Source organism: Rhodococcus sp. G-MC3 (assembly GCF_030063335.1).
Taxonomy (GTDB): domain Bacteria; phylum Actinomycetota; class Actinomycetes; order Mycobacteriales; family Mycobacteriaceae; genus Rhodococcoides.
Map to the genome: position 1 here is coordinate 57,672 of NZ_JASISW010000007.1, position 57,671 is coordinate 115,342.

Sequence of the window (57,671 nt, forward strand, 5' to 3'; positions counted from 1 at the left end):
GCTCAGACTGCCCACCTGCCGTTTCTCACCCACGTGCAGTGAATACGCGGTCGAGTCGTTGAAGACACACGGTGCGATCAAAGGGTCTCTGCTGGCTGTGGTCCGCTTAGCCAAGTGCGCACCCTGGCACTCTGGAGGGTGGGATCCGGTGCCCGAGCCTGGTTCATGGCGCGCCGCCAAGCAGAATTCGACCGAAGACATCCACGATTTCGTGAACGTGGACGAACAGAGGAGTACATAGAGCCGTGCTCGATTTCATTTACTATCCGGTCTCCTGGATTCTCTGGGTGTGGCACAAGGCGTTCGGCTTCGTGCTGGGTTCCGACAACGGGTTTGCGTGGGCGTTGTCGGTGGTGTTCCTTGTGTTCACACTGCGACTGATTCTGTACAAGCCCTTCGTCAAGCAGGTGCGCACCACCCGTCAGATGCAAGAGCTGCAGCCGCAGATCAAGGCTCTCCAGAAGAAGTACGGCAAAGACAAACAGCGTTTGGCCGTCGAGATGCAGAAGCTCCAGAAGGAGCACGGATTCAACCCGATAATGGGTTGCCTCCCGGTCCTTGCACAGGCGCCGGTGTTCATCGGTCTGTTCCATGTGCTGCGGTCGTTCAACCGTACCGGCACCGGTATCGGCCAGCTCGGCCTCGATCCTGCGGTCAACCGAACGCTTCCGAACTACGCGTTCGACGTCGCGGATGTGAACTCGTTCCTCGACGCTCGGTTGTTCGGCGCTCCGATTTCAGCCTGGATCACCATGCCGAACGCTCAGCTCGATGCATTCGCCAACCCTGCGCTAGGTCTGGGTATCCCGTCCCTGTGGACCATCGTCGCTGTGTCTGTTCCACTGATGATCATCGCCAGCGTTGCAACGCACTTCAACTCGCGTGCCTCCGTCGCACGGCAGAGCGAAGCAGCTGCAGCCAATCCACAGTCGGCGATCATGAACAAGCTCGCGCTGTACGTGTTTCCGCTGGGTGTGCTCGTCGGTGGTCCGTTCCTTCCTATCGCCATCTTGCTGTACTGGGTGAGCAACAACATGTGGACCTATGCGCAGCAGCACATCGTGTTCGGGAAGATCGACAAAGAGGAAGCGGCGAAGAAGACGGTCGCTCTCGAGAAGCGCACCGAGAACGCACCGAAGCCAGGGGTGAAGCCAAGCGCCAAGCCCAAGCCGGGTGCTCGCCCGAAGCTGTCGAAGACCATATCGACTGATCCGGTGGTCGACTCCTCGATCGAGAGCACCGACTCGGCGGCGACCTCGTCGACTGGGGCGAGCACGCCGAAATCGAAGCCTCGGCAGCCGGTCACCCGAAGCAAGTCCAAGCGCAAGAATCGCTGAAGCGGAAAGACCGAGGATCGATGATGTCTTCAGATACAGATCAGCTAGCCAACACGGACAATGCAGTGAATTCCGGGGACGGAGCGAGTGAAGTCGTGGCAGTCGACACGGAGAAGTCCGTTGATACGAAGAAGTCGGAAAAGGTGTTGACCGACGGGAGTTCCGACGAAGCGGTTTCCGCAGATCTCGCGAAATCGGACGACGACGAGGATTCCGAGGACTATCTGGTCGAAGAGGGTGAGATTGCGGGCGACTACCTGGAGCAGCTTCTCGACGTGCTCGACTTCGACGGAGACATCGACCTGGATGTGGAAGGCGATCGCGCTGTCGTCAGCATCGACGGAGGTTCGGATTTGACGAAGCTCGTGGGGCGTAAGGGCGAGGTTCTCGATGCCCTTCAGGAACTCACTCGGCTGGCGGTACAGCAGTCCACCGGCGAGCGGAGCAAGCTTATGTTGGACGTCTCCGGGTGGCGCGCCAATCGCCGGACGGAGTTGGGGACCCTCGGCATCGAGGCTGCACGTCGAGTTCTCGAAAGTGGCGAGCGCGAGGAACTGAGTCCGATGACCCCCTTCGAGCGCAAAATCGTGCACGACGCGGTGGCGCGGATCGACGGCGTTGAAAGCGAAAGTACCGGGGTCGAGCCGGCCCGTCGTGTGGTAGTAATCAAGTCCTGAGCAACACTGCACAAGCCCCCCAGCTTTCGCTGGGGGGCTTTTGTGCATTTCGGCAGCCGATAAATTGCAGAGATGTAATTCAGATTTTCGGTGTTCGCCGTGAAACCTGCACATCGGGACGAAACGTCACTGTGACGGCAGCGTGCTGTGGAAGCGGTGCTGTTTCACGTGAAACTTTGGCTTCGAATGTGGATCTATATAACCTTCGATGTGTGCCTTCGACTCGATGCTCGACCGTAGTGGTCAGAATTATCGAGTTTCACGTGAAACAAGGATGATGCGAAGTCTCGGGCAATGGAGCGGTTGGGGTGATGCGATCAGTTGGCATTGATCGCGATACCTCTCGTATCGGGCTTGGCTGAAGCCGACGAAGTGTGGCCGACCAGTGTGTCGAGTTCCGCATCGATCCGCCATGGGTTCTCGAGCCTCTGACTCTCTGGGTCCAGCTCGGTTGGTTCTTCCGGTCGCCCGAATCGCCGCGTTTATTCCCCACACTCTGATCACCAACGCCGCGTCGATCTGACGGCGAATAGCTGACCCGGACATCCTCTGGCTCCCTGATTGCGACGGATTGGGTTCTCGGGGCGCCGCCCTGGACGAATATGTCGCGTGTGGGGAGCGATGTGAGCGCCGGTGGCGGACGCCCATGCATCGGATCTCCTGTCGCGCATGCGTTGAGGTACCGAACGATGCGGCCTGTTCAGGGCTTGGTGCTGACTGGGGTTTCTCTCCCGTCTCGAGAGATCCTAGGAAGTTGTGATGCTCCGCCGGAACTGGTCTGACGGGAGGGTGGTGCGTAGCGCGTTTCACGTGAAACAAGAACACTGTGGAGTCTTCGACAATCGTGCCGACAGCGAGGTCCGATCGATAGTGAGGCTTGCCGGAACATGCGGATCTTTCCGATCATCGACGCGCGCTAGCTGCGTCCGATGCTGCGCGAATTGGTGGCGCCGTGAGAGATCGTCGGGATCCGACGACTCTTCAGGATCGATAACCTGAGTCGGGATCGTTCTCCAGACCAGACCAGACCCGTGCGTGGCGTGAGGCGGGTCGTCTGGTTGCTTGGTGCGTCTCCCCTCCCCTACCTGAGAAATCATCGACGTGCCCTTTTCGGGAGCGCTGCCGCACGCCTACATGCACATCATTCTCTCGGTACTCAGAGGAAGATTGGTTGGATACAAGTGGCAGGGATGTGAGCGTGTGGCCCTGGGCGAGAGTACTGCGGTTGAGTCCGCTCCGGCATTGTCGGTCTCAACCAGACGTGGACGCGTTGTGCTCGTCTCCCTTCCGAGTGGTGGCGGGATCTCGGTGCGCGGGAGAGATGGCGGCCGATCGCATGTTTCACGTGAACTGAGTGGCCGGCCGCACTGCCAGGGTTCGAATCTGCGTGGCCCGCAGGAAGAGGACTCGGCGCGCGGAGGTCAACTTCTGTTTGCCGTCCGTCACGGTTGCGCGCTGGACCTACGCGCGGCCAGTGACTGTGCGCGACGCTGGCCCCCAATTGGAGGGTCAGATTCCTGGGTCTTCAACCCGAACTCCGTGCTGCTGGATATTCGTTTCCGGTGGAATCCGAACAATGAGTCGCCTGCTTGCCGAGTTGATTCGGAGGGCGGTGGGCAATGAGTGGCGGGCACGAGGATATGGAACGACAGGGAAAAACTGCCGTGTGCACCACGAAGTGCTGTCGATGAGAAAGTGGGTGGGTGGTGCGGTCGCTGTTTCACGTGAAACCACCAGGTTCCGTACTGGCGGTTTCAGGACACCACGCTCGTATGTTTCACGTGGAACGTGTGAGCTGCGGATCGGCTCGCCAGCAAGTGGATAGTAGGGCCGATGGGTTGCGAGCGAAGATCATCTCGCTCTTGACACTGGATCGTATAGCGCTGAAGTACGTGTCCTCTGTCGATGATGCGGCTCCTCCAGGAACGGATCTCGAACGGCCGTATCTGGTGTCCGCGGACTTGACTAGGTGAGGTACCGAAAACTGATGCTGGGCCGGAATGCCTGTTTCACGTGAAACAGGCTCACCAAGCGAACAACACTGTGATCTTGCTGCCGCTGGGCGCCAAGAGTTTGGCTAATACCGCTGGACGCGGGAAGATGACAGTGTGGAACCAGATGCGTTGGACGACGGTCGATTGATGGATATCGCGGAGCGTGTGTTCGGCGCACGCCTCGATCTGGCCATTCGATATCACGAGTCCTTGGCGACGGTCGGCGTCGAACGCGGGTTGATCGGCCCACGAGAGATTCCTCGGTTGTGGGAGCGACATCTACTCAATTGCGCGGTGATCGGTGAACTGATCGACGAGGGCGAGAGTGTCGTTGATGTCGGCAGTGGGGCTGGGTTGCCTGGCATCCCGCTGGCAATTGCGCGACCTGATCTCCGGGTGACTCTTGTCGAGCCGCTTCTTCGTCGAACCGTTTACTTGGCTGAATTCATTGAGGCCCATAGTTTGGACGTTCTGGTCGTTCGAGGGCGCGCCGAGCAGCCGGGTGTGAAGAAGGAAGCCGGCGGTGCGGACGTCGTCACGTCCCGCGCCGTAGCACCGCTCGAGAAGCTGGCGAAGTGGTCGCTACCACTGATCCATGAGCGCGGGAGGATGCTTGCCCTCAAGGGATCCAGTGCCGAAAGTGAAATCGATCGCGATCGGGCTTCCCTTACTCGCATGGGTGCTGGCAAGCTAGAGGTTGTGACGTGTGGTGTCGGAATCGTGCCGACGCCGACCATCGTGGTTCGTGCCGAAAGAGTCCCTCGACGGTTTCCACGTCCCTGACCTTCTTGTAGTCAATTCCCTTTATGTCTAATCCAGTTCCGCATTAAGGAGCACGTATGTCGGGTGGATCCGATCGCACTGTTTCACGTGAAACAGAGTCCGCAACTCAAAAGTCGACGGGTGGCCGTAAGAGCGCTCCGAAGGATACGGCGGGTGGGTCGGGCTTCGTGTACAACGGAATCTCCTCCAACGACACTCCTATCGGTGCTGCCGCTCATCGGGCAAGTCAGGTGCTGCATCCGGGAAGCGTCATGCTGCCCAAGCCGCCGAAACGCCGGATGTTGACGATCGCCAACCAGAAGGGCGGCGTTGGTAAGACCACTACCGCGGTAAACCTCGCCGCCGCCCTGGCGATACAGGGATTGACCGTTCTGGTGGTCGATCTCGACCCTCAGGGCAACGCCAGCACGGCGCTGGGCGTCGAGCACCACTCGGGTGTCCCCTCGAGCTACGAGGTGCTCATAGGCGAAGTCACGGCCACGGAGGCCATTCAGCAGAGCCCCCACAACGAGCGGCTGTTCTGCATCCCTGCAACGATCGATCTTGCCGGTGCCGAGATCGAACTGGTGTCGATGGTGGCTCGCGAGGGACGTCTCAAGACAGCGCTGGCGGACCTGGACAAGATGGATGCGGACTTCATCTTGATCGACTGCCCGCCTTCCCTCGGCCTTCTCACCGTCAATGCGTTGGTTGCTGCCACCGAGGTTTTGATTCCGATTCAGTGCGAGTACTACGCGCTCGAGGGTGTCGGCCAGTTGCTACGCAATATCGAACTTGTTCAGTCTCATCTGAATCCCTCGCTACACGTTTCGACCGTCATCCTCACCATGTACGACGGTCGCACCAAGCTCGCGGATCAGGTGGCCGAAGAGGTACGTAAGCACTTCGGTGATGCTGTTCTACGTGCTGTCATTCCTCGTAGCGTGAAGGTATCGGAAGCTCCCGGTTATGGGATGACGGTGCTCGATTACGATCCCGGTTCTCGCGGGGCGATGAGTTACTTGGATGCAGGCAGAGAGTTGGCAGCGCGATCCATGGTCGATACCGAGGGAACGCAGGAGCACAAGGCACGATGAGCCAAACACGTAAGGGCGGTCTGGGACGCGGACTCGCGGCCCTGATCCCCACCGGACCGGACGCAGGCCCCCGACTCGGCAATGCCGCAGCGGACGTTGTCATCGGTAGAGATCCGTCGTCGCGTACCGCAATACCGAAGGTTGCCGGCGGGGAAGAAACCGCATCCGCTCCCACGCCCACTCCCCCGGTTCGTAGCACCGACGAGGATCTCTCTCCCGCTGGCGCTGTTTATCGTGAGATTGCTCCGTCCTTGATTCAGCCCAACCAAAAACAGCCGCGCAGCGTATTCGACGAGGAATCGTTGGCGGAACTGGTGCACTCGATTCGTGAATTCGGTCTGATGCAACCGATCGTCGTTCGGACGATCGAGGGCGGCAAATACGAATTGGTGATGGGCGAACGTCGGTGGCGTGCGAGCCAGGAGGCCGGCCTCGAGTCGATTCCGGCGATCGTTCGCGAGACAGCCGATGACGCGATGTTGCGTGATGCGCTCCTCGAGAACATTCATCGTGTTCAGCTCAACCCGCTCGAGGAGGCAGCTGCATACCAACAGTTGCTCGAAGAATTCGATGTGACTCACGAAGAATTGGCAGCAAAGATTGGGCGGTCGCGTCCGGTCGTGACCAATATGATTCGTCTCCTGAAGCTCCCGATTGCGGTTCAGCGACGCGTTGCTGCGGGTGTTCTGTCCGCCGGCCACGCTCGTGCTCTGCTGTCGCTGGACGCCGGATCCGACGCGCAGGAACACTTGGCGGCGAGAATCGTCGCCGAGGGCCTTTCGGTTCGTGCGACGGAAGAGGCCGTCACGTTGGCAAACCGGAATGACGACATCACTCCCACACCAACCGCTCGACGCAAGCCGATACAGATGCCGGGACTTCAAGACGTCGCTGATCGCCTCTCGGATTCCTTCGATACGCGCGTGACGGTGAGTCTCGGTAAGAAAAAAGGCAAGATTGTCGTCGAGTTCGGGTCGGTCGACGACCTTCAGCGGATCGTCGACATGATGGAAAGTCAGAAGAAAAAGTAGCGCCGATTTTTCAGGTACAAAGACCCGTGACACTTACGTCACTGTGACATAACTGCAGTTATAAGCTGAAGAGTCTTAGGACGGAGGACTGGAAAGTGTTGATGCACAGTAACTTTCGCTCCCCTCGCGGCGAAGTGCGCCAATTCGGAACCGCTCCCCTATTCTTGTCGTGTGTGTGTTGCCATTCGACGAACACGATCGCCGAAATACGGGCATGGAGGCTGAGGTAAGCAGTGTCGACGCTCGTCACCGGAGTCACATTGGACTCTTTCGATCGGCTACCCAGCCACACCAAGAGGTGTAGGTTCTGGGTGCTCGATCCAGCGACCATCCAAGCGGACGGTGAATCGCTCGACCTCGAGTTCGAGAACGAAGCATGGTTGTCGATGATCATGCTCGAGTGGGGATCGTGCGGGCAACTTCTCGAGAGCAAAGGCGACGCCATCGGTTGTGCGTTGTATGCCCCGCCGGGAGCAGTGCCGAGATCCACAAAATTTCCCACATCACCCGTCAGCGCCGATGCTGTTCTGTTGACGACACTGCGTATCGAATCAGAAATCGATCGCGAAGCTCATTCGGCATCGTTGATCCAGGCCGTTGTTGCAGACCTCGTGAATCGAGGGGTTCGGGCGCTCGAGGCGTTCGGTATCCGTCGAACGGCCGAGGACGAGACCGCCGGTCCTCGTGCGACCGCGTCGCTGTCTTGTTCGGACACGACGTGCATGATCGACGCCGACTTTCTGGAGAAGGCCGGGTTCGAGGTTGTTGCACCGCATCACCGGTACCCCCGGCTTCGGCTCGAGCTCGATCGAGATCACGGCTGGAAGGAAGACGTCGAGTCTGCCCTCGAGCGCCTGTTGATCGCTGCCAGTCTGACCATGGTGGACATCGAGCAGAAAGCAACCGTGGGAGCGCGCTGAGAAAGCGAGTCCCGAAGGGCGAATATGCTCAGCCGCGGTCGGCTGCGGCGAGCTCTTCGGCGAGCAGTTCCGCGAACGTGAATGTTCCGGTGGGCTGATCGTCTTGGCCGAGCAGGTACAAACGCTTCACTGCGATGAGGATTGCCTCGGCGATCACATCGCGGGACCGTGGATCGCTCAACACTGCAACGTCGGAAACGTTTGTGAGATAACCGATATCGATCTGGACGGTCGGCATGTTGGTGAGCCGCAACAGATCCCAAGTACGGCCGTGGCTGCGGCAATCGAGCATCGGAGTTCGAGCCACGATTTCACGCTGGATATAACCGGTCAACACCTGCCCGATGAGAGATTCGCTTCCGTGCGAGTTTCCGAAGTGGAAGCTTGCGACGCCGTTGGCCGCGGGACTCGCACTCGAAGCGCACCGAAGAGAAATCATCAGGTCGGCGTTGAACGCATTGGAGGTCTCGGCGCGTTCGGAGACGCTCGGGTTGGTGCCGCGTGCTCTGGAGAGGAACGTCTCCATCCCGGTTGCTGCCATACGGCCCTCGAGTCGACTTGCAACGTCCCACAGAATTTCGGCCTCGGATACCCTTCCGAAGATTCCGTCGACGATGCGCCCGGTGTCGGCGCCGCCGAGGTCTGGGTCGATCACGATGCGCTTGCCCGTCAGCTGTGGACCGGCTTGCCGAACAAGTTCTTCCTCACTGATGGCATGGGGCGAGCCGCCGGTGACGCGTGTACCGAGCAACTCCAGGGATCGCAGAGTTGCGGGGCCGCAGATGCCGTCGGGTGACAAACCGATTTCACGCTGGAAGGACGAGAGTCCCTCGTGCGTTTTGGGTCCGAAGTAGCCGTCGACTCGTTCGCTGTAGAAACCCAGATCCTGGAGTCGAGTCTGCAGAGTAGCGACATCGTCGCCGTAGAGCGGTGCCGAAAGTTGGTAGATCAGTGTCCTGGCGCCGAGACGGTAGGACGCTTCTTTGAGGGACCGATATGTCGCGGGTCCGACAATGCCGTCGACCAGAAGGCCGCGATGCTGCTGGAACCCTCGGACTGCGCCGCCGAGAGCAGCGTCGAAGTCCGAGGTGGGCGCAGTCCAATGTAGGGGGTCGGATTCCCCGTTCGGAACCACTGGTTCCTCGTGCAGGAAACCGAGGGAGATCAGAGTGCTCCGCACCTCCGCGACGGCGGGACCGGAATCGCCGTGACTGAGTCGGTGCATAACTCGTGGACCTCTCGGACGAAGAACGATGTGTGTACCGACTCTAGCCAACGGAAGAAACAAGGTTCCCTCGTTTGGCACAGCTGTCGATTACACAAGTCGATGTGCCGACCCTGTGTCGGCACATCAGACGATTGTCGCAGAAACTGACCGCAGGACCGCAATCCGCGCCGTCAGGCGCAGGCACGGTCCTGCAGCAGTCGGATCACAAAACGCCTTCGAGGTCCTTCAGTAGTGCGGCTTTGCCCTTGGCGCCGACGATCTGCTTCACAGGCTTGCCGCCCTGGAACAGGATCAAGGTCGGGATGGACATCACCTTGAAGTCACGCGCGGCCTGCGGGTTGGCGTCGATGTCGAGCTTGGCGATGGTCAGCTTGTCCGAGTGCTCGGCAGCGATCTCTTCGAGTACGGGCGCGACCATCTTGCACGGGCCACACCAGGTAGCCCAGAAATCCACCAGAACTGGCTTTTCGCTGGTCAGGACGTCGTCGACGAACGACGCATCGGTGATGGTGACGGTCTTTTTGTCATCGGACATCTCGATTGTCTCCTTTGGTGAAGGTGAAGCAGGGTGTGAGTGAAGCAGGGCTGCGATCAGACGGTGAGGGCGTCGACCGGCTGGTCCGCGTGTTCGACCGTGTTGGTGGTGATATCGCCCTGCTCCGCGAGCCAACGTTCGGCGTCGATCGAGGCAGTGCAGCCAGTGCCTGCCGCGGTGATTGCCTGCTGATACGTGTGGTCGACGAGGTCGCCTGCCGCGAAGACACCCTCGATGGACGTTGCCGAGGACGGCGATGCCACCTTGACGTAGCCAGCGTCGTCGAGTTCGACCTGACCCTTGACGAGTTCGTTGCGTGGGTCGTGACCGATGGCCACGAACATGCCGGTGACATCGAGGGTGCTCTTCTCACCTGTGATCGCATTCTCGAGTGTCAGTCCACTGACTGATGTGTCACCCAGCACCTCGAGAACGTTGGTATCGGTGAGGAACGTGATCTTCTCGTTATTCTTGGCTCGCTCGAGCATGATTCGCGACGCGCGGAATTCGCTGCGACGGTGGACGATCGTCACGCTTCGAGCGAAACGAGTGAGGAATGTCGCTTCTTCCATCGCGGAGTCACCGCCGCCGATGACGGCGATGTCCTGGTCGCGGAAGAAGAAGCCGTCACAGGTGGCACAGGCGCTGACGCCTCGTCCGAGGAGCTTCTCCTCTCCGGGGATGCTCAGGTATCGGGCCGCTGCACCCATTGCCAGGATGATCGCGCGTGCCCGGTAGGTCTCACCGTTCGCGGACACGGTCTTGATCTCGCCGCCCAGTTCGAGTTCCTCGACGTCTTCGGTGCGGATGTCGGCACCGAATCGTTTGGCCTGCTCACGCATCTGTTCCATGAGGTCGGGGCCCATGATCCCCTCACGGAAACCGGGGAAATTTTCGACTTCGGTCGTGGTCATCAAGGCACCACCAAACTGCGTGCCTTCGAACAGGACGGGTTCCAGTTCGGCCCGCGCTGCATACACGCCTGCGGTGTACCCCGCCGGCCCCGAGCCGACGATGATGAGATCGTGAACCTTGGGCGTAGTCATGCGGACCTTCCGATCGATGTTTCGATGCTGTGTATATGCCGAGCCGCGCAAAAAGCGAAGCCTCGACGTGTGTGACAACACCAGGGTAGAGGGTGTTGTTCCCGGTGGGTCGGGCTCGGTTGCCTGGACGGGATTTGGTGGATCAGTCGAGTTCCCGGCGCAGCAGCGTGCCGGGATTTCCGACCCCGCAATCCGAGGAGACCGCCAGCAGTGTCATTCCCTGACCCAGAACTTTGTTTCCGATCACCAGCATGACCCCGCGCCTGCCGTCCAGCTCCAAGGGAGAGGACCCGACAACAGTGCTGTTAGTCTCAAATCCATTGGCAGCCAAGCAGTCTCGCAGACTTCCCGCGTCCGTTAGATCATTGCCGCCTCGGCTGGCCATCACGTCGTAGACGACGGAGGCATCGATTTGTTCGGAATCGACGACCAGGGTCGGTGCGTCCTCCGGTGCGTTCTCGGCCAGCACATTCTCAGGCTGTCCGCCCTCGTGACCGGCTCCCTTCGAGGCGAGCACCGCGGTGAGGCCGACAGCCAGTGCAACAGTGACCGATGCGGCGACGCCGGTCGCGACGAACCTGTGAGTCAACCGTCGCCGCGGTGTGAGTTGGACAATGGGACTCGACGAGATCGAGGTGGTGGGCGACGAGCTGGTTGCGGGCATCGCCGTCTCGGCCAGCGCCCGGTCGAGTCGCTCTGCAACCTCGGGTGGGATGAAGTGGCGCGGCTCCGCACTTCGATCACCATCTTCGAATTCGTCGAAGTGTCCAAGTCTCGCGGACACGGCGTCGAGCGCTTCGATGACATACATGGCGTCGCGATCCTGATGCACCGACGCCCAGATCTGTTCGCTGACGGATTCAGAAAACACGCCTGCGTGAAGATCGGCGAGAAGCTCGGGAGAGAACGGAGCGGCGAGAAGCTCGGGAGAGAACGGAGCGGCGGGCAGCGGCGCGGAGTGTTCGTCACCCGGTTGCTCATGTCCGGGTTCTTCCTGACCGGTTCGATACGAGCCCATGCCGCCTCCTGTCTACGTAGTGTCCCTCACATCGTAAGACGCAGCGGGTCGGCTATCGGTTCCCTGCGTCCCGAAGAAATTCGAGAAGACCGGCCAACTTCAGCCGTCCACGTGCGCAGCGGCTCTTGACGGTTCCGGTCGGAACACCGAGAAGACGTCCCGCGTCGGCGACGGAATAGCCCTCCATGTCCACGGCCACAACAGCCGCTCGCTGCTCCGGGGCAAGCATCATCAGGGCATCGTGAACCACCATCGAGGTTTCCACGGTTGACATCGCATCGCGCGGATCCGCCGGTTCCAGCGCGTCACCCTCCGGCAGAGGCGACGACGGCCGCGAGCGATTTCGCCTGATTCGATCTAGGCAGGCGTTGACCACGATTTTGTGCAACCAACTACGTACTGCAGCGTCGGCTCGGAAACTGGCCGCGGTGCGGTGTGCCGACAGCAGTGCTTCCTGTAGCGCATCGGCCGCGTCCTCTGCTGTGTAGCTGGTCCTACGCGCGGTCAGCCACAAATGCGTGTAGTGATTTCGCACGAGCACTGTGAATGCGTGTGGGTCACCTGCGACATGTGCAGCCAACAACTCGACGTCGGAACGATCGTCGAGTAGCCCCCCGAACCCATTGTTGACACCTGACATCCCCATACGAAAACGGCTCCCCCCGTGTTAACGCATTGTTGGAGAGCCTAGGGCATAAAGACCGCTGAGTATGAAACAAGGGCTGAAACAGGGCAGAAACACCGCTACCGGGCGCTCGCGGGGGTGCTGGGTCAGGGCTGAGCGGTGAAGACTATATCGGCGATCGACGACTGATTTCGCCCGGTGTCGCTACTGAGACCAGTGATCCACAGCAGGACGTGGCTTGTGGGCTCGGTCGCCTGAAGCGGGATTTCGGTGACCCCACTGCCGAGTGTGGCCTGCCCGATCACCGTGGTGTCGCTGAGGCTGGGCGAATCGCTCGGCGCCGATCGAATCTCGACCACCGTGCCGGGGGACGGTGAGTTCACGGTCGCGTTGGTCAGCACCTGTGACGAAGGGAGGCTCACCAGCAGGCCGACGCCGTTCTTGAGCGAGGGAAAGGGCTGGAAGTACGAGTCGGTACCCCACAGGGTCGACGGGTCTCCGTCTACGGCGTTGTCGGCGGTTCCGACGTTGTCGGCGCTGCCTTCGGGCGAGAACACCTCGACCGAATCGATGGCGACAGGCGCGGCAGCAGGAACAGCGGCAGGGCCGGCACCGGGTACAGCCGGCGCGGTCTGCGAGGTGGTGAGGCCCAGTTCCTTCTGTTCGGTCAGCGGCTCGTCGGTGCTACCTCCGGCGATGAACGTGAAGAGCCAGTAGCCGGCGAATCCGAGTACGACGACGGTCAGTACGCCGAGAACGACAAGAGCGATGTTGGTGCGACGTGAGTGTTGCTGCTCGGCCGCGATCTCTTCCGGATCGGCAAGGGAATGCCCGTTCGCGCCGGGTGCGCGCTGACCCAATCGCAGGGCCGGCATGAGGTCGGTCTTGTCGTTGACCACGGCTGCCTGGTCGAGGACATGCTGAACCGTAGCTGCCGTTCTGATACCACTGTTCTGCTCGAGCGCGCGGACTGCCACGGCCGAGATCTCGAACGGAACATCGGAACGAATTCGACGAGGTTCGACGGCGTTGCCGCTGCCGTCACGGTCCGCGGGCTTCATTCCGCCGACCGACCGCGGCGGCCCCCCACCCGCGGCGGGGTCGACCAGTGGCCAGCGGGCCGTGATCAGGGCGTAGAGCATGGCGCCCAGACCGCGGACATCCGAGCCGGGATCGGCATCGGCCAGAGTAGCCGGAAACGCCAGCACAGCGTTTCCGCTGGTGCTGATGCGTACACGATCAGGATGGTCGATGGACAGTGCGCCGCCGCTGCGATGCGCTGCTTCTGCAGCTCCTGCCAGCGCCTTGATAGCGCGGGCAGCGCCGGTCGGTGACGGCACGGTGTCGGCCATCTCACGAAGGGATCTGCCCGGAGTCCACTCGGCGACGACGATGCCACCGGAGCTTCCGCGAACCACGTCCAGTACGCGTGCGAGACCGGGCGAGTTGATTCGGCCGAGACGCAGTGTCCGAGACAGGATCGCCTGGGGACCTTCGGGTCCGTCGGCGGAGTTCGCACTCGCCCGTTGATCGGCGTCGACGAAAGTGAGCGCGACCTCACGATCGAGTTTGACGTCGTGTGCCTGCCAGAACTTGAGCCCGCGCGCGCCGCCGTGGGGGGCGAGCAGACGGTATCGACCACCGGCGACCGAGGCGCCGGGCATCAGCTGCGGGCCGCGAGGTGTGCGAGCGGCCGCACCGGAAGCCGCCGAGACTGCCTCGGTGGGCGGCGCAGCAGGAGTAGATGTGCCGGCAGGGGTTGCCGCGGCAGCAGATTCGGCGTCGTCACTTGCGGAGACATCAGTTACGGCGTCGTCGTCGGGTCCATTGCTTGCGACTTCAGCCTCCTCGACGTGTGCTTCCGGAGCCGTTTCGGGCTCGTCCGTTTCAGGAGAACCGGCCTCGGGTTGCTGATTCTTCTCGACCGAGAGTTTTGCCGACGACGGTAGGCGCAAGGTCGACTCGGCCTGCGAAGAAGCATTCTTCGCACGCTCGTCCACCTCGACTCCGCCGGTCGCTCGGTCCGTGCCGTTCACCACAGCCTCGGCCGGCCCCCCAGCCACATCGTCGTCGGTCACTCTCACTCCTTCACGCGTGTATGCCCCGGGTTGTCGGTCACGTCCACTCAGCTGAGGTCCACGCGACACGGACGGCGTCCCGGCCCGCCTGGGTCCAGGGTACGGGAGACGGTCGCGTGCAGTGTCCCATGCAGTGGGGGAAGCAACTACCGGTACCACCAGCGTCTTGTCTGCGCCAGCGCCAACGGCCGGATCGGTTGTGACGTTCCCTGGAACATCGGTTGATATTTCGACCGGCTGGGGTGCCGGGACCGACTTGCCTCGAACTCGAAGAACAAGTCGGCGGATCGCTACGGTCACGGCGAGAACTTCGGGGATGCGGCCGAACCACAGAATCGCGAATGTTATGCCCAGCATCAGGATCGCACCGATGCCAACGCGCAGCATGGCTCCGATGAAACCCAAGTTTTCGGTCAATTCACTCAGGTCAGCGATGCGATCGATGGCGAGCATCGCAGTTCCGCCTGCCGCGGATGCGATCAGCACCATCCAGATCGTCTTGCCGATATTGATCATTCGCAAGTTGCCGAGGCTTCGGTTGAGAAGGAAACCGCCGATGCAGGCGCCGACGACGAATCCGAGACCGTTCGCTACACCGAGCCACAGGACAACCTGCTGGTCGTTCTGTGCCAGTACCGGCGCGAGGGCGGACAACGCGATTTTCACACCTGTGATCCCGAGGATGATCCAGGTGGGTGTCCAGGCTTGCTCACGGGCATAGAAAACGCGCAGGTGGATGAGGACGAGCGCATAGGGAATCAGGGTGAATGCCGACCAGCTGACGGCTTCGCCGAGGCGAGGTGCGTCGCTCTTGAAATTGCCGTGTCCGAAGAGGGCCTCGCCGACCCATGGGCCTGCGAACGTCAAAAACACGACGATCGGAACCAGCGCGACCAACGTCATTCTGGTGGCTACCGACAGATCGTCGACGACAGCGGGGGTGTCCCCGTTCGCGGCGCTCCTGCTCAGGCGCGGCATTATCGCCGTCAAGACGGTGACTCCGAGGATTCCATATGGGAGTTGCAGCAGTATCCAGGCCTGCGAGTAAATGACCGGGCCTGCTTCGTCGGCGTGGGCGGAGATGTTGGTGGCGAAGACGAGGCCTGCTTGGCTGATCACGACGTAGAGGACGATGGCCGCTGCCATGCCGCCGAAGGTTTTCAATCGCGCGTCGAAGCCCCACAACGGTCGAAGGTCGACCTTTTCGCGCTTCAGGGCCGGAATCAAGGCAGCTACCTGGGTGATGACGCCGGCGGTGACGCCGAGACCAAGGATCAACACGTGCGGATCGCTGATCTGCACAGGGTCGAGCGAGATTTCGCCTGGTACCAAGAAGTAAAGCGAGAAGATACCGAGCACCACGAGGTTGTTCCACACCGGAGCCCACGCGCCGGGGCGGAAGTTCTGGCGAGTGTTCAAAATAGCGGTGAGCAGGCCGGACAGGCCGTAGAACAAGATCGCCGGAAGCAACAGATACGACAGGGCGGTCGTCAGATCGCTGCTGACCTTTGCGGTGTCGTCGATGAGCATGTTGCTGAGGACGGGTGCGCCGATGGTCGCGATCAAGGCGACGATCGCGAGCATCGTGAACGCCAGCGTGAAGAGTCTCCTGATGAACGACGCGCCGCGGTCGGGGTCCTCGATCTCGGCTCTGACCAGTACCGGGACGACGATTGCTGTCAGAACCGCGCCGAGCACGAGTTCCGAGATCATGTTCGGCAGGATCGTGGCCGAGGTGAACGAGCTCGCGATCGCACTCCCCAGAATTGCCAGCATGACGATCTGTTTGAAGAAGCCGGTGATCCGACTGACGAGAGTCGCGATCGCGATCGAACCCGTCGCAGCCAGCAGGCTCTTCTGCTGCGACTTCGGTGCAGGTGCCTCGGGGCCCGGTGTCGGCTGAGTTTCTACCGGAGGAAAATCCTCGTCGCGGAAGCGCGGGATGAGCTGGGTGACCGAATTGTCAGGAGCCGGACCGCCGTCGGGCGACGGAGGTGCTGGATAGCTCCGCATTTCACGACCGGGCATTTCACGACCGGACACTTCGCGGGGCCGACCGTTCGCGTCCCGCTCCCACGGCGCTTGGCGAGGTGGCGTCGTACGCCGAAAGACCTGCGCTGCCGGTAGGCGATTGGCAGCGCCGTCGGGAAGACGCGCGTTGTCGCCCCGGTAAGGCATATCACCGCCGGTCATGGTCACCGCCCGTCATGGCCGTTCGTACTCTTCGTCAGCTGGATCGGGTTCTCCCTTGAACCGGTGCCACAACCGGCGTCCCGCAAGCAGGAGCAGGAGGACGCCTGCGCAAGCGGTAATGATCGCAAGTGCCTGACCGTACGCGTTCGACCGTACGGACACCGCTGTAGCTTCTCCCAATTGCTGCCCGTCGAGGGTGGTCAGCGAGAAGTCGACCGACAGGTTGCGGCTGTCGTCCACCTGCGTTGGCACTGTAATGGTCCGGCTGCCCCGAGCCGGGAGGGCCGTCGCCCCGACGTCGTCGATCGTCATTTCCGATGGCGCATCGACCTTCAAGCGAACGTTGACACCAACGGGCAGGTCATTACGTGCCACCAGCAGCAACGGACTTTCTTCGGAGGCCAAGGTGTAGATGCCTCCCGGCGCCAACACCGTGATCGACTGAAAAATCGAGTTCAGCCCGCGTTCGGACGAGTCCATGCGTGTGCGAGCCGTGTTCGTTGCTTCGGCCGGGTTTGCCGAACGCTGTGCGGTGCCGAGTGATCGAAGCAAGTCCTCGCGTAGCGGCGCGGTGTAGAGCCGGGGGGTCAACACGGATTGCGGATCCTCGACGAGCGTTGCACGCAACGAGTCGATTCTTTTGCTCTGCGCACGCACCCGGTCTTCGAGTTGGACGTCGCGACCCGTTGGCCCAACCGTCCTGGTCTCGACGGGTAGGCCCGTGGGACTCGCGGCCGCAATCTCCGCAAATGGACGCGGCGTCGCCAGGCCGGTCCGCAGCAGGGACGACAAGGTGGACAGAACAGCGGCAGGTTCGTCTCCTTCTGCCGTCCAGTACTGGGGAGGTGCAATGGTCAACGCTCTGCTTGTGCTGGAGGACTGGGGGTTGCTGGAGGACTGGGGCGAGCCGGTCGACGGTACGAGGGCCGGATACGCGAGCGCACCGAGCGCATCCTGCAGGCGCGCGGTCCTCGAATCGTCCGCGAGGTCGTACTGCTGATCCTCGGGGGTGAATGCGGGGGTCGCCGGAGCGTCGCCGACGCCTGCGAGCGCGGTCGCCGCTGCGGCGTCGAACACTGTGGTGTTCAGATCGGAATCGACGTCGCTGCCACCCACGACGGAGGTGACGTCGCCGGATGCGGCAGGGGCGACGCTCGTGTCGGCGACCATCGCGGTGCTCGGGCCGACCGACCGAAGTGTTGCCGACCCGGCCTCGCCGAGTTGCCCGGTGGCACTCCACACGACTCCCCGGACCGAGGTCACCCCGAGGATGGTGTCGACGATGTCCGCCGGTGACTCGAGTGCGGCCGACGCGAGCGAGGCGTCGCCGACGTTGCCTAGAGTGTCGAGGTCGACCTGTGCGAACGGCAGTGCGGTGACGCACATGGTTCCTGCGAGTTTCTCGAGGCGACCGAGCCATGCCGATGCGCCGTCGGCGCCATTGCCCTCACGTGCAGGCCCCGTCGGATCTGCCGGGTCGTCGACGATCAGGTAGCCCCTTGTCATGTTCGACACGGTTACCAGCAGATCCGGGTCGACCGCGAGGCACATGCTCTCGGCGAGGCGCTTCTGAGGATCGAGGTCCTCGGCGGTCGCGGACTCGGCCGCCTTCAGAAGTTCATCGAGCCGCCCACCTTCACTCATCTCCCCGGCGAGATCGTCGTCGATCAACCTCACCCTCTCGTCGATGGACCCGGGAATGCCCGCGGCCAATCTCGGCTTGTCCGCGAACGGCCACATGATCGTCGTCGCCACCGGGGTCGATGTGTTCGGAGGGATCGGCACGGCTTCGGGGGCCATGGCGTCGACGACGGTCGGATTTCGGGGGACGCCGGTGACCGGAAGCAGGAAGCGGGCATCGTCGAGTCGGGCGGTGCCGCCGTACTCGGGTGTGCCATTGACGTTCAGGAGCAGCGGATACACGCCGGGGCGTTCGATTCCCAGAGACGGGCCCTGCACGTTTCGGAGCGGCATCGATATGACGAACTGTGTGCTCGCGCCACGTTCCAAGCTGGTGGCGACGGTCTGAAACTCGCCGACATTCGCAAATTCCTGCTGGTCGAGGGAAAGTGAGGTTCGCAATTCCTCGGGACGTTCGACGGCGTCCGTGCTCTGCATTCGCACACCGATGTCGTCGACGCGTCGGTCACCGACGTTGGTGACGGTGGCACGCACGGTGACGAACGGGTCGCTGGTGGTGGTGACCGTTCCGGGCGCAACGTTGTCGACGGCGAGCCGGAGGAATCGGGTTTCGGTCGTGGTGTCGGGAAGCGCGGAATCTTCGGGTTGATCCGTGAAGTCGGTCGATGCGTCCGCGTTCTCGGTCGCGGACCTATCGTTGGTCGGATCGTCGCCGGGGAACTCCTGAGCAGCAGCGACGCCGGGAGTGACGGCAAGCACCAGCGCGGTCAGTGCGGCCGCAGTGACCTTCGAAAGCCGCACGGTCACTCCGGCCCGGAATGCGTCTCGAGATCTGGGGTGGTCATTCCCTCGATCAGCTTGCCGGCGATGACGGCCAACTTTCGTTCGTCGGCGTACGCCAAGCGAGATGCCAGTTCACTGAGAGGGACCCACGCCACCTCGGTGACCTCGACATCCTCGTCGGACAGCTCGCCGCCGAGGAATCGAAGCAAGTAGTGGTGAACGGTCTTGTGGACGCGGCGTCCTTCGGTGACGAACCAGTAGTCGATGCTGCCGAGAGACGCCAGAACCGATCCGCGGATGCCGGTTTCCTCGGCGACCTCACGCATCGCGGTCTGCTCGGCTGTCTCGCCCTGTTCGATATGCCCTTTGGGCAATGACCACAGCAATCGGCCGCGGCGATCCGTGCGGCCGATGAGGGCGGCGCATCGCTGAGCCGGCGGTCCATCGAGACCGTCGACGACGAGGCCTCCAGCGGAGGTTTCGCGAACGGTGCGCAGTCTCGGCTTGTCCGCATCGGCGCGCGCGTTTCGCCGCCGCGGGTTGCGGCGGCTCCTGTTCGCACGTTCGCCAGCAGACACCCAATCCATACTAGATGGAAAGAGCACACTGTCCCGCCTGCCGCTCCGACACGGGCGTTCAGGCTCTATCGACCTGTCCCTCAGGCCCCGTCAATCGTCCCTTAGGCTCTAACACCGTGGCCGATCAGTCTCCATCTCCAGCGCAGTCCGATGTGTCCGCCGACCGTCGAGCACGCCTGTCGGCGGCCGCTGCAGTGACGCTGGAAACGCTGTCCGTCGTCCTCGAACCGCTTGCCGACAGATTCGCCGCCGCAGGCCACGAGCTGTACCTCGTCGGGGGCAGTGTGCGCGACGCGGTACTGGGCCGTCTCGGCAACGATCTGGACTTCACCACCGATGCGCGGCCCGAGGCGGTGCAGAAGCTGCTGGTCGGCTGGGCCGACAATCAGTGGGACACCGGAATCGCATTCGGTACCGTCAGCGCAGCCAAAGGCGATCAGCTGATCGAGATCACTACCTTCCGGACCGACTCCTACGACCAGGTCTCACGCAATCCCGAGGTGCTGTACGGAACCAGCCTCGAGGAGGACCTGGTTCGGCGCGACTTCACCGTCAACGCGATGGCGGTTCGTCTCGGCGCGAATGGTGCACAAGAGTTCGTCGACCCGCTCGGCGGCATGGATGCGCTGCTGGAGGGCATGCTCGATACGCCGTCGACACCCGAGAAGTCATTCGGCGACGATCCGCTCCGCATGCTTCGGGGCGCCCGGTTCGTCTCTCAGCTCGGGTTCACACTGATGCCGCGAGTGCACGAAGCGATCACAAAGATGGCCGTACAGATCGAACGCATCACCGCCGAACGGGTGCAGGCGGAACTCGACAAGCTGATTCTGGGCGAGTTCCCGCTGGAGGGCATCGACGTCATGTGCGAGACCGGGCTTGCCGCGTACGTGCTCCCCGAGGTTCCGGCGATGAAGCTCGAGATCGACGAACACCACCAGCACAAGGATGTGTACTGGCACTCGCTGACGGTACTGAAGCAGGCCATCGATCTGGAGGACGGTGACCCCGACCTCGTATTGCGTTGGGCTGCACTGCTTCACGACATCGGGAAGCCGGACACGCGAAAGCACGAAGCCGGTGGTGGCGTCAGCTTCCACCACCACGAGGTCGTCGGTTCCAAGATGGTGCGCAAGCGCATGCGCGCGCTGAAGTATTCGAAAAGAATGATCGACGATGTCTCCCAGCTGGTGTTCCTTCATCTGAGGTTCCACGGCTACGGCAAGGGGCAGTGGACGGACTCGGCCGTGCGCCGCTACGCCGCCGACGCCGGCGAGCTGCTTCCCAAGCTGCACAAGCTTGTTCGCGCCGACAGCACCACCCGCAACAAGCGTCGAGCAGCGGCGTTGCAGGCGACCTACGACGATTTGGAAGAGCGCATCTCGGCATTGGCCGCGCAGGAGGACCTGGCGCGGGTGCGTCCGGATCTCGACGGCAACGCGATCATGGAACTCCTCGGCATCCCTGCGGGTCCCGAGGTCGGCGAGGCCTGGAAGTTTCTCAAGGAACTGCGCCTGGACCGCGGACCGCTCCCCCGCGACGAGGCCGAGAAAGCGCTGCTGGAGTTCTGGCGGCTACGCCCCACGTGAGTGGAAATACGTCGCAGGGGACGTATTTCCACTCACATGATGGCCGCGTGGTGCGACGAACATGGCACCTACTTTCGGTGCGCGCGCCGAGCGTTCAGGAAGACGAGCCCGAGGCCGAGGACGTAGATCACACCGCCGACGAGAACGACGACATGAGCCGCGGTCTCTCCCGCTAGATCGGTTGTTCCCGATCCGACGGCGAAAGCGGCGACTGCGAGTGCACCGACGAAGAAGATGTTGAACACCGTGTCCTGGAGTGCGAAGACCCTGCCGCGGTGGTCGTCGTCGATCTCGGTCTGCATCGATGCATCGCCGGTGAGCTTGATGGTCTGCCCTGCGATTCCCAGCAGGAACGCACCGAGCAGCAGGCTCGTCTGAGTCAGCGACGCAATGAATGTCACCTGCACCACAGCAGCTACCGCAAGCGCCGCCATGATGGAGCGAACTCGTCCGACCCGCGGTAGCAGGAACGGCGTCAACAGCGCAGCGATCAGCATGCCTGCCGCGGTGGCCCCGACGGCGATACCGAAGCCCGCGAGCCCGCCCGGCAACGAGCTCGATGTCGTCTCCCGAAGGATCAGCACCATCACGAGCGTGTCGACACCGAAGACGATGCGATGCGCGCCGATTCCTGCCATGGCCGCGGTCACTGTCGGCGATTGCCACACCGCGACAGCTCCCGACTTCAACCCTGCGGCGATGTCGGCGAGAGCTCTCACCGCTCCGTGATCGTTGGAGGTTGCGAGAGTTGCCGGGCCGAGCGATCGTGGCGCGAAGCGGGACGCGGCGATGGTTCCGACAACCGATCCCGACGCTGCCACCGCCACTGCGACACCCGAGCCGACGTCGCCTGCACCGAAGGCAGCGATTATTCCGACGGCCGCGCCCGCGCCTGCCGCGGCGAAACCGGACCCGACGGTCGCGAGCAGCGAGTTCATCGGGACGAGCCACGATGGTCGAACCACGTGCGGGAGTGACGCCGATACACCGGCGAGCACGAACCTGCTGAGCCCCACCGTGGTCAGGGCGAGCAGAAGAAGGGGTGTCTCGCCCCCGCCCGAGCAGAGGAGTGCTGCGGTGACTGCGATGAGCACCATACGCAGTACGTTCGCCCACAGCACCACGGCGCGTCGGTCCCAGCGGTCGAGCATCGCGCCGGCGAAAGGTCCGATAACGGAATAGGGCACCAGCAACACGGCGAATCCGGCTGCAATCGCAGCCGGATTCGATTCGCGCTCGGGGTTGAAGAGAATGGCCCCGCTCAATGCGGCCTGGAAAAGGCCGTCACCGAACTGGCCTGCGAAACGGATGGCGGTGAGCTTGCCAGCGCCGGGCGAATCACGCAGCCGTGCCAGGAAGGTCTCGTTGCTCACTTACTGCACTTTAGCCCCAGCAAGCAGTGCCTCCTGACAGCGCCACTCATCACAGAGCCGGGGTGAGCTCTCGGTCCTTCCACCACGCCAAGGTCGCTGCGGCGCCCTCCTGGAGCGGGGTCGGCGCGATACCGAGGACGGCTTCGCTACGCGAGCTGTCGAGTTCGTAGGGGTACTGAAACTGGTAGAGGACATCGCACATCTCTTTCATCGGTCCGGGTACGAGGCCGAAAGCCTGGATGACCCACGCGGGGATGGTGCCGACCTTGGGAGCCGGGACCCCTGCTGCACCGGAAAGAATGCCGATCATCTCGCGCTGCGTCACTGCTCCGGCCGTCGGAGCGTGCAGGACGGTGTTCCACAGCTCCTCGTGTGCGGCGGCAACGATCATTGCTGCGGCAAAATCGGGGATGTAGGTGAAGGAATGTGGGACGTCCGCGTTTGCAATCACCCGAATAGTTTTGTGAGCCAGGATGTTTGGAACGGCACGGTCGCCCATGTGTGCCGTCAGCACACGCGGGCCGTAGAAGTCCGAGGCCGCGACACTGACGGTGGGGGTGGCGTGGGCGCCACGGGCGGCCAGCAACTCTGTTCGGACACCGAGCTTGCGGTGCGTCGCGGTACGGGGTGAGTCCTCGCAAATCGGGCCGTCGACCCTGCCGTAGGAATAGAGGCTCTCCGGAAAGACGACGACGGTGCCTGCCGCCGCATCGAGTACGCGGCGTTCCATCATGGGAAGCTGTGCGCGCCATGCCTTGTCCTCGTATGCGACGTGGGTGCAGAGGTAGATGGCGGCAGCGCCGGTGAACTCCGCAGCGAGATCGTCGGTCTCGATGTCGACGCGTCGTCGTTCGATCGAGGGGTGCTCGGGTCCCGATCCCGATCGGGTGAGAATACGGACGGAATTCCCCTGTGCTGCAAGCTGTTCGGCGACGGTCCATCCGACGGGTCCTGCTCCGATGACGATATGTAGCTGGTTCATGATGGGTCCTTCGACTCGATGAGTGAGCACTGCTCTCTGTGTTTCTTCGAGTGTGCACCCGCTTGCGCAGAAAAGCAAGAGCAGTGCTCTCTACTGCTTCGTGCCTGTGGAAGTGATCTTTTCGATCGACCCCTTCGCTCGGATCGGTTCGAAAGAAGCCTAAGGGTGCACGATGACCGGGGCATCTCGACCTGCCAACCATCCGCACACGGTCAACGGGATCATCACGGCGATCAAAGCCACGATGGGGGCGGTCCACGAGCCCGTTGCGCTGCGTACTGCCCCTGCTACGAGGGGCCCACTGGCGGCGAGGAGGTAGCCGATCGACTGAACCATGGTCGAAAGGCTCGTTGCCGTCGACGCGGTCGGCGCGCGGAGGTTGATCAATGTCAGGGCGAGCGAAAGCTGGCCCCCCTGACCGAGCCCGAGCAGGATCGCCCACACCACAGCAGTACCAACACTGCCGCCGAGGACACCGACCAAACCCGCGACGGACAACGCGGCGACGGCGACGGCGAGCGCACTCTGGCGTCGGAGGCGGGCGGCGAGGATCGGGACGGTGAGCGCGGTGGCGATGCTCGAGATCGACAGTGCCGTGAGAAGAAGACCGGCATTCTCGGCGCTGACTCCGCGGTCACGGTAGATCGTGGGTAGCCACGCGATCATCGAGTAGGCCAGCAAGGATTGCAGGCCCATGAATCCCGTGATGGCCCAGGCGATGGGCGAGCGCAGCACCCCTGATTCCCACCGCGGCACTGGATGTGCGGCAGCAGCCGCCGTCCGAGTAAATCGGTTGTAGCGCACTGCAACGAGACTCAGAGCCGCAACAGCGAGCGCGGCGGGCAGTGCCCACGCCATGAGCGTCATACGCCAATTGTGAAATACCGCGGAGTCGAGCGGGATCGTGGTTCCCGATGCGATTCCTGCACTTGCGCTGACCATTGCCGTGAACAGCCCTGTCATCAGGCCGATTCGGTGTGGAAAGAGCAGTCGCACCAGAATCGGACCGAGGACGTTCGCTGCCGCAATGCCTACCCCCGCGAGGAGAGTGCCGCATACGAGCACCGGCCACCACGGCGTCCCCCTCAGCGCGGTTCCGACGAGAACGACAACGAGGCATCCGGTCAGTACAACGGGCACGGTCCAGCGACGAACCGCTTGCGTTGCAACGAGTGCGAATATACCGAGGCACAAGACCGGGGCGGTGGTCAGCAATGCCGCAGAGCCTGCGCCGAGGTGGTAGGCGTCGCGAATTTCGGTGAGCAAGGCCGACGCACTTCCGAAGACGAGGCGCAGGTTCAGGCCGAGCAGGACGACCGTCAGGACTGCGACGCCGGTCCCCACGGCCGCCAGCGGTGTTCGCTCCGAAACCATGTACCCAAGCTAACGGTGTCCATCGAATGGCAACAGGCCGGCACCATCAGCACCGGCTCCGATTGTCGTCGCCGATACTGTGTCCTACATGACCACCACTCCCCGTGAACGTGCGCGAGCACAGACACTGGCCGATATCACTCGCATCGGCCGGGAGCACCTCGCTGCCGACGGAGCGGCCGCATTGTCTCTTCGCGCGGTCGCGCGTGACCTCGGGGTGGTGTCGTCGGCGGTGTACCGGTACGTGAAGAACCGCGACGAATTGCTGACCCTCCTCGTCGTCGACGCCTACACCGAGCTGGGGGACGAGGTGGATACCGCGATCGACGCGGTCGAGGGCCCCGTCGAGAAGTTTCTGGCGCTCGGGCGGACGGTTCAGACCTGGGGGCGACGGGTGCCGTCGAGTTACGCGCTGCTGTTCGGCAGCCCGGTTCCCGGATACCACGCGCCTGCCGAGCAGACGACGGGTCCGGGAACGCGCGTCATTGCCCAGCTGGTTCGGATCTTCGACTTGGCACATCGCTCGGGCCGATTGAAGGACAAACCGTCACCGGTTTCCCTGGCACCTTTGCACGACGACTTCTCCGAAGTACGTAACGAAATGGGAACGGACTTGTCCGACGAAGCTGTCGCTCGTGGGGTGATGGTGTGGGCGTCACTGTTCGGTGCGGTGAGCTTCGACGTCTTCGACCAGTACGGATCCGATACATTCGGTGCCCGAGATCTGTTGTTCGAGCATCAACTGGCGTGCCTCGTCGAACTCGCGGGCCTCGAATAGCTCGGAAACTTCTCTGATTCCTTGCGTCACATACCGAGGTTCACGGTGCCACAATGGAATTATGGCGGCGCATGCGGAAGAACCGGAAGACCAGACGGCATCCGTCGATCAAGCGGTACGCCCCGGAAGCTTGTTGGTGAGTTCGATCGAGCTCGTCGAGCCGACGTTCAGGCGCACCGTCGTGTACATCATCGAACACAACGATGCCGGTAGTTTGGGCGTCGTCATCAATCGTCCGAGCGAGACCGCCGTGCAGAACGTCATGCCGCAGTGGTCCGAACTGGCAGCTCGGCCGAAGGCGCTGTACGTCGGCGGGCCGGTCAAGCGGGATTCGGCGCTGTGTCTGGCGACGGTGCGCACCGGCGTCGACACCTCGACCATCCCCGGAATCAGGCGGGTCGACGGGCGGGTGGTGATGGTCGATCTGGATTCGGACCCCGCCGATATCGCGCCTTTCGTCGACGGTGTCCGTATCTTCGCCGGCTACTCGGGCTGGACGCTCGGGCAGCTCGACGGTGAGCTCGAACGCGAAGACTGGATGGTCGTCTCCGCGCTGGCTTCCGACGTCATCGGCCCTCCGAAGATCGATCTGTGGGCGCATGTGCTGCGACGCCAGCCGATGCCGCTGGCCATGCTGGCGTCGCATCCAATCGAGGTCGAGCGAAATTAGTGCCGCTGAGCTGACCGTGAGTGGTTTGCAACAGTCTGGCGTAGCAAAGCGCTCACGGCAGCGGAGCTGCACTAATGCGCGAAATGCGTCACCGTCGACCCTCCCCGCCCGGCCGCAGCGGCGTCGAGCTGATCGATGACCTCACTGATCGCGATGCACAGCAACCGCCCGAGATCGGCGCTGAAGCCTTCTCGGACCACGATGCGTAGGACTGCGACGTCGGTTGCATTGTCCGGCATCGTGTAAGCGGGCACCTGCCAGCCCCGCGCGCGCAGTTCGTGGGAGATGTCGAACACGGTGTAGTCGCGATCCCCGGTGAGCTCGAAGGAGATGACAGGTATCGCGCTTCCGTCGGTGATGACGTGGAAGGCAGGATGCTCGCGGAGATGCCCGCTGACACGAACAGCGGTGTCGCGCAACGCTTTCATGATGTCCGTATAACCGGAACGACCAAGTCTGAGGAAGTTGTAGTACTGACCGATCACCTGGTTTCCCGGTCGCGAAAAGTTGAGCGTGAACGTCGGCATGTCACCGCCGAGGTAGTTGACCCGGAACACCAGCTCCTCCGGTAGATCCTCGCGAGTACGCCAGATCGCGAAACCGATTCCGGGATAGGTCAATCCGTACTTGTGTCCGCTGGCGTTGATCGAGACCACGCGAGGAAGACGGAAGTCCCACTCCATGTGCGGATCCAGGAACGGCACGACGAATCCTCCGCTGGCTGCGTCCACGTGGACGGGAATATCCGGTCCGCCCGCCGCTGCGATCGAGTCGAGTACGTCGCAGATCTCGGCGACCGGCTCCAGCTCCCCGGTGAACGTGGTTCCGAGGATGGCACACACCCCGATCGTGTTCTCGTCGACGGCCTCACGTACCTGTTCCGGGGTGATGACGTAGCGACCGGGCTCCATCGGAAGGTACTTGGGCTCGACGTCGAAGTAGCGGCAAAACTTTTCCCACACAACCTGAACATTGCTTCCCAGAACGAGATTGGGTCTGGTGGTGTCGGCGTCACCGCGACGAGCGCGCCACCGCCACTTGAGAGCAAGACCTGCGAGCATGACGGCTTCGCTCGACCCGATCGTCGAGACTCCCGTCGCGCTACCCGGATCCTCCGGATCGAGATCGGGCGCGTGAAACAGGTCCGCGACCATGTTGACGCAGCGTTCCTCGATGGACGCCGTCGCCGGGTATTCGTCCTTGTCGATCATGTTCTTGTCGAACGTCTCCGCCATCAGCTTCTCGGCCTGCGGATCCATCCAGGTGGTGACGAATGTGGCGAGATTGAGCCTGGAGGAACCGTCGAGCATCAATTCGTCGTGAATGAACCGGTAGGCGGCCTCCGGGTCGAGTTGCTCTTCCGGCAGTCGCAGCGCAGGTACGGGGTTGGTTGCAAGTCGGCCGGTATACGCCGCAGCGATCACGCCGTCGGGATGCTCGATTCGGGGCACGTCTTCCTCCAAATAGTCTACGAATCATCAACGCTAACCATGTACCGCCGACTCCGCTTCATCCCCTACAGGCGAGTTTCCGATCGGCGAGTGTCGGGCGTAACGCTGCGCCAGCACGGCGCACACCACCAGTTGGATCTGATGGAACAGCAGCAGTGGCAGCACGATCAGTCCGACGGGTTGTCCGATGAACAGCACCGATGCCATCGGCAGTCCACTGGCCAGGCTCTTCTTGGAACCACAGAAGACGAGCACAATGCGGTCCGAGAGCGGGAAACCCATTGCGCGACCGATGAAATGGGTGAGCGTGAGTACCGCTGCGAGGATCACACAGCACACAAGGACGACGGCCACGATCTGCCACACCGACACCGCAGACCACACATGTTGATTCATGCTCTCGCTGAATGCCGAGTAGACCACGAGCAGGATCGATCCACGATCGACTATCCTGGTCGGCCCGCTATGCCGTGCCAGCCACCGTGCGACGAGGGGGCGGATCAGTTGGCCTGCAATGAACGGAAGGAGGAGTTGCGCGAGAATGTTCAGGATCGACGACGCGTCGACATGGGCCTCGCCCGATGTGTTCACCAGCAGGATGACCAGAAGCGGGGTGATGAACACACCGAGGATGTTGGAGAACGATGCGCTCACCACCGCTCCTGCGACGTTGCCCTTGGCGATGGAGGTGAATGCGATCGAGGACTGAACCGTCGACGGCACGAGGCACAGGAACAGGATGCCGGTGTAGAGCTCGGCGGAGAGCACACTCGGTTCGAGGATGCGCAACGCGAGCCCGATGAGTGGAAACAATACGTAGGTGGTGACGAGCACCACGCTATGCAGACGCCAGTGCTTGACGCCTTGCCACGCTTGCTGGGGAGAAAGCCTTGCACCGTAGATCAAGAACAGCAGACCGATGGCAATCTTGGTAACCCAGCCGAGGATGGTTTCCGCGGTACCCGTGGCGGGGAAAATGCTGGCCGCTGCGGCCACGCCGATGATGCCGAGGACGAAACCGTCGGGTTTGGCATCCCTGAGAAAGTTCACTGTCCTTACGGTATCGGCCTGGTATTGATCGCGGAAGACCGTAGACGCGTTTACTGAGAACACTCATCGTGATAGCTCTGAGGCACGCGACGACCGCGGGGTGTCGGCCACGTCGTGTCGACCCGCTGGCTTTGTGAAGGTGTCCAACCTGGACGTGGTAGATCGATCGCTTCTCCAGAGAACTCCGATATCGGTATGCAACTCGAAGCGACGCTCCTAATGTTCGTTCTGGCTCGGCGAACAGCATCGGCGCTGCGGCCAACGAGGCCGACGCGAAAGGACACTGTTGTCCGGCCTTCGGGACATCCTGGCTCTGGACTAGTCCGAGACGAAACCGATGCAGTGACGGCATTTTCGTGTTCACACGCGGTCGATGCGCAGCTGTCGTGATCACGCTGGTGACCGATGAACGAAAGCGAACGTCCTATGTCGATGAAGTATGCCCGAAGTGTCGGGCGAGTGCGCTGGATGGCCACTGTCGGTACCCTGTCCTGCGCGCTGGTTCTCGCCGGATCTGCTGTTGCCGATGCGCAGCCAACGGACGAAACCACGCCTCCTGCAACGGTTTCCCAGGACGGCACTGAGGTAGTTCCACCCGAGGGAACCGAAGCCGAGCCGAAGGCCGAAGATCTGGGGCTCGCCAAACCCAACATCACCGACGCGGCGGCGACAGTTGTCACCCAGGATCCCGAGACCGAGACATCCGGCTACGGCCCGGTGCAGAAGAACTTCCTTGCGGGCTTCCTGTACAGCATCGTCAATCCCAACGTGGCACCGCAGGGGGCGAACGACTGGAACTGCAAGCCCACTGCCGCGCACCCCAATCCGGTTGTGCTGCTACATGGTACGTGGGAGAACGCTTACAACAACTTCGCTCGCATCTCGCCTGTGTTGAAGGAGGCCGGATACTGCGTGTTCGCTCCCAACACCGGCGACAAGGACTCGAGCGCACTCGGCCATGTCACTGCTCTTCGAGGAACCGGGCCCATCGCTGACAGCGCGAAAGAGGTCGCCTTCTATATCGACGCGGTCCTCGCACGGACCGGTGCCCAGAAGGTCGATATCGTCGCCCACTCGCAGGGCAGTCTTGCGTCCCGGCAGTACATGCGTTTCGAGGGCGGTGCCAACACGGCAGATCCAAGCAAGAACAAGGTTGGAAAGATCGTCAGCCTGGGTGGTTCCAACCACGGAACCACCCTCGTCGGGATCGGAACCCTCGGACGAACGATCAACAATCTCGGCCTGAACGTACTGGGCCTCGTCGGCGCGATCGCGGGCCCTGCGGCATCGGATCAGGTCATCGACTCGCCGTTGATCAAGGCACTCGAAGCCGGTGGTGATACCGAGCGCGGCGTCGATTACACGGCAGTCGCCACTCGGTTCGATGAGGTGGTGACTCCGTTCAGGACGACGTTCCTCGAAGCAGGGCCCGACGCGACGGTGGACAACGTGCTCCTACAGGACGGTTGCGGAATCGACGTCTCCGATCACCTGTCCATGTCGGTATCTCCCCGGGTGATCGGCATCGTCAAGAATGCACTCGATCCCGTCGGTAGCCCCGCGAACGCGATCCCGTGTGTCTGGAACGGTCCGGTGACGGGCGGCTGAATTCTCCGGTAGGTCGCGAAGCCCGAACTCTGCACTCGATGCGGGGTTCGGGCTTCGTGCTTGTCAGAGCTGAACGGTGGCAGTCCGATTGCCGCCGTCGTATTTGGCGCGGTACATCATCGAATCCGCTGCGCGCGTTGCTTTGGTGATTACTGTCGGACCGTCACCCCAGAGGTCGGCTGGACTCGAAACGATCGCGGCGCCGACGCTGACGGTGATCGGAATCGAGTCGTCCGGCCGATACAGCGAAGGGTTGGTCCGATGGATCAGATCGTGAGCTTGCTCGATAGGACTGGAGAAGACGACGAGAAATTCCTCGCCGCCGATGCGGGCTACGACGCCCTTGTCGCCGAACAGCGCGCTCAATCGGCGGGCGACCGAGATGATGACGTCGTCGCCACTGTCGTGTCCGAAGTGATCGTTGACGGCTTTGAACCGATCGATGTCCACCACGATCACCACGAGTGTGTGACCGCGTTGGTGACTTTTCGACAGCAGTTGCAGAGCAGCATCTTCGACGCCTCGGCGATTGAGCAGATCGGTCAGTGGGTCGAGTAGCGAACGCCTGGCGTCACGGCCAATGGCTGTCCACGCGATGTGGGCCAAGAGGGGTATTGCGGAATTGATCGCAATGGCTACGAGACCGCCGGCCAAGGCGGTTGCGATGTCTTCTCGGTCGGAGAAGCAGGCCCTCACGATAGTGATGCCGATGAATGCAGCACACCAGGCGAGGTGCGCCAACAACCACCGCGGGCTGAGAAAGTAGGTGCAGAGCGCGCCGGTGACGACGAAGAGTCCGGATCCGATGAGTGCTCCGAAGGGCTCGTACAGAACCAGTACGGAGGTGAGTCCGACATCGCCGAAGATTGCGAAAGTCACGAAGTCTCGGCGTCGGGGAAGCGGCCCGAAGAACCACCGGAGTGCCACCGCGAGTTGTAAGAGCAGCACCAGCACGATCCACGCCTGAGCAATAAAGCCCACGGGCCCTCGCGAGCTGAACAGCATGAGTATCGATGCTGCTGCGAACAACAGGGTTGCGGCGCCGAATACGTTCTGAATGGAACGGTGCAAACCTCGGGTGGAGCGGTGAAGGGTGATCCATTCGTAGTCGAACGGTTGGAGATACCACTCACGTAATGCAGCCGATACGTTGTCTGTCGACGGTCGGCGATGACTGGCTTTCCTGGAAGAGCCGGTGCCAGCACCCACCGCTCGTTCTATGTCGTTCGTCACGGCCTCCCGCCACTACCCCCGGTGTGACACCAGACTAGCCAGCAAAAACGGCAATTGGTTTGTTTTCGAAGATTCACCGGTTCGAGGACAGCGTATTCAAAACTCCGGCGATCTGCTCGGCTCGTCCGGTGGTGATGGTCAACCGCTGTCCGTTCGCGAACGTCACGAACACTGCTGGACCCGTGGCCGTCGCGACGGCGTAATTACCCCGGCCCTTGACGCGCAGTCCCCAGCCACCGAAATCCTTGTACGGCTCGACCTCACGTACCGACGCTCCGGTCACTTCGACCAACGAGTAGTCGAACGCCGCCATGCCGAGGCTTCGGACGTGAATGCCTTCGAGGTCGACCACCAGTTCGTAGCGCATCAGCGACACCGGGAGTACGCCCAACGGTAGGAAGATGGCCACCGGCCACCAGGACTCCGCGAGCCAACAGGTCAACCCGGCCGCTGCGGCAAGGATCGTGAACAGGACTGCAACGGCAACCCTTCCTGCACCCAGCGGCTCGATGATCGGCAGTTCCTCGTCGGGCGCCAAGGGCTCGGAGGCGCGCGGCAGCGACGCAGGCGGGGGTGAGTCGGCGTCGACCCGCTCGCGGTAATCGCGCAACAACGACGCTCCGAGGAGTCCGACGCAGAAGCCGACCAACGTTCCGACGCCGAGAGCCCAGCCGGGAATTTCGACTTGGGTCACCGACTGGACGTCCAACTGCTTGCCGATGATTGCCAGGTGCAGCACGGTGATGAGGCCGACGACGGTCGATCCGATCATCAGCATGGTTCGGCGCATGATCAGCAGGGCGTGCGCGAGCGCGGCAATGGCACTGCAACCACCGCCGACCAGCACGATCACGATTGCCAGTGTCCAGGCGCTCGTGCTGGGGTTCATGAAGCCGTCGGGTTCGGTACCGGACCAGTGTGTTGCGATCTCGTCGGGCAGGCGCGAGCGCCACACGTGCACGCTGACCACTGTGAGCACGGCTGCTGCGATCGGCAGAACGACCCCGAAAATTACGCCCGCCGGATCGAAGGTTCTCTGTGTGCGCATGATGCTCAGCTCGGTGCGCAGGCATCCTTCAGGCTGCACGAGATGCAGGAGTGCCCGCATCCGCCCGCCTCGTCCACCGGCTTCGCGGCCGCGGTGCGCGCACCGATCGAACCGCCGACACCAGCAGTGACGAACGCGGCAATCAGGCACGCGACGACGGCGACGACGGCAAGGACACTCGTCAGCATCAGAGCGGCTGCGGCGCCAATTAGAAGGAGAAGAGCGGCCGCGGCGTTTGTCGGACCGGCAACCTTGTTCGCCATGATGAACGTCTCGTCGTCCCGCATCGACTCGGCCGTGCGCACACCGGCCCACCGGTTGCGCGGGAGTTTGCCCGTCAGGCCGGCAGCGGCAACGGAGCCGACGACGAGCGCGAGCACGAACAGCAGTATGGACACGACGATCACGCCGGTAAGAATACGTCGACTACAGGCCGAAGTACCAGGCGGCCCAGCTCACGCTTTACGCTGGTGAGTGTGACCGATCCAGCCAAAGCGCCTTCCGAGACCGTCCCCGAGCATCGTTATACCGCGGATGTGGCCGGGCGTATCGAGCAGCAGTGGCAAGACCTGTGGGATGAGCAGGGCATCTTCGACGCCCCCAACCCCGTCGGCCCCCTCGCCGGTGACGTTCCCAAGGACAAGCTTTTCGTGCAGGACATGTTCCCGTATCCGTCGGGCAGCGGTCTGCACGTCGGACACCCCCTCGGCTACATCGCGACCGACGTCTTCGCTCGGTTCCACCGCATGCACGGACGCAATGTTCTGCATGCCCTCGGCTACGACGCCTTCGGCTTGCCCGCCGAGCAGTACGCCGTTCAGACGGGAACGCACCCGCGTTCGACGACCGAAACCAACATCGCGAACATGCGACGCCAGCTCCGTCGCCTCGGGCTCGGGCACGACCGTCGCCGGTCGTTGGCGACGACGGACGTCGACTTCTACCACTGGACGCAGTGGATCTTCCTGCAGATCTTCAACTCCTGGTACGACGTGGATCAGTCGAAGGCGCGTCCCATTTCCGAACTGGAATCGTCTTTTGCCGATGGTTCGCGGGCGTTGGACGACGGCCGCGACTGGGCTGCTCTGACGGCATCCGAGCGTGCAGGCGTCCTCGACGGATTCCGCCTGGTCTACGAGTCCAACTCGATGGTCAACTGGTGCCCCGGCCTCGGCACTGTCCTTGCCAACGAGGAGGTCACCTCGGACGGCCGCAGTGATCGCGGAAACTTCCCGGTGTTCCGAAAGAATCTGCGGCAGTGGATGATGCGCATCACCGCGTACTCGGACCGGTTGATCGACGACCTCGAGTACCTGGACTGGCCGGACAAGGTCAAGTCGATGCAGCGCAACTGGATCGGGCGCTCCCGCGGTGCGCAGGTTTCCTTTTCCGGGATTGACGTGTTCACGACCCGTCCGGACACTTTGTTCGGTGCGAGCTATGTGGTTCTTGCTCCCGAACACAACCTGGTCGACGGGTTGGTGGCCGCGCAGTGGCCTGCCGACGTGCCTGCCGTGTGGACCGGGGACGCCGCGACCCCCGCCGAGGCCATCGCTGCCTACCGCGCAAGCATCGCCGCGAAGTCGGACCTCGAGCGCCAGGAGAACAAGGACAAGACCGGCGTTTTCACCGGCTCCTATGCCGAAAACCCCGTCAACGGCGAGCAGGTCCCGGTCTTCATCGCCGACTACGTGCTCACCGGCTATGGAACCGGCGCAATCATGGCTGTTCCCGGGCACGATCAGCGCGACTGGGAATTTGCGAAGAAGTTCGAACTGCCTGTCCGCGAGGTCATTTCGGGTGGCAACGTCACCGAGGCTGCGTACCTCGGCGACGGCGCGCTGGTCAACTCTGATTTTTTGAGCGGACTCTCGGTGGAGGAAGCCAAGGCGACCGTCATTGCTCGCCTCGAAAAAGAGGGCAAAGGCAAAGGCACTATTCAGTACAAGCTGCGCGATTGGCTCTTCGCGCGCCAGCGGTACTGGGGCGAGCCGTTCCCCATCGTGTACGACGCGGAGGGCAACGCCCATGCGCTCCCGGATTCACTTCTGCCGGTGGAGCTTCCGGAGGTCGCGGACTACGCGCCCGTCTCGTTCGACCCCGATGACGCCAGCTCCGAGCCCTCGCCTCCACTGGCGAAGGCGACAGACTGGGTGAACGTCGAACTCGATCTGGGCGACGGTATGGCGACCTACCGCCGCGACACCAACGTGATGCCGCAGTGGGCAGGCAGTTCCTGGTACCAACTGCGTTACATCGACCCGACCAACTCCGAGACATTCGCGGATCCGGAGAACGAGAAGTACTGGGTCGGACCGCGTCCCGAGATCCACGGTCCCCACGATCCCGGCGGCGTCGATCTGTATGTCGGCGGCGTCGAACACGCTGTTCTGCACCTGCTCTACTCGCGTTTCTGGCACAAGGTGCTCTTCGACCTCGGCCACGTCAGCTCGAGCGAGCCGTACCGCCGCCTGTACAACCAGGGATACATCCAGGCGTACGCGTTCACCGATGCGCGCGGGGTCTACGTGCCTGCCGAGGAAGTGGAAGAGCGCGACGGCGCGTGGTTCTACCAGGGCGAACCGGTCAACCGTGAGTACGGGAAGATGGGCAAGAGCCTGAAGAATTCCGTCTCCCCCGACGACATCTTCGCCGAGTACGGCGCGGACACCCTGCGGTTCTACGAGATGTCGATGGGCCCGCTGGACACATCACGACCGTGGGCGACGAAGGACGTCGTGGGCGCGCAGCGATTCCTGCAGCGCGTGTGGCGTCTGGTGCTCGACGAAGAGACGGGTGCGGTACGCGTCACCGACGAGAAGCCGAGCGAGGACACTCTGCGGGTACTCAATCGGATCATCGACGGTGTGGAAGCGGATTACACTGCGCTGCGCGACAATACGGCCGGCGCCAAGCTCATCGAGCTGACCAACCACCTCACCAAGGAATACCCGAACGGTGCCCCGCGCGGTGTCGTCGAGCCGTTGATCCTGATGCTTGCACCCATGGCTCCTCACCTGTCCGAGGAACTGTGGAAGCAACTCGGGCACGACCGCTCTCTCGCGCACGGTCCGTTCCCGCGGGTGGACAAGAAGTGGCTCGTCGCCGATACCGTCGACTACCCCATCCAGGTCAACGGCAAGGTGCGGAGCCGCATCACGGTACCGGCGGATTCCACCAACGACGACGTCGAGAAGATCGCATTGGCGGAGGAGAAGATCGTCGCACTGCTGGACGGAAAGGCGCCGACGAAGGTCATCGTCATTCCCGGTCGCATGGTCAACATCGTCCTGAAGTGACGTCCATGAAACCCGGCAGCACGCTGACAACGGTGATGTTGAGTCCCGTCGTCGGCGGATTGATCCAATTGTGGACGGACACCGGCGCGCATCTTTGGACAGTGGCCGACCCGGATGGGCTGACTGCCGTTCTGGGTCGGGGTCGGATTGCTCGCACATCCATGCCGGACAACCGCTTTCGCGAGGCGGGCCTGTTCGACGCGATCAGTTCCACTCTGCTCCTGCAGGAACACACTTTCGCGCTGTTGGAACCGGTGGCACCCGAGACGAACCCGTGGAACTCGCTGCAGGAATTCCTCAGTGATGTGTCGATGGCCGCCGCCCAGCGCGGAGAATTTTGGGTGCTCGAGCTCGGTGGCTGGGATTCACCGCAGATTCCGTACTGCTTCGCCGCCGTGATGACGTCACCCGAGTCCGCTGTTTCCGTGGTGGAGACGTCCCCGGTGCCGCGCGGCACGGGGGTGTGGCCGGACGACGTTCCGCAGGATCAGACGGGCACGTCGGTGTCCGGGCCCGCGACGGAGGACTCCGTCGCGGCCGCGTCGATCTTCGCGGCCGCAGCGGCGTCGCTGTGGAACGTGCAACCTTGGGATCTTGCGATCACATTCGGGCAGTTGCCCTCGCACGAGGACTGACCAGGGGAACTACCCGTGACACGGCTTCGCCGCCCTATCGACGCGCGGGCCGGATACCCGCACCGAACTCAGATGTACTTGTTCACCAACGGCCCGACGAGCTCGAAGGACGTGGCGTCGGGCACCAGGTACTTGGTCACCTCGCCGCTGACGAAAGGGTGCCAGGCCGGCCCGATGTCGGATCCGTCGGTGGAGACCACGATGGCTTCCCCGACGTACACGCCGGGGAAGTGCTTGCTCGCCAGAGCCTCGTTGTGAGTCGCGATGGCGAGCAGTTCCTCGGCGCGGCTGCGGTCGATATCGTCGCCCATGCCCGCGAGGAGTGAAGCAGAACTTTCGACGCTGCTGGACTGCATCGGCTCGCTGTCGAGGATGGTCAGGCTGCGCACGGCGACGCCGCGTCCCTGAAGTACGACGGCAACGGCGTGAGCCAGTAAGCCTCCGAAGGAGAGGCCGAGCAGGTGTAGTGGCCCTGAGCTGCGTATTGCGAGGATCTCGTCGGCGTAGTGAGTGGCAAGTGCAGTGAGCGAGACCGGGCGATCCCCCGGGGTCTGGAGGCCGTAGACGGGGTGTTCTGCTCCGATGTGTGCAGCGAGAGCGGTGTAGCAAGAGGCGAGGCCGTCGATCGGGTGGATGCAGAAGACGGGTGCCTCGGTGCCGGTGGGCCGGATCGGCAGAATTGCCTGGATCGGCTCGGTCGAATACTCGGTGGTCTTGCGGTCGGCGACATCGTCGTAAGTGAGATGAGAGTAATCGTTGATGACGGTCATGCTGTGGCCTCCGGGGTCGAGTCTTAGAGATTCAGGGCGTGAGCGAGCCCTGCTGTAGTTCGTATTCGCCGATTGACGAGTATGTCGGCCGAGCGTCCTGATGTGTTACCTACGTCTCACTGGACTTTCCACTCAACCATGAGCGTTCGGCGAGCGCATTAGTGAATCGTCACCAAAAAGTGTCCGCGATGCTGGCGTGACCGTTATCTGCCCATTGGGCCGAATCACACAGTGGTAATTCGCATTTCGGCTGTTCGAGGCCTTGCGGGTGATGCAAGTGTGGACATCTGTGGCGCAGAGGGCCCCAAATCAGCAGTCACACCAGTCACATAAGTATCAGCCATGGCGGCACTACAGAATCCAGTTCTCCAGCAGGACACACGTGGCCGTCCCGACGAGAATGCTCAGGGCCGCGTTGCGTCGTAGTAGGTGAGTCCCGACGGTGGCTGCGACGCCCGCGATCTGTGGCACGCCGTGGTGCGCGCTGAGAAGATCGATCGAGGACAGGGCGTAGATGGCGAGCACGGCGACGGCGCCCAGCGGCATCCATCCGCCGATCGCGTCGAGAAGCGCCGACTCACGCAGCCGGGATCGCACGGCAAACGGGATTGCTCTCAGTGCAAATGTGATTCCCACTGCTGCAGCGAGTGCACCCGCGACGTACACGTAGTCGGTCATGACCTGCGCGCCCGGTAGTGGCGAACGATCGACACCGCGGTGAAGACACCCATGGACACGAGCAGCATCGATCCCGGTGCCAGCAGAAGTCCGAGTGCTCCGGCCGCGCAGGCCAGCATCAGGGTGACTCGGTCGGGATCGGCGCGGTACGTGTCCAGTGCGAGCACGACGAACAGTGCCGTGAGGACGAAGTCCATCCCCCGCACGTCGCCGAGTGCGACCTGACCGACCGCTGCGCCGATGAACGACCCGAGAACCCACGACGAATGCAGGCCGATCTGTGTCCACAGAATCTGCCCACTGCGCATACGGGTGGACGCGAGCGCGAAGGCTTCGTCGCACAGCGCAAAGATGCTGTATAGCTTCGCGAATCGCCCGTCGACGCGGTGCAGCGGGAACGTCAGTCCGTAGAACAGGTGGCGCGAGTTCACCAGGAATGTCGTGGCGGCGATGGCGGCGATCGGCATTCCTGCGGCCAACATTCCAACCAGGATGAATTCGACTGAACCGGCGAACAGGACGCCGGAGATGATCGGGGCCAACCACCACGGCAGGCCCTGGGTAGTGACGGTGACGCCCAAACCGATTCCGAGAACCAGCAATCCGATCCAGACGACGCTTGCGGAGCGTGCGGCATCCCGGAGAGGAGACAGCGAGATTTCGGCCTGAACGGTCATGGAGCAATGATAGGGAAACGCACTCAATGAATTATTGCTCGAACTTGCTGGATCAGCTGCTCTACAGCAATATGTGGGACGTGGATTCCATCGACGAGCACATTCTATTGCTCCTGCAGGAGGACGGTCGTCTGTCCAATCAGGACCTGGCCGCCCGCGTCGGACTGACTCCCGCGCCGTGCCTTCGTCGTGTGCGAAAGCTGGAGGAGGACGGCGTCATCGCGGGTTACTCTGCGATCGTCGACCGGACTCGTCTCGGGCGTGGTTTCGAAGTCATCATTCATGCAGATCTTGTCGCGAAGGATCTCAGGACCGTGGGGGCGTTCGAGAACAGGATCGCCGGCATGGACGAGGTGGCCGAACTACGACGGATGTTCGGCATCCCCGACTACTTCATCCGGGTCCGTGTCGCCGACCTCGCGGCATTCGAGAAGTGGCTGACGACGCAGTTGATGGGAGATCCCGCGATCGCCCGCGTGGATTCGCGCATCACCATGAAAGTCCTGAAAACCGACGCACCCTAGGCGCGCCCAATACCCGCCCCTGGAATCAGCGCACCTGCGGGTATCGACCGTCGCCGAGGTCGGGGTCGGGCAGGACGCCGTTCACTGTGATCGAGCAGGCCTCGTCGACGATGATCCCGTAGTTGCGCCAACATGTGTGCGATCGCGAGATTGCTGTCCACGGTGTCTATTTCGGAGGAACACACCGATAATCGGGAACAGGTGATTTCCCGGCAGAAATCTAACACCGCTCGACCCACACGGCCACAATCAGATGGACCCCAAGTCTGCACCCAGCCAGTGCTCGATTTTCAGGGCGAAGAGAGTCTGATCTCCGTGATCGGATGTGGCGAATTCGAGGTATCCGTCGACCTTCTCTGGCTGGAGGTAGCGCTCGGCCATCTCGCGGAGCTGTGCGGCGGTGCCGGGTTCCTCGCGAACCACGGGTCCGTCGACGGCAACATACTTGATGGTGGGAGCGACGCGCTCGACCATCAAGCTGAATCGACCTGCAGCGCGGATTAATTCGGCCTTCCTGGACGTTTTTCCCGTCAGCAACCATGCTTCGCCGCCGGGGGTGTACTGGTACCAGATGGGTACCGTCAGCGGACCTCGATCGTTGCCGGCAAATACCGACAGGGCCGCTATGTGCGGCTCGGACAGAAACTCTTCTCGTTCCGATTTCGACAATGCCATGCGGTCAGCTTAGGGTGATTTCTGCAGGTCGTCGAAGGGTTCGGCATATCGATACCGCCCGTTCATCAGCTTGTCCTCTGGAATCCCTCCCACCCGCGGCCCAGCCACAACACTGCCACCGGTTTACAACGCAAGTTTCAGTTGTGTACGCGCTCCAGGGTTGTGAGCGTCAGCGCGGCTTGAGCACGATCTCCGTCGGATGAGCGTCCGCGGGAGTGTCGACAGCATTGCGCACCGCGGCGGCAACAGTGCCGGCCTGCAAGAACTTCGACCCGTCGTAAGTACCGCCCTCGTGCTCGACAATTGCCCGCTGCATATCGGTATCGATCCGGCCCGGATGCACCGACGTCACGCGCAGCGACGGCTCTTCCTGACGCAGCGCGTCTCCAAAGGCCCTCAGGGCGAATTTCGACGCCGCGTACGCGCCCCAACCCGCATTGACTCGCAGACCAGCACCGGAATTGATCAGCACAACGTGCCCGCCTGCTCGTCGCAAAGCGGGAAGAAGTGCCTGCGTCAGCGCGACCACCGAGAGCACGTTGCTTTCATACTGGGCTCTCCAGGAGGCGATCGTGGATTCCTCGACGGTCCCCAGTTCCGCTACGCCGGCATTGTGCACCAGAACGTCGAGCGCGGGGATCTCAGAGGCTGCGCGAGCGACGGCTTCGTGATCCGTCAGATCGACCGGCCAGGGTGTCGAACCATCGAGTTCCGAAACCACCGCGGAAAGAGACTCCGACGACCGGCCACCGAGATAGACGTGATGATCCGGTGCCAATGTCCGTGCGATCGCCGCGCCGAGGCCCCGGCTCGCCCCTGTCACCAACGCTGTTTTCATACAGCCAATCTAGTCAAGAACCATCCCGGCCTCGGCAGCCCAGGCCATCGTCGTGTTCCCGCCGTCGAGCGATTCTCGGATGATGTCCGCGTGACCAGCGTGCTGCGAGACTTCTCGGAGGATGTGGAACAGCGTGAATCGAGCGGATTGCCACACGCGTTCGGGAGCCCACGGCGCCGTCGGGAGTGGAATCTGGGCGTCGAGATCCATATCGGCAACGGCCTTCGCCGTCGATTCGGCAATCCGCTCGTACTCCTGCACGAGTGCGGCGACGGTTTCGTCCGCCCCGAGGACATACTCGGTACCCATCCGCGACATGTCGAACTCGGCGTTCTCGTCCTTCTCGGCGATGGTCTTCATCCAATCCCGCTCATTGCCCACCACGTGGTGCAGCAGCCCTCCCAGGGTCAGTTCGCTGACCGTCGTCCGCTCTCGTGCCTGCTCGTCGGTGATACCGCGGACGGTGATCAAGAAGTTCTTTCGTTGTTCGCCGAGCATTCTCAGAATGTCGGCCTTCTCACCGGTCATGGTCATGTAACTGCCTTTCGTTGCTGGTGAGGACAACTTTAGAAACAATCGAGGACAGGTTCGGTCCGCGATGGAAACCGAGACTCGATAAGCAAAAAACAGTGATCGGTCGCAAACTAGAGGACATGGGCGACCGTGGATACACCTCGACACAACTTGCCGGACGGGCTGCCTACCTCTTGCGCGGCAACGACCTGGGCACGATGACCAGCGCTGCGCCCCGCTTGTATCCGCACATGTGGAGTTGGGACGCGGCGTTCGTGTCCGTCGGCCTTGCGCCGCTCAGCGTCGAGAGAGCCGTCGTCGAGCTCGACACCCTGTTGTCCGCGCAGTGGAAGAACGGAATGATCCCGCACATCGTCTTCGCCAACGGTGTCGACGGCTACTTCCCGGGTCCCGCCCGGTGGGAGACCAGCGAACTCGCCGTCCACGCTCCGCTCGGGCCGCAGACCTCGGGCATCACACAGCCGCCCGTCCATGCCATCGCCGTCCAACGGATCCTCGATCACTCCAAGAGACACGGCCGAACGACGCGCTCGGTCGCGGAGGAGTTCCTCGATCGTCGGTGGGAGAACCTCGTCCGCTGGCATCGGTGGCTCGCCGAGGCAAGGGACATCGACGGCAGCGGACGCATCGCGCTGTACCACGGCTGGGAATCGGGCATGGACAACTCACCGCGGTGGGACGCGTCGTACTTGGGCGTCGTGCCCGGGGAGATGCCGCCGTTCGTGCGCAAGGACGATGCCGTCGTCACCGATCCTTCGCAGCGCCCGAGCAACCTCGAGTACGACCGCTACATCTGGCTCGTCGAAGAAATGAAACAGGCGGGCTACGACGATTCCGCACTTGCGGAGAAGATGAGCTTCGCCGTCGAGGACGTGTTCGTCAGTGCAATCTTCGCGATGGCGTGCGATGTTCTGGCAACCATCGGTGAGGAACACTCCAAGCCCAATTCCGACGTCCGCGAACTGCGCGGCTGGGCCGAGAAGTTCCGCAAGGGCGTCATCGCGACCACCGACGAACGGTCGGGAGCCGCTCGGGACTACGACCTGCGTGCGCGACGGTGGATCAGCACCGACACCATTGCAATGTTCGCTCCCCTGCTGTGTGGCGGGCTGCCGCGCGAGCAGGAACGGAACTTGATCCGCTTGTTCGAGGGCACCAGGTTCTGTGGTCATCCCGACCTCAAGTACGCGGTGCCGCCCTCCATCTCTCCGGTATCGCGGGACTTCCGTCCGCGCGAATACTGGCGGGGCCCGGTGTGGCCGGTGATGACGTGGCTGTTCTCCTGGGCATTCGCTCGGCGAGGCTGGGCCGAACGCTCACTGAATCTGCGCGACGAGGGACTTCGCCAGGCCAGCGACGGCAGTTTCGCCGAATACTACGAACCGTTCACCGGCCAACCACTGGGCAGTATGCAGCAATCCTGGACGGCGGCAGCGGTACTCGACTGGCTGGGCTGATTCGGGTGGGCTACCAGGGCTACCAGCGCGTTCGGGCGTCAATCCCGCAGCGCGCGCTCGAGCGTCGGCCACGACGCACGCAGCGCGTCCTGCCAGTACAGCCACGAATGTGTTCCCGGGTGCCCGAGGTCGAACTGCGCAGGAATGCCCAGGTCGCCGAGCCGCTGCTGCAGACGCTCGGCACAACCGTTGGCTACTGCCTCGATGAATCCGCCGAGCGCAATCTGGTCCGACAGCGGTGGTGAACCCACCGGCCTGAGTGTGTTCGGAAGCTCGTACGGTCCTGGCAGACCGGTGGCATTGGAGACGAACAGCTCTAGCCCCCTGAGTTTTTCGGCGTTGACGAACGGATCGTGCTCGAACCATCGCGGATCGCTGCCTGGGCCCCACATGTTGTCGGCGTCCGCTTTGCCGCGAATGCCGAGGAGAAGGCGAATGAAGTTCTGCGACACAGGGTCCGACGTTTGCGCACACCCGCTGTACGACGCCACCCCCCGGTAGAGTCCCGGCGACTGGATCGCCAGGTCCAGGACGGATCCCGCGGACATGGACAATCCGCCGATCGCGTTGACGCCGTTGGCGCCGAGGGCATCGTCGAGTATCGGGGGCAGTTCCTGCGTCAAAAATGTCTGCCACTTGTTGCGGCCGAGCGTCGGATCGTCGCGCTCCCAGTCGGTGTAGTAGCTCAGATATCCGCCGACAGGAATCACGACGTTGACGTTCTTGTCCGCGAAGAATTCGGACATGTCGGTCTGCTTCAGCCAATTTGCACCGTCTTCGCCGCCGCCTGCCCCGTTGAGCATGTACAGCGTGGGTTGCGGCACCGACGTCTCTGCCGGCCGGAGCACCTGGAGTTCGATGACGCGGTCCATCGACGTCGAGTACACGAACACGTCCCAGCGAGTGTCACTGATCTTGTCGATATGGTCGAGAGAGCTCATAGCCGAAGGATCGGCCGTCGCTACGCCCGCGGCTGCGAGCATCGCCATCGCAATCACCCCGACCACGATGCGCTGCAGCCATCTCACGAGGCAACACCCGCGTGAGCGATGTGCTGTTCGACGAGCGGTCCGACGGCGCGCAGGGCGGTGGTCGACGTCATCTGCCAATGTGTTTGCGGCACCGAAAAATTGGAGATGGTACCCCGGACGTACGGGTGCCACGTCGAGAGTCCTTGGCGTTCCTCGTGCGCAGCCCCGACGTACAGGACGTCGCCGTCGTATACACCGGGTTGATGCCGCAACGCGAGCTCATGGTTGTGCCTGGCCGCGGCAAGGAGTTGTTCCACGTCCGCACGGTCGATGACGCCGGATCCGGCGACGAGGGAGGGAAGCGAGTCCAGGCTGATCAGTTGGCCCTCGATGTTCGTCCCGTCGATTCCCGGCACGGTGATGCCGACGGCTTCGAGGAGGTCGGAGGCGGGGAGTTCGGTGTCCCAGATGTCGTTCGGTTGCACGGCGTGGCTGTCCAGCATGACGAGCGAACCGACAGTCTTGCCGAGTTCCCTGAGCCTGACGGCGATGGCATGCGCGATGGTGCCGCCGAGCGACCACCCGAGCAGATGGTACGGGCCGTCGGGAGCGATCTTTTCGATCTCGTCGATGTACCGCTGGGCGAGAGCCTCCAGCGAGTCGGGGAGCTGTGCTGCGCTCGGTGTCTGGATTCCGTAGATCGGACGATCGGTGTACTGCTTCAAACCGCCGTAGCACCAGGACAATCCGACGATCGGGTGGATGCAGAACAGCGGCGCACCCGAGCCGGTGGTGTCGATGGGGAACACGATGTCGAAGGACGAGCCCGACTCGCTTCCGGAATCGATCAATGATGCAAGCGATTGCGGGGTCGGATCCGCAAGGAGCGCATGCAGCGACACCGAGGTTCCGGTCGCTTCGCGAAGTGTGCGCAGTACGCGCATCGCGGTGAGCGATGACCCGCCGAGTGCGAAGAAGTCGTCCGCCACGCCGACCTTGCTCTGGCCTGTGTCTTTCATGTCGAGTACCTCCGAGAATGTTTCGATGACGAGCTGTTCGGTCGCCGTGGACGGTGGTCGGTAGTGACGTCGAGCGCTGGTGAACTCGGGGGCCGGGAGCGCTCCGATGTCGAGCTTTCCTGTCGGTGTTCGGGGAACCGATTCGAGTGTCATCACTGCGGACGGGACCATGTAGGCGGGTAATGCTCTGCGGGCGTGCGCCAGCAGGCCGTCGGAACAGCCGAGGACGTAGGAGACGAGCACCGTCTCCCCGGATCCGGTGGTGTGTCCGAGGGTGACGGCGAAGTCGATGCCGTCGCGCGCGCAGAGTACGGCGTCGATCTCGCCGAGTTCGACGCGGAAGCCGCGGATCTTCACCTGCGTGTCCGCGCGTCCGCTGTACCGCAGCGCGGCGTCGGCCGTCCACCGGACGATGTCGCCGGTGCGATACATCCGCCCCCCTCCGTGCGGGTCGGCGACGAACCGGGATGCTGTCAGTGCGCTTCGTCCGTGATACCCGCGTGCCAGAGCAGGGCCTGCCAGATACAGCTCGCCTGCACTACCGATGGGGACCGGATGCAGACGCGAGTCGAGCACCAGAGCTTCGAAACCGATTATGGGCCTGCCGATGTCGAGCGGCAAGCCCGCCTCTACCTCGCCGAGGGTAGAGATGTCGGTAGCTTCGGTCGGTCCGTAACCGTTGAGCATCACCCGCCCCGGTGCCCACCGCGCGACGAGTTCGGGGCCGCATGCTTCGCCGCCGACACAGACGACCTCCAGCTCGTCCAGGCCGGCGGGATCCAGACTGGACAACAGGGACGGTGTCGTCAGCGTGTGGGTGACGTGTTCTGCCTTCAGGAAGTTCACGAGTTCGTCGCCACCGAGAAGTTCCGGCGGAGAGACCACGAGTGTCGCGGACGCGGACAGTGCGGACACGATCTCGCCGACGGCCATATCGAAACTCGGCGACGTGTTGTGCAGGAATCTCGAGGTCGGCGTGATCCGGTGCAGCCTTCGCCTCGACTCCGCGAGGTTGGCGAGTCCGCGGTGGCTGACCGTCACGCCTTTCGGGAGTCCCGTCGATCCCGAGGTGTAGATCATGTACGCCGCCGTGTCGAGGTGCACGGGTCCGGTGAGCTCTTCGGCGCTCACCGGATCCGTTGTTGCCCGTGTCAGTTCGGCTCGATGTTCGGTGTCGTCGAGCTCGAGCCAGTTGACGCAGCCGGGGAGCCCGCTGCGATGCGCGCCGAGCGTGATGCCCATGTCGGCCCCCGAATCGCCGACCATGTGGCGCAGACGATCAGCTGGATACGCAGGATCCACCGGGACGTACGCGGCACCGGTCTTGGTCACCGCCCACACTGCAAGTACGGAGTGCAGAGACCTCGGCAGACCGATGGCCACCACGGTCTCGGGTCCGACGCCGTACCCGAGCAGCACCCGGGCGAGCCGGGTCGACTCCTCGTCGACGTTGCGATAGGTGTGGTCCTCGCCGTCCCAGCGCACTGCCACTCCGTCGGGATTGCGGGTCACGGCCTCGGCAATCAACTCCGGCAACGTACGCGCCTCGACGGATCGTTCACCTCGAACCGGTAGCAGTGCCGCGCGTTCGGCCGTACTCAGCATATCGATGTCACCGACGGCAGCCGTCGGATTCCTCACCGCGGCAGCGAGAATACGTTGAAACCGCTGCGCGAAGTGCTCGGCCGTGGACTCGTCGAAAAGGTCGGTGCTGTACCTCAGCGAACCCTGAAGAGTCTCTTCGTCTTCGGCCAGCGTCAACGCCAGATCGAATCGGGTCACGCCCGATTCGTACGGGAATTCCGAGACGGTCAGACTCGGCAGTTCCATTGTCTTCGGCCGAGGAGGCTCGTAGGCAAGCAGTGCCTGGAACAGCGGGGAATGCGACGTCGAGCGGGTGGGCCTGACCGCGTCGACGACCTTCTCGAATGGAACGTCGGAGTTGGCCAACGCGTCGAGATTGGTGTCGCGGACACTATCGAGGAGCTCACCGAATGTGGCGCCGCCTCGAACTTCGTTGCGCAACACCAGAGTGCCGACGAACATACCCACGACGTCGTCCAATGCCCCTACGCCGCGGCCGGACACCGTGGTGCCGATTGCGATGTCGGTGGACCCGGACAGCCGCGACAACAACACCGCGTAGGCCGCGTTCATCACCATGAACACCGACGCGCTGTGACGATGCGCCAATGATCTCGCGGCCGCCAGTACTGCGGTGTCGACGACGAAGTCGACGTGCGCGCCTCGCTGAGATGCGACGGCGGCGCGTGGCCGGTCGGTCGGCAGTTCCATGACGTCGGGTAGCCCGGCCAATGTCTCACGCCAGTAGCCCAGTTGCCGGGAGGCCACCGAACTCGGATCGGTGTCCGATCCAAGAATTTCGTGCTGCCACAGCGCGAAATCGGCGTACTGAACGGGCAGCGGATCCCAGGGTGCGGGCGCTCCGTGCACCCGCGCCGCGTAAGCCGAGACGACGTCGCGTGCCAGCGGAACCATCGACACGCCGTCGGCGGAGATGTGGTGAACCGCCAGCAGCAGCACGTACTGGTCGAGCGAGGTGCGAAACAGTGCTCCTCGCAGCGGAACTCCGGTAGTGACGTCGAAGCCCCGACCGAGCACGTCCGCTGCGGCACCCAGAACGGCACTCTCGTCCAGATCGCGTGGCTCGAGGTCCAGTACGACGCTGTCGGCAGGCAGAATCACCTGGTGCGGATCGCCCGTTGCCGGATAAAGCGTGCGTAGTGATTCGTGGCGTTCCACAACATCGCGCACCGCCTTCGCGAGCGCGGCACTGTCGAGAGATCCGGACAGCCTCACGGCGAATCCGATGTTGTAGGCCGCCGAGCCTGGATCGGCTTGGTTGAGCAGCCACATCCGACGTTGCGCTGCCGATAGTGGAATCCGCTCCGGCCGCGGCAAGGCGCGCAGTGCAGGCAGATCGGAGGACTCGGCCGAGTCCACCGCAGCGGCCAAACCGGCAACCGTCGGCGATTCGAACAGAGCACGTACGGCCAAGTTGGTCCCGGCCAGCTCGTTGATACGGGCGAGCGCTCGGGTAGCGACGAGCGAGTTGCCACCGAGGTCGAAGAAGTCGTCGTCGACCCCCACGCGCTCCACTGCGAAGACCACGGCGAACACGTCGGCAACGATCACTTCGCTGTCGGTGCGCGGGGCGATGTATTCCCGCGTGCGGAACACCGGTTCGGGCAGTGCGCCGTGATCGGTCTTTCCAGCCTTCGTCATCGGGATTCGGTCGATGATCGTCACGGCGCGAGGCACCATGTGTGCAGGCAGCGAACGCGCGGCGTGGATCGTTATCTCGGGCAGATCGACAGCGGAAGCGAGAACCACGTAGCTCACGACGCTGTCGGCTCGGACCACGGACACCGCATGTTCGACGCCGGGGTGGCGGGTCAGGACAGCGTCGACCTCACCGAGTTCGATGCGGAAGCCTCTGATCTTCACCTGATGATCCGCGCGGCCGTGGTACTCGAGGTCCCGGGAGAAAGTGCCACCGGCACTGCGGACCCTGTCCCCCGTCCGGTACAGCCTTCCACCCCTACCGAAAGGATCGGCTACGAATGCTGTTGCTGTAGAAGTGAACTGGCCGATGTACCCACGGGCCAGTGCGTCGCCGCCGAGGTACAGTTCGCCGATCACTCCTGCAGGCACCGGGTGCAACCGAGAATCGAGCACGTACGTGTCGACGCCTCGTATCGGGCCGCCGATGTGGATCGGTGCGCCAGGGACGAGCGGGTCGGTCATCGTGGTGGCGACGGTGGCCTCGGTGGGGCCGTAGGCGTTGAACAGCGATAGCCGATCCGCCCACACTGCTGCGAGCTCGGGCCTGCACGCTTCACCTCCGACCACCAGCACGCGGAGATCGGGCACCGAGTCCGGATCGATGGTTGCGGCAGCAGCAGGCGTCAGGAACGCGTGGGTGACGCCGCGCAGGGCAGCGGTCAACTCCGCTCCGCCGTACGTCTCCGGCGGCGCGATGGTCATCGTGGCACCGGCGCCGATGGTCAGCAGTAGCTCGAGGATCGATGCATCGAAGCTGGCCGATGCGAAATGCAGAGTCCGGCTGCCATTGTCGACCTTCAGCCGCTCGGTCAGCTCGGCGATGAGGTTGGCGAGCCCGGTGTGTGTGACGGTGACGCCCTTGGGTACGCCCGTGGATCCGGAGGTGTAGATGATGTAGGCCGGATTCTCGGGTCGGAGCGGACTTCGGAGTTCGTCCTCGGTGATCGGGAAGGCAGAACCGGAGCGGGCATCCAATTCGTCCGGGTGGATCCAGTCGAGATCGCCTGACCGGATGGATTCCGTAATGCCCAGTGTCGCCTTGGAATCGGTCAGGATGTGTTCGATACGCTCGGCAGGATAGGTCGGATCGACGGGGACGCACGCGGCGCCCGTCTTGGCGACGGCCCAGAGCATCGTGATCTGGGTGGCCCCGCGCGGCAACGCGATGACCACCGAGGTTTCCGGGCCTGCTCCGCGCGCGATCAATGCGCGGGCGATACGGGTGGAGGCGTCGTCGAGTGTCGGGTAGCTCAGTGTGTCGGTGCCGGAGATGACGGCGTCTCCCCCGGCGGAGGACACGACGGCTGCGGACAGCGCGCTCGGCAGCGTTCGGCGTCGCAGTGCGGGGGTTCCGTGCAGAACCGTCGGGTTCGGCGATGCGAGGTCACCGACGACGATCGTCGGATCGGCCACGCCTGCGCTCAGGATTGCCACGAACAGTTCGGCGAACGCCTCGGCAGTGCTCGCGTCGAAGAGATCGGTTGCATACGTGAAGGTTCCGTGCAGATCGTTGGTGCCGAGAGCGAGCTGCAGATCGAACTTTGCCACGGCGCCGACGGCGGGTAGCGGCGATACGGTGAGACCCGGCAGTTCCACCGTGGGGACGGGATCGTCGAGCGAGAGCATTACCTGGAACAACGGGTGATGAGCCGTGGAACGGCGCGGGCTCAGATCCTCGGCCACACGGTCGAACGGGATGTCCGCATTCGCGAACGCGGCGAGATCGCGGTCGCGAACCAGGGCCAGCAACTCACCGAACGTCGAGGCGGGGTCGACCGAGGTCCGTAGTGTCAGGGTCCCGACGAACATGCCGACGAGGTCGTCGAGCGCCGCATCGCCGCGACCGGCGACGGGGGCACCGACGGTGACCTCGCGCTCGCCCGACAGCTTGGCCAGCAGGACCGTCAACGCGGTGTGCACGATCATGAACTGTGTGGTGCCGGTGCTCCGTGCCAGGGCGGAAACGGCGGTGCGCGTGGCGGCCGGAACGGAGAACGTCACGGTGTCGCCGCGATGCGAAGCGACGGCTGGTCGTGGTCGGTCGGTGGGTAGCGGCAGGAGTTCGGGCACACCGCTGAGTTCTTCGGTCCAGAACGCGAGTTGCCGGGCGATCAGCGAATCCGGATCGGACTCGGAGCCGAGCGATTGCAGCATCCACAGCGAGTAGTCCGCGTACTGCACCGGCAGTGGTGCCCAGTCGGGAGCCCGGCCGGCACTTCGCGCGCTGTAGGCCAGCATCACGTCACGCGCCAACGGGCGCATAGACCAGCCGTCGGCTGCGATGTGGTGCGTGACCACCAGGAGAACGTGCTGGTCAGGAGCGAGTCGGAAGACCGCGGCACGGACGGGCGGCCGCTGCGTCACGTCGAATCCGCGTGCCGCGATGCCGACAATGGCACCGGTCAGCATCTGCTCGGTAGTGTCGCTGATCCGTACATCGAGGCTGTCGGAGTTCAAGACGCTCGAGTCGACGATCACCTGGCGTGGTCCATCGGGTGAATCGGGGTAGACGGTGCGCAAGGCCTCGTGCCGATCGAGAACGTCGAAGACGGACTCGACCAAAGCATCTGCGTCGAGCGTCCCGGTCAGCCGTACTGCGGCCGCGATGTTGTAGGCACCGGAGCTGGGGTCGAACCGGTTGAGCAGCCACATTCGATGTTGGTTCGGTGCGAGCGGTATCGACAACGGCCGTGCCACCCGATTCAGAGCTGGCCGGCCGGCGGCGGCGGTCAGTCGCCCGACCAGCCCGCGGACCGAGGGGTTGTCGAACAGGTCGCGCACCCCGACGGAGGCACCGAGCTCGGCGTTGATTCGAGCAACCACTTGTGTTGCCGTCAAGGAATTTCCGCCGAGTTCGAACCAGCTGGTGGTAGCGCCAACTCCTGGGGCAATACCTGCTGGGGCGATACCTGCTGGGGCGATACCGAGAACCTCGGCGAATATCCGTGCCACAACCATTTCGGACTCGCCTGACGGCGGCACGATGTCGGTGGCCGAGGCGACTGGCTCCGGTAGCGCAGACCTGTCCAATTTGCCGTTGCGGCTCAACGGGAGTCGAGTAAGCGGAACATATGTCGACGGGGTCATGTAGGCCGGAAGTTCGGACTCGACTCCGCTGCGGATATCGGCCTCGGTCGCGGAGCCGCACACGTAGGCAACGAGCCGGTCGGAATCTCCGGTTCCTCGAACAGTGGCAACGGCGCTGGTAACGCCGGGCACCCGCAGGAGCGCCGCTTCGATCTCGCCGAGCTCGAGGCGCTGACCTCTGAGTTTGACCTGGAAGTCGTTGCGGCCCACATACTGCAGCTCCCCGCTCAGGGTCCACCGAACAAGGTCACCGGTTCGGTACATCCTGCGGCCGCCCTGATGCGGGTCGGCCACGAAGCGGTTCGAGGTCAGTCCTGGCCGACTCACGTAACCGCGGGCGAGTTGATCGCCGGAGAGATAGAGTTCGCCGATCGTGCCGATGGGGACGGTACGCAGTGCCCAGTCGAGCACCTTGACCTGTGTGTTCCACACGGGCACGCCGATCGGAACCGGACCGGAGTCCGTCCCCTCGGTCCGGTGATAGGTGACGTCCACCGCAGCCTCGGTAGGACCGTACAGATTGTGAAGTTCTACATCGAGCGCAGTTTGAGTACGCTGCACGCTCGAACGAGCCAATGCTTCGCCGCTTGCAAAGATCTGGCGCAGCGAGCCTCGGTCGGTGTTGTCTCCCTGCGCCAGAAACAGATCGAGCATCGATGGTACGAAGTGTGTGGTGGTGACGCCTTCGTCGCGGATCAACGAAGACAGGTACCTCGGGTCGCGGTGGCCTTCCGGCTCGGCGATGACGGTGCGTGCCCCGGCAAGGTGCGGCCAGAACAGTTCCCACACGGACACGTCGAACGTCGTCGGGGTCTTGTGAAGGACGACGTCGGTGCGGTCGAGCGGGTAGGTGTCCTGCATCCACAGCAGCCTGTTGCCAATGGAAGCATGCGATACCGCAACGCCTTTCGGCATTCCGGTCGAGCCTGAGGTGAATAGAATGTATGCGGTGTTGTGGCCCCGCAACGGTGTACGGCGCTCGGAGTCTGCGATCGGTGAGGTTCGGTATGCCGAAAGGTCGAGTGTGAGCGGATCGATCACCGGGACCGCGCTGTCCACTCGCGAGCCGAACACCATGACCGGCGATGCTGTCTCGGTCATGTAGGCGATCCGGGCGGCGGGAAGCGACGGATCGAGGGGCAGGTACGCGGCCCCGGCGTGAACGATGGCATGGATCACCACGAGCTGCTCGATCGAACGCGGCATCGAGATGGCCACTACGGATTCCGGTCCGACATCTCGTGAGATCAGGAACCGAGCGAGGCAGTTCACGCGTGCAGCGAAGTTCTCGAACGTCAATGATCGACCGTCGAACACAACGCACGTGTCGCTGCTGTTCACCCTTCCCAGCAGATCGACGAGTGTCGTGGACTGCAGATCGACGGTGGTTGCGTTCCAGTCCGAGACGATCGCACGACGCTCCAGCGCGCCGAGCACGTCGATGCCGACCACCGGGGCGTCGGGGCGCTCGGCCATGGCGAGCAGGACGCGCTCGAGCCGCTGCGCGATCGAGTCGACCCGTGCTTCGGAGAGCGCGTCGGGTGAAAAGCGCAGCGTCATGGTCGGTGTCGGCTCGAGCACGGTGACCAGGGTCAGCGGGTAGTGCGTCGAGTCGGCCACCTCGATGCCGAGCACCCGCATCCCGCCGATATCGGTGTCGGCATCGAGTGCACTGTGATCGATGGGGTAGGACTCGAAGACTGCGAGAGTGTCGAAGCCGGCGCCCGGGCCGACCGCCGCCGTGATCTCGGCAAGGCCGACGTGGTGAACATCGAGCAGTTCCACCTGCTCGCGTTGAATTCGTGTCGCCGCACTCCGCACGGTGTCACGAACATCGAGGCTCACTCGCAGCGGAAGGGTGTTGATGAACAGTCCCACAGTCTCTGTCACGCCGGCCAGCTCGGCGGGCCTGCCGGAGACGGTGGCGCCGAACACGACGTCGGGGCGTGAGAGAACTGTCGACAACACTATCGACCACGCTGTCTGCACAACGGTGTTGATCGTGACCTGAAGTGACTCTGCGATGCCGCGGAGAGCCGCGCCGTCGATTCGAACGTCGACATCCTGGGGTAGCGCTCCGCCGACCGGGACGGCATCGGCCACCAGCGTGGGTTCGTCGACTCCGGAGAGGGCATCGATCCAGCGGGTTACACCGCCGTCGCGATCGGCCAACCAGAGAAGGTAGTTGCGGTAGGGCCTGGCCGGAATGTCGATGGTGGCGTCGGCGGCGTAGAGGACGAGCAGTTCCTTGATGAGGATCGGCATGGACCAGCCGTCGAACAGGATGTGGTGGTTGGTGACGACGAGCGCAGATCTTGTGGGCCCACTGAGCAGCGCGAACCGAATCAGTGGCGGCGCGGCCATGTCGAATGGGCGGAGTCGCTCCTCGTCCGTGAGCTGAGCCCAGTTGAGCTGCGCAGAGTCAGCGGTGTGCTCTTCGCGCCAGGGCACCTCGCACACGTCGAGAACTACCTGCACAGCAATGCCGCGCGAATCGTGAACGAAAGCGGTGCGGAGATTGTCGTGGCGGGCGAGCAACCGTGAAGCAGCACGGTGGAGCCGCTCGGCGTCGATACGGCCACCGAGTTCGAAGACGATCTGCGCGGTGTAGACGTCGAGGCTTCCTCGCGTCAACTCCGAGTGGAACAGCAGCCCACGCTGCAGAGGAGCGAGAGGCCACACATCGGCGATACCGCCGAAACGTGTGTGCCACTGGTCGAGTCGATTCTGGTCGATGCTGACGAGCGGGACATCGCTCGGAGTGAGCACTCCCGCTTCGGGGTCGCGCCCGTGCTCGGCCAGCGAGGCCATGTTCTGTGCCCAGAGGTCGGCGAGTGTGCGGACGTCGCGACGCTCCAGCACACCCGTCGGGAACCCGATGCGGGCGAACAGCGTTCCTTCCGATACCGCGGCGTTGATATCGAGCACCGATACGGTCAGCAGACGCTCACCGCTACCGGAATCGGCTGCAACGCTCAGGTCAGGCGTCCACGGTTGGCCCTGCATCGATTCGGGAACTCCCGTATCGACGCGGCCCAGGTAGTTGAAGCTGATGCGCGGGGATGGGGCGTCGCCCAAGGCCCCGCGGGCGCGCAGCGCTCCGTACCCGATCTTCGCCGACGGAACCGCGCGGAGCTGCTCCTTCACGGTCTTGACGATGTCGGCGGGCGAGAGGGCAGAGGTCAAAAGGGCGGGGGTCAAAAGGGCGGGGGTCGACGACAAGCGCACGGGGTAGGCGGCAGTGAACCAGCCGACAGTGCGGGACAGATCCGCTCCGCGAACCGATTCTTCCTCGCGCCCATGGCTTTCGACGAGGATGAGATGGGACTTCACCGCATTCCATTGCACCAAGGCAGCCGTCAGCGCGGCCAGGAGTGCATCCTCGGGCCCCATGCGGTACTTGGTTGCCAGCGCGCCGAGCAGGGAGTCGGTGTCCTCCCGCGACAGGCTCAGCTCCACGACCTGGGTGGTTGCACCGGTGTCGCGTCCGTCGAGTTCGCGGGACCCGATCTGCGTGCTCTCGCCGTTCAACACCTCCCGCCAGGCCGCCTCCTGCACGATGTCGAGGTCCGCAGTGTCGAGCTCGGCGACAGCGTGAGACCACCGGCGCATGGAGGTCGAAACAGGTGGCAGCGCAACAGAAGAGAACGCAGCAGCCAGGTCCGGCACCAGGATGCGCCACGAGACACCGTCGACCACCAGGTGATGCGCTACGAGGATCAGCCGTGGCCCGTCAGGCCCGCTCACGTGGACGACCTGAAGCATGACGCCTTCGCGTGGCCGCAACCGAAGTCCCGCTCGGCGAACAGCGTCGGCAACATCGGTCGTCTCGAGATCGGTCGTCTCGAAATCGGTAGTCTCGAATCTGACCAACGACTTGGCGTCGATGGTGCCAGCAGGCTGCACGTCGAGCTCGTCGCCGATCAGACGCGCGCGCAGCATGTCGTGGTGGTCGATGACGGCCGCCACCGCACGCAGCAGGTTGTCATGGTCCACGTCGGCAGGCGCGATCAGGACGAGTGCCTGATAGAACGAATCCAGGTCCGCGGGTTCCTGCGTGCGTGCCATTACCGATTCCGCGATCGGTAGCAGCGCTGTCGTGCCGATACCGCCGCCGGCGAGCTCGTCGAGCACGATGCGTTTTGCACCCAACAGTGCGACCTCGGCGAGCCCAGCCACGGTCCGACGCTCGAACACGTCACGCGGGGTGAACACCACGCCCGATGCCTTTGCCCGCGAAACCAATTGAATAGCAACGATGCTGTCGCCGCCGAGCTCGAAGAACGAGTCGTCGGCGCCGACGGAATCCCGCCCGAGCACCTCGGCCATGGACTCGGCGATCACCCGTTCGATCGGTCCGGCTGCGCTTCGGAATCCTGCGTTTTGGAACCCTGCGCTTCGGAACCCTGCGCTGTTCGCGCCCGCAAACGGGTCGGGTAGGGCCGACCTGTCGACCTTGCCCGACGCGGTGAGCGGGACGGTGTCCAGCTCCACCAGATGAACCGGAATCATTTGCGCCGTGAGGAACTCCGACGCGAGAGCGACGAGCGAGTCACGGTCGAACTCGTAGCCGGATTTGATCTTGACGTACGACACCAGAACGGCGCGTCCATCCCGTTCGGCAACCGTCGAGACCACGAAATCTGCAGACTGGTGCCAGGAGAGGACAGCGTCGACCTCGCCCAGCTCGATACGCATCCCGTTGAGCTGAACCTGGAAGTCGCTGCGGCCGACGAACTCCAACGCCGTCTCGGCGCCAGTTCCGCGCCACCGTACGACGTCGCCGGTGCGATACAGGCGAGCACCGGAGCCGTACGGGTCTGCGAGAAATCGGCTTGCCGTCAACGCGGGCCGTCGGTGATAGCCGCGAGCCAAACCTGCTCCGCCGAGGTACAACTCACCTGTCATGCCGATGGGGACCGGCCTGAGCCAACGGTCGAGCACTACTGCGGATGTTCCCTGCAGCGGGGTGCCGATCGAGATCCCGCGTGGATCGGTCTGCGTCGCCGACATGGTGACGACGATCGTCGTCTCGGTCGGGCCGTAGCTGTTACGAAGGTCGGCGTGGCCGCGCAGCCGATCGACCAGATCGGGCGGGCAGATGTCACCGCCGACGACGACCGACCGAAGCGAGGGGATCTTGTCCACGTCGACCGTCGACAGTAGAGCAGGCGCAGTGACGATGTGAGTGACGCCAGCGGAGACAAGCAGTGCGGTGAGTTCGGAGCCTCCGTACACGTCGGCCGGAGCAATCACCATCGAAGCTCCCGCGCTGAACGCGGCGAGCATCTCGAACACCGATGCGTCGAAACTCGACGACGAGAAACGCAGAACCCGAGAACCAACGTTCAACGCCATCTCGGGGCGTTGGTCGGCGGTGAATGCAGCGAGACCGCGATGACCGACGACTACTCCCTTGGGAGTACCGGTGGATCCCGATGTGTAGATAACGTATGCGGCGTGATCGGGGTGCAGCTTGGTGCGTCGGTCGGGGTCTGAGATCGCAGCGTCGGAGCGACTCGCGATTTCGCTCACGAACTCGGGATCGTCGAGGCCGAGCCAGTGCACTCGATCGGGAAGCGCGCCGGCCAGCGCGAGCGTGCTGAGCCCGACCAGAACTCCGGAATCGAGCACCATGTGCGCTATCCGTTCGTCCGGGTACGTCGGATCGATCGGGAGGAACGCTGCACCGGATTTTGCTGTGGCCCAGAAGGCTATGACGGAATCGACTCCGCGCGGCAATGCCACCGCGACCACGCTGTCCGGACCTGCGCCGCGGGTGATCAAAGCACGGGCGAGGGCGTTGCTTGCGGTGTCGAGTTCGTTATAGGTGACAGTGCGGTCGCCTTCGACCAACGCGACACCATCGGGATTTTTTTGGACGCCGAGCCCGAGGATCTCGGGCAGCAGTGTCCGCGCGGGGCTGGAGCTGCCTCTGGCCGGCACGATCGTCGCAGTCTCGGCGGCGTCGAGAATATCGAGACCGAGTACCGGGAACGTAGGATCGCTGGCGAGAAACTGGGCGAGGAGGCCGATGAACCGCTGGTAGAGGTCCTCGAACACGTCGCGGGTGTAGACGTTCGGATTCGCCTCGAACTCGATCCGCGCGCGCGCACTGTCCACCGGGGGGTAGATGTTGACCGACAGGTCCTCGACTGGGCCGGTGGAAAGGACGTTGAACCTGCCGGTTCGAGGGCCGAACCGTACGTCGGTTTCATAGGCCATGATGTTGACCGCCGGCCCGAAGAATCCTCGATGTCCCTTGCTCGCGCCTGCGTCGCGGCGGATGTCCTCGGCGCGATATCGCTGATGGCGGAGCGCTCCCGTCAATTCGAGTTGAACGGCTTCCACGAGAGAGCCAATGGTGGTGTCGGGCCCAATTCGCGCCCGGATCGGCAGCACGTTCGAGATCATCCCGCCCGATCGGCGAAGAAGTGCCGTCGTGCGGCCCGCCACCGGCAGGCTGAGGACTACGTCGTCCGCCCCGGTGAGGCGGGAGAGA

At 63.2% G+C, this 57,671-nt stretch carries 39 protein-coding genes (2 of these 39 cut by a window edge); 15 read left to right on the plus strand and 24 right to left on the minus strand.

From position 1 onward, the window contains the following. The 7 genes from yidD to QMK17_RS09510 all read left to right on the plus strand — a co-directional run. On the plus strand, positions 1-241 hold the 3' portion of the coding sequence (yidD, locus tag QMK17_RS09480; RefSeq protein WP_283508542.1) for a membrane protein insertion efficiency factor YidD. The gene continues 83 nt to the left of window position 1, outside the view; only the last 241 of its 324 coding nucleotides appear in the window; its start codon lies beyond the left edge, outside the window; its stop codon occupies positions 239-241. 4 nt (positions 242-245) lie between these two features. Further along, positions 246-1,337, plus strand: coding sequence for a membrane protein insertase YidC (yidC, locus tag QMK17_RS09485; protein WP_283508543.1), 1,092 nt, complete (start codon positions 246-248; stop codon positions 1,335-1,337). Between the two features lie 23 nt (positions 1,338-1,360). Beyond that, a complete protein-coding gene (locus tag QMK17_RS09490) occupies positions 1,361-2,014 on the plus strand; it encodes a R3H domain-containing nucleic acid-binding protein (RefSeq protein ID WP_283508545.1) in 654 nt (217 codons plus the stop codon). A gap of 2,141 nt (positions 2,015-4,155) precedes the next feature. Then, positions 4,156-4,791 (plus strand): 16S rRNA (guanine(527)-N(7))-methyltransferase RsmG, encoded by a 636-nt coding sequence (gene rsmG / locus QMK17_RS09495; protein WP_283508871.1) that lies wholly within the window; start codon positions 4,156-4,158, stop codon positions 4,789-4,791. A gap of 56 nt (positions 4,792-4,847) precedes the next feature. Then, positions 4,848-5,867 carry a ParA family protein gene (locus tag QMK17_RS09500; RefSeq protein WP_283508546.1) on the plus strand — a complete coding sequence of 340 codons (1,020 nt, stop codon included), beginning with the start codon at positions 4,848-4,850 and terminating at the stop codon, positions 5,865-5,867. Continuing rightward, positions 5,864-6,898 carry a ParB/RepB/Spo0J family partition protein gene (locus QMK17_RS09505; RefSeq protein ID WP_283508548.1) on the plus strand — a complete coding sequence of 345 codons (1,035 nt, stop codon included), beginning with the start codon at positions 5,864-5,866 and terminating at the stop codon, positions 6,896-6,898. Before QMK17_RS09500 ends, QMK17_RS09505 begins: the two co-directional genes overlap by 4 nt. Positions 6,899-7,131: 233 nt before the next feature. Next, on the plus strand, positions 7,132-7,818 hold the full coding sequence (locus QMK17_RS09510) for a GNAT family N-acetyltransferase (RefSeq protein WP_283508550.1): 687 nt from the start codon (positions 7,132-7,134) through the stop codon (positions 7,816-7,818). A 28-nt stretch (positions 7,819-7,846) separates the two neighbouring features. On the opposite strand, the gene QMK17_RS09515 is transcribed toward QMK17_RS09510, so the two are convergent. The 8 genes from QMK17_RS09515 to QMK17_RS09550 all read right to left on the minus strand — a co-directional run bounded on the left by QMK17_RS09515 (position 7,847) and on the right by QMK17_RS09550 (position 19,543). After that, the gene (locus QMK17_RS09515) at positions 7,847-9,043 is read right to left on the minus strand and encodes an N-acetylmuramoyl-L-alanine amidase (protein WP_283508551.1); all 1,197 of its coding nucleotides are present in this window, start codon (positions 9,041-9,043) and stop codon (positions 7,847-7,849) included. A 205-nt stretch (positions 9,044-9,248) separates the two neighbouring features. Continuing rightward, positions 9,249-9,581, minus strand: a complete 333-nt coding sequence (gene trxA / locus QMK17_RS09520; protein ID WP_283508553.1) for a thioredoxin — start codon at positions 9,579-9,581, stop codon at positions 9,249-9,251. 56 nt (positions 9,582-9,637) lie between these two features. Continuing rightward, positions 9,638-10,627, minus strand: coding sequence for a thioredoxin-disulfide reductase (gene trxB / locus QMK17_RS09525; RefSeq protein WP_283508555.1), 990 nt, complete (start codon positions 10,625-10,627; stop codon positions 9,638-9,640). A gap of 142 nt (positions 10,628-10,769) precedes the next feature. Next, positions 10,770-11,645 carry a hypothetical protein gene (locus QMK17_RS09530; RefSeq protein WP_283508557.1) on the minus strand — a complete coding sequence of 292 codons (876 nt, stop codon included), beginning with the start codon at positions 11,643-11,645 and terminating at the stop codon, positions 10,770-10,772. A gap of 52 nt (positions 11,646-11,697) precedes the next feature. After that, entirely contained in the window at positions 11,698-12,291 is a 594-nt protein-coding gene (gene sigM, locus QMK17_RS09535; RefSeq protein ID WP_283508558.1) for an RNA polymerase sigma factor SigM, read from the minus strand. 125 nt (positions 12,292-12,416) lie between these two features. Further along, entirely contained in the window at positions 12,417-16,541 is a 4,125-nt protein-coding gene (locus tag QMK17_RS09540; RefSeq protein WP_283508559.1) for a murein biosynthesis integral membrane protein MurJ, read from the minus strand. Between the two features lie 12 nt (positions 16,542-16,553). After that, positions 16,554-18,983 carry a glycoprotein gene (locus QMK17_RS09545; protein WP_283508561.1) on the minus strand — a complete coding sequence of 810 codons (2,430 nt, stop codon included), beginning with the start codon at positions 18,981-18,983 and terminating at the stop codon, positions 16,554-16,556. A 2-nt stretch (positions 18,984-18,985) separates the two neighbouring features. After that, a complete protein-coding gene (locus tag QMK17_RS09550; RefSeq protein ID WP_283508563.1) occupies positions 18,986-19,543 on the minus strand; it encodes an NUDIX hydrolase in 558 nt (185 codons plus the stop codon). A gap of 116 nt (positions 19,544-19,659) precedes the next feature. Here QMK17_RS09550 and QMK17_RS09555 point away from each other — a divergent pair, with 116 nt between their 5' ends. Next, positions 19,660-21,132, plus strand: coding sequence for a CCA tRNA nucleotidyltransferase (locus QMK17_RS09555; RefSeq protein ID WP_283508565.1), 1,473 nt, complete (start codon positions 19,660-19,662; stop codon positions 21,130-21,132). 68 nt (positions 21,133-21,200) lie between these two features. Here QMK17_RS09555 and QMK17_RS09560 read toward each other — a convergent pair whose 3' ends face one another. From QMK17_RS09560 to QMK17_RS09570, 3 genes are all read right to left on the minus strand, one after another. Further along, the gene (locus QMK17_RS09560) at positions 21,201-22,505 is read right to left on the minus strand and encodes a hypothetical protein (protein WP_283508568.1); all 1,305 of its coding nucleotides are present in this window, start codon (positions 22,503-22,505) and stop codon (positions 21,201-21,203) included. A 49-nt stretch (positions 22,506-22,554) separates the two neighbouring features. After that, positions 22,555-23,487 carry an NAD-dependent epimerase/dehydratase family protein gene (locus QMK17_RS09565; protein WP_283508569.1) on the minus strand — a complete coding sequence of 311 codons (933 nt, stop codon included), beginning with the start codon at positions 23,485-23,487 and terminating at the stop codon, positions 22,555-22,557. Positions 23,488-23,646: 159 nt separating this feature from the next. Further along, the gene (locus tag QMK17_RS09570; protein ID WP_283508570.1) at positions 23,647-24,861 is read right to left on the minus strand and encodes an MFS transporter; all 1,215 of its coding nucleotides are present in this window, start codon (positions 24,859-24,861) and stop codon (positions 23,647-23,649) included. A gap of 88 nt (positions 24,862-24,949) precedes the next feature. On the opposite strand from QMK17_RS09570, the gene QMK17_RS09575 reads away from it, so the two are divergent. Then, positions 24,950-25,639 carry a TetR/AcrR family transcriptional regulator gene (locus QMK17_RS09575; protein WP_283508571.1) on the plus strand — a complete coding sequence of 230 codons (690 nt, stop codon included), beginning with the start codon at positions 24,950-24,952 and terminating at the stop codon, positions 25,637-25,639. A gap of 61 nt (positions 25,640-25,700) precedes the next feature. After that, positions 25,701-26,309: a YqgE/AlgH family protein gene (locus QMK17_RS09580; protein WP_283508572.1), complete on the plus strand. Its 609-nt coding sequence runs from the start codon at positions 25,701-25,703 to the stop codon at positions 26,307-26,309. 71 nt (positions 26,310-26,380) lie between these two features. Here QMK17_RS09580 and QMK17_RS09585 read toward each other — a convergent pair whose 3' ends face one another. Further along, a complete protein-coding gene (locus tag QMK17_RS09585; RefSeq protein WP_283508573.1) occupies positions 26,381-27,760 on the minus strand; it encodes a glutamate decarboxylase in 1,380 nt (459 codons plus the stop codon). Positions 27,761-27,793: 33 nt separating this feature from the next. Beyond that, the gene (locus QMK17_RS09590; RefSeq protein ID WP_283508575.1) at positions 27,794-28,810 is read right to left on the minus strand and encodes a bile acid:sodium symporter family protein; all 1,017 of its coding nucleotides are present in this window, start codon (positions 28,808-28,810) and stop codon (positions 27,794-27,796) included. A gap of 405 nt (positions 28,811-29,215) precedes the next feature. Between QMK17_RS09590 and QMK17_RS09595 the strand changes: the two genes are divergently transcribed. Further along, positions 29,216-30,418 (plus strand): esterase/lipase family protein, encoded by a 1,203-nt coding sequence (locus QMK17_RS09595; RefSeq protein WP_283508577.1) that lies wholly within the window; start codon positions 29,216-29,218, stop codon positions 30,416-30,418. Positions 30,419-30,481: 63 nt separating this feature from the next. Here the strand turns inward: QMK17_RS09595 and QMK17_RS09600 are convergent, their stop codons facing one another. The 3 genes from QMK17_RS09600 to QMK17_RS09610 all read right to left on the minus strand — a co-directional run bounded on the left by QMK17_RS09600 (position 30,482) and on the right by QMK17_RS09610 (position 33,106). Further along, positions 30,482-31,651, minus strand: coding sequence for a GGDEF domain-containing protein (locus QMK17_RS09600; RefSeq protein WP_283508579.1), 1,170 nt, complete (start codon positions 31,649-31,651; stop codon positions 30,482-30,484). Between the two features lie 73 nt (positions 31,652-31,724). Next, positions 31,725-32,699, minus strand: coding sequence for a DUF1648 domain-containing protein (locus tag QMK17_RS09605; protein WP_283508580.1), 975 nt, complete (start codon positions 32,697-32,699; stop codon positions 31,725-31,727). A gap of 5 nt (positions 32,700-32,704) precedes the next feature. Beyond that, positions 32,705-33,106 (minus strand): SdpI family protein, encoded by a 402-nt coding sequence (locus QMK17_RS09610; RefSeq protein ID WP_283508582.1) that lies wholly within the window; start codon positions 33,104-33,106, stop codon positions 32,705-32,707. Between the two features lie 60 nt (positions 33,107-33,166). On the opposite strand from QMK17_RS09610, the gene leuS reads away from it, so the two are divergent. Both leuS and QMK17_RS09620 read left to right on the plus strand, forming a co-directional pair. Next, positions 33,167-35,998, plus strand: coding sequence for a leucine--tRNA ligase (leuS, locus tag QMK17_RS09615; protein ID WP_442972734.1), 2,832 nt, complete (start codon positions 33,167-33,169; stop codon positions 35,996-35,998). Then, positions 35,995-36,633 carry a hypothetical protein gene (locus tag QMK17_RS09620; protein WP_283508585.1) on the plus strand — a complete coding sequence of 213 codons (639 nt, stop codon included), beginning with the start codon at positions 35,995-35,997 and terminating at the stop codon, positions 36,631-36,633. Before leuS ends, QMK17_RS09620 begins: the two co-directional genes overlap by 4 nt. 68 nt (positions 36,634-36,701) lie before the next feature. Here the strand turns inward: QMK17_RS09620 and QMK17_RS09625 are convergent, their stop codons facing one another. The 3 genes from QMK17_RS09625 to QMK17_RS09635 all read right to left on the minus strand — a co-directional run bounded on the left by QMK17_RS09625 (position 36,702) and on the right by QMK17_RS09635 (position 38,758). Continuing rightward, on the minus strand, positions 36,702-37,403 hold the full coding sequence (locus QMK17_RS09625; RefSeq protein ID WP_283508587.1) for a thioesterase domain-containing protein: 702 nt from the start codon (positions 37,401-37,403) through the stop codon (positions 36,702-36,704). 351 nt (positions 37,404-37,754) lie between these two features. Further along, a complete protein-coding gene (locus QMK17_RS09630; protein ID WP_283508589.1) occupies positions 37,755-38,081 on the minus strand; it encodes a branched-chain amino acid transporter permease in 327 nt (108 codons plus the stop codon). Further along, entirely contained in the window at positions 38,078-38,758 is a 681-nt protein-coding gene (locus tag QMK17_RS09635; RefSeq protein WP_283508591.1) for an AzlC family ABC transporter permease, read from the minus strand. The genes QMK17_RS09630 and QMK17_RS09635 overlap by 4 nt, the downstream gene beginning before the upstream one ends. A gap of 71 nt (positions 38,759-38,829) precedes the next feature. Here QMK17_RS09635 and QMK17_RS09640 point away from each other — a divergent pair, with 71 nt between their 5' ends. Next, positions 38,830-39,282 (plus strand): Lrp/AsnC family transcriptional regulator, encoded by a 453-nt coding sequence (locus tag QMK17_RS09640; protein ID WP_442972735.1) that lies wholly within the window; start codon positions 38,830-38,832, stop codon positions 39,280-39,282. Between the two features lie 249 nt (positions 39,283-39,531). On the opposite strand, the gene QMK17_RS09645 is transcribed toward QMK17_RS09640, so the two are convergent. From QMK17_RS09645 to QMK17_RS09655, 3 genes are all read right to left on the minus strand, one after another. After that, positions 39,532-39,957 carry a pyridoxamine 5'-phosphate oxidase family protein gene (locus tag QMK17_RS09645; protein WP_283508593.1) on the minus strand — a complete coding sequence of 142 codons (426 nt, stop codon included), beginning with the start codon at positions 39,955-39,957 and terminating at the stop codon, positions 39,532-39,534. A gap of 169 nt (positions 39,958-40,126) precedes the next feature. Beyond that, on the minus strand, positions 40,127-40,795 hold the full coding sequence (locus QMK17_RS09650) for an SDR family oxidoreductase (protein WP_283508595.1): 669 nt from the start codon (positions 40,793-40,795) through the stop codon (positions 40,127-40,129). Between the two features lie 9 nt (positions 40,796-40,804). After that, positions 40,805-41,329: a DinB family protein gene (locus QMK17_RS09655; protein WP_283508597.1), complete on the minus strand. Its 525-nt coding sequence runs from the start codon at positions 41,327-41,329 to the stop codon at positions 40,805-40,807. 119 nt (positions 41,330-41,448) lie between these two features. Between QMK17_RS09655 and ggh the strand changes: the two genes are divergently transcribed. Continuing rightward, positions 41,449-42,786: a glucosylglycerate hydrolase gene (gene ggh / locus QMK17_RS09660; protein WP_283508599.1), complete on the plus strand. Its 1,338-nt coding sequence runs from the start codon at positions 41,449-41,451 to the stop codon at positions 42,784-42,786. Between the two features lie 38 nt (positions 42,787-42,824). Here the strand turns inward: ggh and QMK17_RS09665 are convergent, their stop codons facing one another. Next, positions 42,825-43,775, minus strand: coding sequence for an alpha/beta hydrolase (locus tag QMK17_RS09665; RefSeq protein ID WP_283508874.1), 951 nt, complete (start codon positions 43,773-43,775; stop codon positions 42,825-42,827). Between the two features lie 35 nt (positions 43,776-43,810). Continuing rightward, on the minus strand, positions 43,811-57,671 hold the 3' portion of the coding sequence (locus QMK17_RS09670) for a non-ribosomal peptide synthetase (protein WP_283508600.1). 794 nt of this gene lie beyond the right edge of the window; the window shows 13,861 of its 14,655 coding nt (coding positions 795-14,655); the start codon falls outside the window, past its right edge; the stop codon is at positions 43,811-43,813.

Bases quoted from the DNA above. Each gene is read 5' to 3' on its own strand.
- trxA (WP_283508553.1), bottom strand. From the start codon at position 9,581: ATGTCCGATGACAAAAAGACCGTCACCATCACCGATGCGTCGTTCGTC.
- QMK17_RS09490 (WP_283508545.1), top strand. From the start codon at position 1,361: ATGTCTTCAGATACAGATCAGCTAGCCAACACGGACAATGCAGTGAAT.
- rsmG (WP_283508871.1), top strand. From the start codon at position 4,156: ATGGATATCGCGGAGCGTGTGTTCGGCGCACGCCTCGATCTGGCCATT.
- QMK17_RS09515 (WP_283508551.1), bottom strand. From the start codon at position 9,043: ATGCACCGACTCAGTCACGGCGATTCCGGTCCCGCCGTCGCGGAGGTG.
- trxB (WP_283508555.1), bottom strand. From the start codon at position 10,627: ATGACTACGCCCAAGGTTCACGATCTCATCATCGTCGGCTCGGGGCCG.
- QMK17_RS09530 (WP_283508557.1), bottom strand. From the start codon at position 11,645: ATGGGCTCGTATCGAACCGGTCAGGAAGAACCCGGACATGAGCAACCG.
- QMK17_RS09645 (WP_283508593.1), bottom strand. From the start codon at position 39,957: ATGGCATTGTCGAAATCGGAACGAGAAGAGTTTCTGTCCGAGCCGCAC.
- QMK17_RS09625 (WP_283508587.1), bottom strand. From the start codon at position 37,403: ATGACCGTCATCAACGATTACTCTCATCTCACTTACGACGATGTCGCC.
- QMK17_RS09635 (WP_283508591.1), bottom strand. From the start codon at position 38,758: ATGACCGTTCAGGCCGAAATCTCGCTGTCTCCTCTCCGGGATGCCGCA.
- QMK17_RS09655 (WP_283508597.1), bottom strand. From the start codon at position 41,329: ATGACCATGACCGGTGAGAAGGCCGACATTCTGAGAATGCTCGGCGAA.
- QMK17_RS09650 (WP_283508595.1), bottom strand. From the start codon at position 40,795: ATGAAAACAGCGTTGGTGACAGGGGCGAGCCGGGGCCTCGGCGCGGCG.
- QMK17_RS09575 (WP_283508571.1), top strand. From the start codon at position 24,950: ATGACCACCACTCCCCGTGAACGTGCGCGAGCACAGACACTGGCCGAT.
- ggh (WP_283508599.1), top strand. From the start codon at position 41,449: ATGGGCGACCGTGGATACACCTCGACACAACTTGCCGGACGGGCTGCC.
- QMK17_RS09540 (WP_283508559.1), bottom strand. From the start codon at position 16,541: ATGACCGGCGGTGATATGCCTTACCGGGGCGACAACGCGCGTCTTCCC.
- QMK17_RS09565 (WP_283508569.1), bottom strand. From the start codon at position 23,487: ATGAACCAGCTACATATCGTCATCGGAGCAGGACCCGTCGGATGGACC.
- QMK17_RS09640 (WP_442972735.1), top strand. From the start codon at position 38,830: ATGTGGGACGTGGATTCCATCGACGAGCACATTCTATTGCTCCTGCAG.
- QMK17_RS09595 (WP_283508577.1), top strand. From the start codon at position 29,216: ATGAACGAAAGCGAACGTCCTATGTCGATGAAGTATGCCCGAAGTGTC.
- QMK17_RS09665 (WP_283508874.1), bottom strand. From the start codon at position 43,775: ATGGCGATGCTCGCAGCCGCGGGCGTAGCGACGGCCGATCCTTCGGCT.
- QMK17_RS09570 (WP_283508570.1), bottom strand. From the start codon at position 24,861: ATGGTTTCGGAGCGAACACCGCTGGCGGCCGTGGGGACCGGCGTCGCA.
- QMK17_RS09505 (WP_283508548.1), top strand. From the start codon at position 5,864: ATGAGCCAAACACGTAAGGGCGGTCTGGGACGCGGACTCGCGGCCCTG.
- QMK17_RS09630 (WP_283508589.1), bottom strand. From the start codon at position 38,081: ATGACCGACTACGTGTACGTCGCGGGTGCACTCGCTGCAGCAGTGGGA.
- QMK17_RS09580 (WP_283508572.1), top strand. From the start codon at position 25,701: ATGGCGGCGCATGCGGAAGAACCGGAAGACCAGACGGCATCCGTCGAT.
- sigM (WP_283508558.1), bottom strand. From the start codon at position 12,291: ATGGGGATGTCAGGTGTCAACAATGGGTTCGGGGGGCTACTCGACGAT.
- QMK17_RS09500 (WP_283508546.1), top strand. From the start codon at position 4,848: ATGTCGGGTGGATCCGATCGCACTGTTTCACGTGAAACAGAGTCCGCA.
- QMK17_RS09605 (WP_283508580.1), bottom strand. From the start codon at position 32,699: ATGCGCACACAGAGAACCTTCGATCCGGCGGGCGTAATTTTCGGGGTC.